The following is a 55855-nucleotide window of genomic DNA, read 5'->3' as shown; positions in this document are numbered from 1 at the left end:
CCGACATGCTGCAGAACCCGGTCACCCAGTGGGTGGCCGTATTGGTCGTTGAACTGCTTGAAGTGGTCGATATCCAGCATCACCAGGGCTACGCCCTTGTGCTCGCCGGCGAGCGCCTGTTCCAGTAGGCGGGTAAAGGCGTGCCGGTTGAAGACCTGGGTCAGGCTGTCGAGGGTTGCCGCGACGTGGGCGCGTTCCAGTTGGCCGCGCAGGTGCTGGATCTCGTTCTGCGCTGCACGTATGCGGTAGAGAAATTTCTCTTGCTGATCCTGCATCAGTTGGGTGCTTTGTTGCAGGTCGTTCAATACGTTGGGCAGATCGTCGATGATCGGCTCTTGCAGGGCGGCGAGGCCCTGTTGCAGGCTGACTTGGTAGTTGTGGCTGCCGGCCACGCTGAGCGAAACATCGTCTTCGATGCCGTCAACCAGTTCGATGACTTGTTGCTGGCCAGCGCGGGCTTCTTCGAGTTCGTGGCGAATGATGTAGTCGCGGAACAGTTTGGTGGCTGCTTCCGCTGGAAAGCTGTCGAAGTCTGTGACGATCTTGTCCAGGCGGCGATTGAGGTCCGGCTCCTGGCCTTTGCTGTAGGTGTACCAAAGAGCGTAGTGCAGCGGGTTGGGGGGGATGCCGTGACGCATCATCAAGGGCACGGCCTGCTTCAGCAGGGCGGCTGCCTCGCGCGTGTCTTCCGGGTAGCGCTCAACAATGCTGGGGGTTTTGTTTGGCTTGCTCATGCGCGTCACTGTGGCAAGTTGCGAATGGCTGAAGCATAGAGCAGGGAGTGGTCCTGCGCCTAGGCGCATTTCTCAGAGTTGCCAGTTTCAGGTAAAGGCCAGGGTGATTGGGGGCTTTGCCTGCTGCTGGTTTCAATCGGTTGTCAGACCGTCGAAGCGCTGTCGCATTTTTCAACGGCCTGTTGGCGCTTTGCGCTCGCTGATCTGTCAGGCGTCGAGCAGGCTGCGCAGCATCCAGGCGGTTTTTTCATGCACTTGCATGCGCTGGGTCAGGACGTCTGCGGTGGGTTCGTCGCTGACCTTGTCGAGCAAGGGGAAGATCCCGCGCGCCGTGCGGATCACCGCCTCCTGACCCTGAACCAGTTGTTTGATCATGTCGGCAGCGCTGGGTACGCCTTCTTCTTCCTTGATCGAGGACAGGCGCGCGTAGGCCGCGTAGCTGCCGGGGGCCGGGAAGCCGAGGGCGCGGATGCGTTCGGCGATCTGGTCGACCGCCAATGCCAGTTCGGTGTATTGCCCTTCGAACATCAGGTGCAGGGTGTTGAACATCGGGCCGGTGACGTTCCAATGGAAGTTGTGGGTTTTCAGGTACAGGGTGTAAGTGTCGGCGAGCAGGCGGGATAGGCCTTCGGCGATGGCGGCGCGATCCTGTTCAGCGATTCCGATATTGATTTCCATACCATTTCTCCTTTCAAGTGGGCCGGAGCTTGTCTGGCTCCGCAGTGGGCAGAGCCTAGCATAGGGGCTGCATGCTTGATCTCGGCTTATGTCAATAAGCGTCATTGTTTGATGCTATGGGATTCTTGGTCGGCATGGTTGTCTGCTGCGGGTGACTTGGTGGGGCTGATGGGGGGCGTTTGCTCCGCGACCCTCTGGAGGCGGCCTCGTGATGGCTCCCGATATTTCCACGGCCTCTGAGCCTGTGTGGCTGGACAAAAGCGCGTGGGCTGGCGGCTGCAAGTGACGGCTTAACCATATATAATCCCGCGCTTTGCCGCGAAGCGCGGGTTGAGGGCGGTCTGGCGCAAGTGCGCCGTTGGTCGATTGCTGGCCCCGCCGAATGCTGCAATTGCAGAAAATGCCGCGTGAACCTGCCGACAGGCATGGGCCCGGACAAGCGCGCCGCACTCCACGCGGTCCAACGAATTCAAGACTCAAGAGAAGCGACTACCACCATGATGCGCAGCCATTATTGCGGCCAACTGAACGAGAGCCTGGACGGCCAGGAAGTCACCCTTTGCGGTTGGGTCCATCGCCGCCGTGACCATGGCGGGGTGATCTTCCTCGACATCCGTGACCGCGAAGGTCTGGCCCAGGTGGTGTTCGATCCCGATCGCGCCGAGACCTTTGCCGTCGCCGACAAGGTGCGCAGCGAATATGTGGTGAAGATCACCGGCAAGGTGCGCCTGCGTCCGGACGGTGCGCGCAATGCCAACATGGCCAGCGGCGCCATCGAGGTGCTGGGTTATGAGTTGGAAGTGCTCAACGAGGCGGAGACCCCGCCGTTCCCGCTCAACGAATACTCCGATGTCGGCGAGGAAACCCGCCTGCGTTACCGCTTCATCGACCTGCGTCGCCCGGAAATGGCGGCCAAGTTGAAGCTGCGCTCGAGCATCACCACCAGCATCCGTCGCTACCTGGACGACAACGGCTTCCTCGACGTGGAAACGCCGATCCTCACCCGCGCCACCCCGGAAGGCGCGCGCGACTACCTGGTGCCGAGCCGCACCCATGCCGGCAGCTTCTTCGCCCTGCCGCAGTCGCCGCAGCTGTTCAAACAACTGCTGATGGTGGCCGGCTTCGACCGTTACTACCAGATCGCCAAGTGCTTCCGCGACGAGGACCTGCGCGCAGACCGTCAGCCGGAGTTCACCCAGATCGACATCGAGACCAGCTTCCTCGATGAAAACGACATCATGGGCATCACCGAGAAGATGATCCGCCAGCTGTTTCGCGAAGTGCTGGACGTGGAGTTCGCCGACTTCCCGCACATGACCTTCGCCGAGGCCATGCGCCGCTATGGTTCGGACAAGCCGGACCTGCGCATCCCGCTGGAACTGGTGGATGTGGCCGATCAGCTCAAGGATGTCGACTTCAAGGTGTTCAGCGGTCCGGCCAACGATCCGAACTGCCGCGTCGCCGCGCTGCGCGTGCCGGGCGGGGCGAGCATGCCGCGCAAGCAGATCGACGATTACACCAAGTTCGTCGGCATCTACGGTGCTCGCGGCCTGGCCTATATCAAGGTCAACCAGCGGGCCAATGGCGTCGAAGGCCTGCAGTCGCCGATCGTCAAGAACATCCCGCTGGACAACCTCAACGTGATCCTCGATCGGGTCGGTGCGGTCGACGGCGATATCGTGTTCTTCGGCGCCGACAAGGCCAAGATCGTCAGCGAGGCCCTGGGCGCGCTGCGCATCAAGCTGGGTCACGACCTCGAGCTGCTGACCTGCGCATGGGCGCCGCTGTGGGTAGTCGACTTCCCGATGTTCGAGGAAAGCGACGACGGCAGCCTGACCTCGCTGCACCATCCGTTCACTTCGCCGAGCTGCAGTGCCGCCGAGCTGGAGGCCAATCCAGCCGCCGCGCTGTCGCGTGCCTATGACATGGTGCTCAACGGCACCGAGCTGGGCGGTGGTTCTATCCGTATCCACGACCGGGGCATGCAGCAGGCGGTGTTCCGCGTGCTCGGCATCGGCGAGGAGGAGCAGCAGGAGAAGTTCGGCTTCCTCCTCGACGCGCTGAAATACGGTGCGCCGCCGCACGGTGGCCTGGCCTTCGGTCTGGATCGTCTGGTGATGCTGATGACCGGCGCGCAGTCGATCCGCGAAGTGATCGCCTTCCCGAAAACCCAGAGCGCGGCCTGCGTCATGACCCAGGCTCCGGGCGTGGTGGACAACAAGGCGTTGCGCGAATTGCACATCCGCCTGCGCGAGCAGCCCAAGGCCGAATAAGCCTTGCCGACGACAAGGAGCCTGGGTTTGCCAGGCTTCTTCGTTATGGGTGTTACGAAACCTGATCGAAGTGATAACGGAGTGAGTTATGGCTGGTCATTCCAAGTGGGCCAACATCAAGCACCGCAAAGGGCGCCAAGACGCCAAGCGCGGCAAGATCTTCACCAAGCTCATTCGTGAGCTGACCGTCGCCGCCAAGGGCGGTGGTCTGCCGGCGGACAATCCGCGTCTGCGCCTGGCCGTGGACAAGGCGCTGACCGCCAACATGACCCGCGACACCATCGATCGGGCGATCGCTCGTGGCGTCGGTTCGGACGAAGCCGACAACATGGTCGAGCTGAGCTACGAAGGCTATGCGCCCAGTGGCGTGGCGATCTTCGTCGAGGCCATGACCGATAACCGCAATCGCACCGCCGCCGAAGTACGCCACGCCTTTACCAAGTGCGGCGGCAATCTGGGCACCGATGGCTCGGTGGCCTACATGTTCGAGCGCAAGGGGCAGATCAGCTATGCCCCGGGGGTCGATGAAGACGCCCTGATGGAGGCTGCGCTGGAAGCCGGTGCCGACGATGTGGTCGGCGGCGAGGACGGCTCGGTCGAGGTCTATACCGCCTTTGCCGACTTTCACGCGGTAAACGAGGCGCTGAACAATGCCGGGTTCAGGGGCGACGAGGCCGAGGTGGCGATGATTCCGTCGATCAGTGCGCCCGTCAGCGACCTGGAAACCGCGCAGAAGGTGATCAGGCTGATCGACATGCTGGAAGACCTCGACGACGTGCAGAACGTCTACCACAACGCCGAGATCCCCGACGAGATCATGGAACAGCTTGGTTGATTGCTTGTTGGGTGCCAAGGACCGGAAGTTGCTGGGGAGCTGTTGCCCGCATGCCTCCGGTTTTTGTATGGCGATGCCCCCCGTTATCTGTTGAGCCAGATCGCAACCTCGTGGGAGGGACTTTGGCCGCGAAACATTGTCAGTGTTTCGAAGATTTTCGCGGATGAAGCGCAACGCCGCCCGGCCGCCCTACAAAAACGTTATCTCTGATGCAGCAGTTAACGGGTGCATAGCCTTTTTATGGCTGCCAGGTGGGTGACGGCACCGAAGGCCGGCCCTATACTCGCCAGCTGGATAGATAAACAGTATGGTTGCCGGCTTTGCTCGGCAGCTCGGGCGGATGGTAGGGCATGACGTTGATCCTCGGTATCGACCCCGGTTCGCGTATCACCGGTTATGGTGTGGTGCGTGATAGCGGGCGCAGTTGCGAATATGTCGCCTCGGGCTGTATTCGTACCGGCACTGGCTCGATGCCGGAGCGTTTGCAGATGGTTTTTCGTGGCGTGCGCGAGGTGATCGAGACCTATGGGCCGGTGACCATGGGCATCGAGCAGGTATTCATGGCGCGTAACCCGGACTCGGCACTCAAGCTCGGCCAGGCCCGTGGCGTGGCCATAGTGGCGGGGATCGAGGCGGGGCTGGATATCGCCGAGTACACCGCGACCCAGGTCAAACAGGCGATTGCTGGCAGCGGGGGGGCCGATAAAGAGCAGGTGCAGATGATGGTCATGCATTTGCTCAAACTGGTGCAGAAACCGCAGATCGATGCCTCGGATGCCCTGGCGATTGCGCTGTGCCATGCCCATCACCGGCAAAGCCTGATTCCACACGGTCTGGTCGCTGCCAAGCGGCGCGGCGGCCGCCTTCGGTTATAGCCTTATTCAAGGAAAGCAGCGGTGATTGGACGTTTATGCGGCACCCTGGCGGAGAAGCAGCCGCCGCATTTGATTCTGGATGTGAATGGCCTGGGCTACGAGCTGGAAGTGCCCATGACGACCTTGTACCGTTTGCCGGCGGTCGGCGAGCCGCTGACCCTGCACACTCACCTGGTGGTGCGCGAAGATGCGCACCTGCTCTACGGCTTTTTCGAGAAGCGCGAGCGCCAGCTGTTTCGCGAACTGATCCGGCTCAATGGCGTCGGTCCGAAACTGGCGCTGGCCCTGATGTCCGGGTTGGAGGTCGATGAGTTGGTGCGTTGCGTGCAGGCGCAAGACACCTCGGTACTGGTGAAAATCCCCGGGGTCGGCAAGAAAACCGCCGAACGCCTGCTGGTTGAATTGAAAGACCGCTTCAAGGCCTGGGAGGGCGTGCCGGGCATGGCGAGCCTGGTGGTTGAACCTCGCGGCGCTGGCGCAGTCCCACATGCGGAGAATGATGCAGTCAGTGCGCTTATTTCCCTCGGTTACAAGCCGCAAGAAGCCAGTCGTGCCGTCTCGGCCATCAAGCAGGATGGGTTGAGCAGTGAAGACATGATCCGTCGTGCCCTGAAGGGAATGGTGTAACTCCAGATGCTCGAAGCAGACCGCCTGATTACCGCCACCAGCCGCGACCGCGACGAGCAGGTGGATCGTGCCATTCGGCCGTTGAAGCTGGCCGAGTACATCGGCCAGCCGAACGTGCGCGAGCAGATGGAGCTGTTTATCCAGGCCGCCAGGGGGCGCAGTGAAGCCCTCGATCACACCCTGATCTTCGGTCCGCCGGGGCTGGGCAAGACCACCCTGGCCAATATCATCGCCCAGGAAATGGGCGTGTCGATCAAGAGCACCTCCGGCCCGGTGCTGGAGCGGCCGGGCGATCTGGCCGCGCTGCTGACCAATCTCGAGCCGGGCGATGTGCTGTTCATCGATGAAATCCATCGCCTGTCGCCGATCGTCGAGGAAGTGCTGTACCCGGCGATGGAAGACTTCCAGCTGGATATCATGATCGGCGAAGGCCCGGCCGCGCGTTCGATCAAGCTCGACTTGCCGGCCTTCACCCTGGTAGGCGCCACCACCCGCGCCGGCATGCTGACCAACCCGTTGCGCGATCGTTTCGGTATCGTCCAGCGTCTGGAGTTCTACAGCACCGAGGACCTGACCACCATCGTCACCCGTTCGGCAGGCATTCTCGGCTTGCCGATCGAGGCCCAGGGCGCCTTCGAGATCGCCCGGCGCGCCCGCGGTACGCCGCGCATTGCCAACCGCCTGCTGCGCCGGGTGCGGGATTTCGCCCAGGTGCGCGGCCAGGGCGACATCACCCGGCAGATTGCCGACTCGGCGCTGAACCTGCTGGATGTCGACGAGCGCGGCTTCGATCACCAGGATCGCCGGCTGTTGTTGACCATGATCGAGAAGTTCGATGGCGGCCCCGTGGGGGTCGACAGCCTGGCTGCGGCGATCAGCGAGGAGCGCCACACCATCGAAGATGTCCTGGAGCCCTACCTGATTCAGCAGGGCTACATCATGCGTACCCCGCGTGGGCGCGTGGTAACCCGGCATGCCTATCTGCATTTCGGCCTGAACATGCCGAATCGCATGGGGGATATGCCGTCCGTCGACTTGTTTGCTGCCGATGGCGAGTAAGCAAAAATACTTGCTGCCAGTGATTGGCAAGTTCAGGAGCTAGCACTAGAGTATGCACGCGCAAAACGGAGTTAAACCGTTCACCCATCGCTGTCGGGTTTATTTCGAAGACACCGACGCGGGCGGCATCGTCTACTACGTCAATTACCTCAAATTTATGGAACGGGCTCGCACCGAGTGTCTGCGTGATCTGGGTTTTCTCCAGTCGACGCTGGCCGAGGAGGGCCTGTTGTTCGTTGTGCATTCGGCTGAAGCGCGCTATCACGCGCCAGCCAGGCTCGACGACGAGTTACTGGTAAGCGCCGAAGTGATCGAATTAAACCGTGCCAGCCTGCGTTTTCGTCAACAGGTCAGGCGGGCAACGGATGATGCGCTGCTTTGTGAAGGGCAGTTTATGGTGGCCTGTGTGCGCGCCGACAATTTGAAACCCCGGGTCATTCCCCAAACTCTGCACACGGCCTTTGCCGGGCAGGGCGGCGCGGGCACATCTAGAGCAGGAGAGTAAGCGTGGAAGCCAACGCCGTTGACCATATGTCGATGTGGAGTCTGATCAGCAATGCCAGTCTGGTGGTCCAGTTGGTGATGTTGACGCTGGTGGCCGCCTCGGTCACCTCGTGGGTCATGATTTTCCAGCGCAGCACCCTGCTGCGCGCCGCCAAACGCGCCCTGGACAACTTCGAGGAGCGTTTCTGGTCGGGTATCGACCTGTCCAAGCTGTATCGTCAGGCGGGCAGCAACCCGGACCCGGACTCGGGCCTGGAACAGATCTTTCGTGCCGGTTTCAAGGAGTTCTCCCGTCTGCGTCAGCAGCAGGGGGTCGATCCCGATGCGGTGATGGACGGTGTGGCGCGCGGCATGCGCGTGGCCATTTCGCGCGAGGAAGAGAAGCTCGAACAGAGTCTGCCGTTCCTCGCCACCGTCGGTTCCACCAGCCCCTATATCGGTCTGTTCGGTACCGTGTGGGGGATCATGAACTCCTTCCGCGGTTTGGCTCAGGTGCAGCAAGCGACCCTGGCCACCGTCGCCCCGGGTATCGCCGAGGCGCTGATCGCCACCGCCATCGGTCTGTTCGCGGCGATTCCTGCGGTAATCGCCTACAACCGCTTCTCCGCGCGCGGGGAAATGCTGATCGGTCGTTATTACACCTTCGCCGACGAGTTCCAGGCGATCCTGCACCGTAAAGTCCATACCAGCGACGACTAAGCCTTAGGCACTCTCAAGATAGGTTTCAAGCCATGGCCAGAATTCGCAACAGACGCAAGCCGGTTTCCGAGATGAACGTGGTGCCTTACATCGACGTGATGCTGGTACTGCTGGTGATCTTCATGGTGACCGCACCGATGCTCAACCAGGGAGTCAAGGTCGATCTGCCGCAGGTCAGCAGTGAGGTCTTGCCGCAGGATAATAATGCTCAGGTGCTGACCATTTCGATCAAGGCCGACAAGTCCTATTACTGGAATATGGGTACGGAAGTCGATGTCGATACCGTGCAGGATCAAGCCATGACCCTGGAGGAAATGACCCGTGCGGTGACTGCGATCCTCAACCAGAGCCGCAGCCAGGGCAAGCAGGTGCAGGTGTTCGTGCGTGGTGACAAAGCGGTCGATTACGGCACGGTGATGCTGGCCATGGGTGGCCTGCAGCAGGCCGACGTGGGTAACGTCGGGCTGATTACCGAGGCCCCCTGATGCGCCAGGAACGCGAACCTTCACCTTCGGAAAGCCTGTTTTGGCCTGTGCTCTGGGCTGTGGCGCTGCATGCCCTGATGTTCGCCATGCTGTTCGTCAGTTTTGCCTTCGCTCCGGATTTGCCGCCGGCCAGGCCAATCGTGCAGGCGACCCTGTATCAACTGAAATCACAGAGTCAGGCGACCACTCAGACCAACCAGAAGATCGCCGGTGAGACCAAGAAAACCACCGCGCCGATCTATGAGACCGAACAACTCGAGCAGAAAAAGGCCGATCAGGAAAAACGGGCCGTTGCGGCAAAGGCTGCGGAACAAAAGAAGGCCGAGGAGGCTCGAAAGGCCGATGCGGCGAAGAAGGCCGATGCAGAAAAGAAGGCCGCCGAGCAGAAGAAGCTAGCCGCTATCGCCAAGAAGAAGGCGGCGGATGAAGCGGCGAAGAAGAAAGCGGCCGAAGACGCCAAGAAGAAAGCCGCCGAGGAGGCGAAGAAAAAAGCCGTAGCCGAGGCCGCCAGGAAAAAGGCCGCGGATGATGCGAAGAAAAAGGCCGCCGAGGCGGCTCAGCGCAAGGCCACTGAAGACAAGAAGGCCGCCGCATTGGCCGAGTTGTTGTCCGAGGATGTCGGTCGCCAGCAGGCGCTGGCCGATGAAGTGGGCGACCAGGTTGCCGGCAGTCTCGACGATCTGATCGTCAAGTTGGTCAGCGAGCAGTGGCGCAGGCCGCCATCGGCGCGTAACGGTATGAGTGTAGAAGTGCTGATCGAGATGTTGCCCGATGGCACCATCATCAACGCCAGTGTCACCCGCTCCAGCGGCGATTCGCCTTTCGACAGCTCCGCCATCCAAGCGGTGCGCAACGTTGGCCGTATCGCTGAAATGCAACAATTGGATCGCGCTACTTTCGATCGACTTTACCGGCAGCGACGTGCCGTCTTCAAACCGGAGGATTTAGGTCTGTGAATACCCTGATGCGTATCGTCCTGCTCGGTCTGGCCATGTTGGTCGGTTCCGTGCAGGCGGCTGATCCTTTGGTGATCAGCACTGGTACCGACCGTGCGACACCTATTGCCGTCGTGCCATTCGGCTGGCAAAGCGGAACAGTGCTGCCGGAGGACATGGCCGAGATCATCGGCAATGACCTGCGCAATTCGGGGGTGTTCGAGCCGATCCCGCGGCAGAACATGATCAGTCTGCCGACCCAGGCCAGCGAGATCATCTACCGCGACTGGCAAGCCCTGGGCGCGCAATATGTATTGGTTGGCAACATGCTGCCCAGCGGCGGTCGTTTGCAGGTGCAGTTCGCCCTGTTCAACGTGGCGACCCAGCAGCAGGTGCTGACCGGCAGCGTGGGCGGCGCAACCGACCAGTTGCGCGACATGGCGCACCATATCGCCGATCTGTCGTTCGAGAAGCTGACCGGGGTCAAGGGGGCGTTTTCCACGCGCATGCTGTATGTCACGGCCGAGCGCTTCTCGGTCAACAACACCCGCTATACCCTGCAGCGTTCCGACTACGACGGTGCTCGCGCGGTGACCTTGCTGCAATCGCGCGAGCCGATCCTGTCGCCGTCCTTTGCCCCGGATGGTCGGCGCATTGCCTACGTGTCGTTCGAGCAGAAGCGTCCGCGTATCTTCGTTCAGCACATCGACACCGGTCGGCGAGAGCAGATCACCAATTTCGACGGCCTCAACGGCGCGCCGTCCTGGTCGCCGGACGGCAGCCGGCTGGCATTCGTGCTGTCGAAGGATGGCAATCCGGAAATCTATGTGATGGACATGGGCTCGCGGCAGTTGCGGCGGGTGACCAATCAGGGCTCGATCGATACCGAACCGTTCTGGGGCAAGGATGGCAATACCATCTACTTCACCTCGGATCGATCCGGCAAGCCGCAGATCTACAAGACCAGCATCAACAGTGGCGCGGTGGAGCGGGTGACCTTCGTCGGCAACTACAACGCCAACCCGAAACTCTCCGCGGATGAGAAGACCCTGGTGATGATCCATCGCCAGGATGGTTACACCGTGTTCAAGGTAGCGGCGCAGGACCTGCAGCGGGGTAATTTGCGCATCCTTTCAGATACAAGTTTGGATGAGTCGCCCACTGTTGCGCCCAACGGCACCATGCTAATCTACGCGACCCGCCAGCAGGGTCGGGGAGTCTTGATGTTGGCGTCCATTAATGGACGCGTGAGGCTCCCTCTTCCTACCGCTCAAGGCGAAGTTCGAGAGCCTTCCTGGTCCCCCTACCTGAACTGATGCGGCGCTACACCGTTGGACTGTTTTTGAAATACTGCTTAACACACTGGGGTTCATTAGGAGTTACATGATGGAAATGCTGAAGTTTGGCAAATTTGCTGCACTGGGTCTGGCTCTGGCCGTTGCTGTTGGTTGTTCCTCCAAAGGCGGCGATGCTGCCGGTGAAGGCGCTGTAGATCCAAACGCTGGTTACGGTGCCGACACTGGCGCCGTAGATGGCAGCCTGAGCGAAGAAGCTGCTCTGCGCGCTATCACCACTTTCTACTTCGAATACGACAGCTCCGACCTGAAAGCCGAAGCTATGCGCGCACTCGACGTTCACGCTAAAGACCTGAAGGGTAATGGCGCTCGCGTCGTTCTGGAAGGCCACGCTGACGAGCGCGGCACCCGTGAATACAACATGGCTCTGGGCGAGCGTCGTTCGAAAGCCGTTCAGCGCTACCTGGTGCTGCAGGGTGTTTCCCCGGCGCAACTGGAACTGGTTTCCTACGGTGAAGAGCGTGCGATTGCCACTGGCAACGACGAGCAATCCTGGGCTCAGAACCGTCGCGTAGAACTGCGTAAGTAATAGCCATGCATACCTGCCGTCGTGCCTTGACTGTTTTGGCCCTCTGCCTGCCGTTCGCGGCTTGGGCCGAGGTTCCTGTGGTGGATAACAATGCCGATTATGGCAGCAGCAGTTACCCGCCATCTGGTTATGGCACGTCCGGCGCCTACGTCGGGGGAGGGGCTGAGGCCCCGACCTCGGCGCAAGGCATGGTGTTTACCCAGTTGCAGCAGATGCAGCAGGAAATCGCGCAACTGCGCGGCATGCTCGAAGAGCAACAGAATGAAATTCAACGTTTGAAGCAAGAAGGCCTGGAGCGTTACCAGGATCTTGATCGACGTTTGAGCAGTGGAGCAGCAGGCGCTGCGGCCACCCAGAATTCCCCAGCCGGTGGCGCTACTGGCGCCAGCGGTACTCCGGCATCGACTGCTGGCCAGGCGCAAGCGCCCGCCAACAATGGTCCGGCTGACCCTGAAAAGGAAAAGCTGTTTTACGACGCCGCCTTCGATCTGATCAAAGCCAAGGATTTCGCCAAGGCCAGCCAGGCGTTCAGCGCCTTTGTGCGTAAGTACCCGAACAGCCAATATGCCGGCAATGCCCAGTATTGGCTGGGTGAGGTAAACCTGGCTCAGGGCGATCTGCAGGCTGCCGGCCAGGCCTTTGCCCAGGTCAGTCAGTCCTATCCGCAGCATGCGAAGGTGCCGGACTCGTTGTTCAAGCTTGCCGACGTCGAAATGCGTCTGGGCAACGCAGACAAGGCCAAAGGCATTCTGCAGCAGGTGATTGCGAAGTATCCGGGTAGTTCTGCGGCGCAGCTGGCGCAGCGGGATTTGCAGCGGATACCGTAAAGCGGTATTGCCGAGCAAGAAGCCCGCGCCTGTCGCGGGTTTTTTATGCCCCGCCATCCCTGGCGGCCACCCTTCGGGCCGTTGCTACGCAACGTTAAAAATTTCTCCCGGAAATTTTTTCGTATACAATTCGCGCCCCTTTTCCCGCAACGGAGGCGGATGGCCTGTTTAGCCGTCACGCCCGTGGCTGATATGCAAGATACCCTGCGAATTACCGAGATTTTCTACTCGCTGCAGGGCGAGACGCGCACCGCCGGCTTGCCGACCGTGTTCGTTCGCCTGACCGGCTGCCCCCTGCGCTGCCAGTACTGCGACACCGCTTACGCCTTCAGCGGCGGCGAAGTCATGTCCCTGGACGCCATCGTCGAACAGATTGCCGGCTACCAGCCGCGCTACATCTGTGTGACCGGTGGCGAGCCGCTGGCGCAACCCAACTGCATCCCTTTGCTCAAGCGCTTGTGTGATGCCGGCTACCAGGTGTCGCTGGAAACCAGTGGCGCGCTGGATGTATCGGCGGTCGATCCGCGGGTGAGCAAGGTGCTCGACCTGAAGACACCGGGCTCGGCAGAAGTGGCGCGCAATCGCTACGAGAATATCGAGCTGTTGACGGTGAACGATCAGGTCAAGTTCGTGATTTGCTCGCGCGAAGACTATGACTGGGCGGTGACCAAGCTGATCCAGTATCGTCTGCACCAGCGCGCCGGCGAGGTACTGTTCTCGCCGAGCCACCATGAGTTGAGCGCGCGGTTGCTGGCCGACTGGATAGTCGCCGATAACCTGCCCGTGCGCCTGCAAATGCAGCTGCACAAGATTCTCTGGAACGACGAGCCGGGACACTGACATGAGCGACAAGAAAGCGGTCATTCTTCTCTCCGGCGGCCTGGATTCGGCCACCGTGGTAGCCCTGGCCAAGGCCGAGGGCTACAGCTGCTACAGCATGAGCTTCGATTATGGTCAGCGCCATCGCGCCGAATTGCAGGCGGCCGAGCGGGTGGCCAGGCAATTGGGGGTGGTCGAGCACAAGGTGGTCGGCCTGAGCCTCGATGGCATCGGCGGTTCGGCGCTGACCGACAGCAGCATCGCGGTGCCGGAAAGCCCCACCGAAGGCATTCCGGTCACCTACGTGCCGGCGCGCAATACCGTGTTCCTCGCCCTGGCCCTGGGCTGGGCCGAGGTGCTGGGCGCGCGCGATATCTTCATCGGGGTCAATGCGGTGGACTATTCCGGCTACCCGGATTGCCGGCCCGAGTTCATTGCGGCCTTCGAGCGCATGGCCAACCTGGCGACCAAGGCCGGGGTCGAAGGCCAGGGTTTCCGTATCCAGGCACCGCTGCAGAACATGAGCAAGGCCGAGATCGTCCAGGCGGGTCTGCGTCATGGCGTGGATTACGCCCTGACGGTGTCCTGCTACCAGGCCGACGAGGAGGGGCGTGCCTGCGGCAAATGCGACAGCTGTCGCCTGCGAGCGGCCGGTTTTGCCGCGGCGGGCGTAGCCGATCCGACCCGGTATCGCTAAAAGTTTTCTCCAGGTGTTGATTTCCTGAATTAAATCAGTATCATGCGCCCTGCATCGGGTCGTTAGCTCAGTTGGTAGAGCAGTTGGCTTTTAACCAATTGGTCGTAGGTTCGAATCCCACACGACCCACCAAACACCCTTCCACGGAAGGTTATAGAAAGCCCGGATGTCCTTATCGCAAAGGCATCCGGGCTTTTTTGTGTCCGCTGCTTTTACCCGCAGCCGCGGCTAGCCGGGGAATCAAGGCTTGTGAAACGCTTTCGCGACGGCGTTTTCAGCCTGAATAAGCAGTAGCGATCCTCATCCCTTATCGCGGTCATTGGCGTGACGGGCGGGGGAGGGGCGCGCCACAACAGCCGGTGCGGCAATCTCGCTTGCTGGGTTGGATCGTCTCCGGCCTGCAGCAGCCAGCTGGACGCAACGGGTGCTGGCTGAGTGGCGGCAAGGTTACCGGTCGGTCGGAGCGATTGCGATTATCGGCCTAGCGTTCGATAATCGCATCGTTGTCGCTCCCACCTGCTTTGGAGGTCGTATGACCGATGCGCGTCCGTCGCTGTCCGGCCTGGTGCCGCCGGTGTATGTTTCACCGGCCAAACGCATCGCCGAGCTGAGCGGCGATCCGAACTTCATGACCTCGCTGGCCCGAGGCCTGGCGGTGATCAATGCCTTCCAGGAGCGCAAGCGCCACCTGACCATCGCGCAGATCAGCCACCGCACCGAGATTCCCCGCGCGGCCGTGCGCCGCTGCCTGTATACCCTGATGAAACTGGGCTATGCGACCAGCGACGGACGTACCTATTCGCTGCTGCCCAAGGTGCTGACCCTCGGCCATGCCTACCTGTCGTCCACGCCCTTGGCGGTCTCGGCGCAGCCCTACCTGGACCGCATCAGCGAGCAGCTGCACGAGGCCTGCAACCTGGCCACCCTGGAAGGCGAGCAGGTGCTCTACATCGCCCGCTCGGCGATTCCACAGCGGCTGATCTCGGTGGACTTGAGCGTCGGCAGCCGCCTGCCGGCCTACTGCACGTCGATGGGCCGCATCCTCCTCGCCGCGCTGGACGACGACAGCCTGCACGATTACCTCAATCACGCCGATCTGCAGGCCAAGACCAGCCGCACCCTGCATACCCCGCAGGCGCTCTGGGAGTGCCTGCAGCAGGTGCGTCAGCAGGGCTGGTGCCTGGTCGATCAGGAGCTGGAGCAAGGGCTGCGTTCGTTGGCGGTGCCGGTGTACGACTCGTCCGGCCATGTACTGGCCGCGATGAACGTCAGCACCCATGCCGGGCGGGTGCCGGCCAGCGAACTGGAGCAGCGCTTCCTGCCGATCATGCTCAGCGCCAGCCGCGAGCTGAGCAGTCAGCTGTTCAAGCCAATGTAAACCGGGCGTGGTGGCGTTTCCTTGAGCGAATGTGTGCGGTTATCGCGCACTGACTATCTTGCTTCTGTTCAAATTCACTAAGCTGTCATAGCCGATGGGATGGCTGCCAACGAGTCGAGCGATAGGCTTGGCGGGTAGCTGTTGCCGACCGTTGATCGGTGCAGGCCACCCTATGGCTGTTTTGCCTGTATCAATAAAAGACTGTGGGCGGATGCCTTGCTTGTGCCGACCCTCAGCGTCAGAAAAACTATAAGAGCACCGTGAGCCATGGACTGTCGTCTGCTTAACGAGAAGAGTCGGGTATTTCACAATGCCGACCCCTACGCCGTCTCCGATTATGTCAATCAGCATGTCGGTTCGCATTGCATTCGTTTGCCGCAAAGTGGCCGGCCCGAGGCCAGTCTGAGCCACCGCACCTTCGGCAGCCTGGATCTGTGCCGGATCAGTTACGGCGGCAGTGTGCGGGTCACCTCGCCGGCTCTGGAAACCATCTACCACCTGCAGATCCTGTTGCAGGGGCATTGCCTGTGGCGTGGGCGGGGCGAGGAGCACTATTTCACCCCTGGCGAGCTGTTGCTGATCAACCCGGACGATCCGGTCGACCTGACCTATTCCGGCGACTGCGAGAAGTTCATCGTCAAGCTGCCAGCGACCTTTCTCGACCGGGCCTGCAGCGAAAATCACTGGCGCCGTCCGGTCGACGGCATCCGCTTCGGCGCACGGCATGACCTGCGCCAGCTGGACGGTTTCGTCAATCTGCTCGGTCTGGTCTGTGAAGAGGCGGAAAGCGCGCAACCGCTGGCCCAGGTGCAGGAGCAATACGCGCGGATCATTGCCACCAAGCTGCTCGGCCTGCTGGCCAACAACGTCGGGCGCGAGGAGCTGGGCGAAAGTTGCCGGTCGTTCGAGCGGATCGCCCAGTACATCGAAGACAATCTCAAGCAGGACATCGGCCTGCAGCAGCTGGCCGAGGTGGTACGCATGAGTCCGCGTTCGCTCTACGCGTTGTTCGAGCGCAACGCCGGCACCACGCCGAAGCACTACATCCGCAGCAAGAAACTGGAGAAGGTGCATGCCTGCCTGATCGATCCGACCGCCAAGGTGCGCAACGTCACCGAGGTGGCGCTGGATTACGGCTTCCTGCACCTGGGGCGTTTCTCGGAGAGCTACAAGAGCACCTTCGGCGAATTGCCCTCGGACACCCTGCGCCGGCGCGAGTCCTGATCCCTACGTTTTCGTATGGCCTGTAGGGTGTCGCGGGGCCGCCTAGGCCGTGCGCACCAGAGGCATATGTCGTAGCGAGTTGGTGCGAAGCTTGTTCACCAACCGACGCCGCAAATCCTGATCTTTCTCCGCGTTTTTGGTGCGCACGGCGCACCCTACGTGTGGGTTGGCGCGCCATCGTTCGCGCCCTGCAGAAAACGGATAAAGGTCGTGTACAAACTGGATATTGTCCGGCGTCCCCGAGTCGTAGCCTTGATTCCGTTGAAACAATAATAACGGAGCCACGGCGATGACCCTGCGACTCGATTACCTGAACGGCCTGCTGCAAGAAGACCAAGACAAGGGCATTTTCCGCTGCAAGCGCGAGATGTTCACCGACCCCCGCCTGTTCGACCTGGAGATGCAGCACATCTTCGAGGGCAACTGGCTGTACCTGGCCCATGAAAGCCAGATCCCCGAGAACAACGACTACTACACCACCCACATGGGGCGCCAGCCGATCTTCATCGCGCGCAACAAGGAGGGGGTGCTCAATGCCTTCATCAACGCCTGCAGTCACCGTGGCGCCATGCTCTGCCGCTTCAAGAGCGGCAACAAGGCTACCTACACCTGCCCGTTCCATGGCTGGACCTTCAACAACTCGGGCAAGCTGCTCAAGGTCAAGGACCCCAAGGAAGCCGGTTATCCGCAGAGTTTCGACTGCGACGGCTCCCACGACCTGAAGAAGGTCGCCCGTTTCGAGTCCTACCGCGGCTTCCTGTTCGGCAGCCTGCGCGAGGACGTGGCGCCGCTGGAGGACTTCCTCGGCGAGTCGAAGAAGATCATCGACATGATCGTCGACCAGTCCGCCGACGGCCTGGAAGTGCTACGCGGCTCCAGCACCTATGTCTACGAGGGCAACTGGAAGCTGCAGGCGGAGAACGGCGCCGACGGCTACCACGTCACCGCGGTGCACTGGAACTACGCCGCGACCCAGCAGCAGCGCAAGCAGAAGGAAGCCGGCGACGATATCCGCGCCATGAGCGCCGGCGGCTGGGGCAAGAAGGGCGGTGGTTTCTACTCCTTCGACAACGGCCACCTGCTGCTCTGGACTCGCTGGGACAACCCCGAGGACCGGCCGCTGTTCGCCGAGCGCGATCGTCTCGCCGCCGAGTTTGGAGAAGCTCGCGCCGACTGGATGATCGGCAACTCGCGCAACCTCTGCCTGTACCCGAACCTGTACCTGATGGACCAGTTCGGCTCGCAGCTGCGCATTGCCCGGCCGCTGTCGGTGGACAAGACCGAAGTGACCATCTACTGCATCGCGCCGAAAGGCGAGTGCGCCGAGGCCCGCGCCCGGCGCATCCGTCAGTACGAAGACTTCTTCAACGTCAGCGGCATGGCCACCCCGGACGACCTGGAAGAGTTCCGCGCCTGCCAGCAGGGCTTCGCCGGTCGGGCCATGGAGTGGAACGACATGTCCCGCGGCTGCGAACACTGGGTCGAGGGCGCCGATGACGCGGCCAGGGAAATCGACCTGCATCCGCTGATGAGCGGCGTGCGTACCGAAGACGAAGGCCTGTTCGTGCTGCAGCACCACTACTGGCAGCAGCAGATGATCGAGGCGCTGAAGGAACAGCAGGATCAACTGATTCATGTGGAGGGCGCGTAAATGAGCCTGACTTACGAAGCCGCGCGTGACTTCCTCTACCGCGAAGCGCGCTACCTGGACGACAAGCAGTGGGACCAGTGGCTGGAGCTGTATGCCAGCGACGCCACCTTCTGGATGCCGGCCTGGGACGACCGCGACCAGCTGGTGGAAAATCCCCAGACCGAGATCTCGCTGATCTGGTACGGCAACCGCAGCGGCCTGGAAGACCGGGTGTTCCGCATCCGCACCGAGCGCTCCAGTGCCACCATCCCGGACACGCGCACCTCGCACAACATCAGCAACATCGAGCTGCTCGAGCCGGCCGATGGCCTGTGCCAGCTGCGCTTCAACTGGCACACCATGAGCTTTCGCTACAAGGTCGTCGACCACTTCTACGGCACCAGCTTCTACAGCCTCGACACCAGCGGGCCGAACCCGCTGATCAAGGCCAAGAAGGTGGTGCTGAAGAACGACTACGTGCGCCAGGTCATCGACGTTTATCACATCTGAATCCGCTGCAGGGCTGCCGACGGGGGCGTTGCCTCCCGTCTCGGGCCTCTGCACGCCGAAAACCGTATAGCGAGGTGTGCCATGAGCCACAAGATCGCACTGAATTTCGAAGACGGGGTCACCCGTTTCATCGACGCCAACCTCGGCGAGACCGTCGCCGATGCCGCCTACCGCCAGGGCATCAACATTCCGCTGGATTGCCGTGACGGCGCCTGCGGCGCCTGCAAGTGTTTCGCCGAAGCCGGTCAGTACGACCTGGGCGAGGAATACGTCGAGGATGCCCTGAGCGCGGAAGAAGCCGAGCAGGGCTATGTACTGACCTGCCAGATGCGCGCCGAAAGCGATTGCGTGGTGCGCGTGCCGGCCTCAAGCGACGTCTGCAAGACCCAGCAGGCCAGCTTCGAGGCGGCGATCAGCGCGGTGCGTCAGCTGTCCGACAGCACCATCGCCTTGTCGATCAAGGGCGAATCCCTGAGCAAGCTGGCGTTCCTGCCGGGCCAGTACGTCAACCTCAAGGTGCCGGGCAGCGAGCAGAGCCGCGCCTATTCCTTCAGCACCTTGCAGAAGGACGGCGAAGTCAGCTTTCTGATCCGCAACGTGCCGGGCGGCCTGATGAGCAGCTTCCTCACCGGGCTGGCCAAGGCCGGCGACAGCATGACCCTGGCCGGCCCGCTGGGCAGTTTCTACCTGCGCGAAATCAAACGGCCGCTGTTGCTGCTGGCCGGCGGCACCGGCCTGGCGCCCTTCACCGCGATGCTCGAGAAGATTGCCGAGCAGGGCAGCGAACACCCGCTGCACCTGATCTACGGGGTGACCAACGATTTCGACCTGGTCGAGATGGACAAGCTCGAGGCCCTGGCCGCGCGCATCCCCAACTTCACCTACAGCGCCTGCGTGGCCAGCCCGGACAGCAGCTACCCGCACAAGGGCTACGTCACCCAGCACATCGCGCCCAGGCACCTCAACGACGGCGACGTGGATGTCTACCTGTGCGGCCCGCCGCCGATGGTCGAGGCGGTCAGCCAGTACATCCGCGAACAGGGCATCGCGCCGGCGAATTTCTACTACGAGAAGTTCGCCGCCAGCGCCTGACAGGCTCCTTTGGTCCGCTTACTGGGTGAGCGGGCCTGTTTTATTCGTGCAGTAGCCCGGGGTTCTCTGGCGGATTTCCCGGATTGCATCCGGGCTGCGCAAGCGAGGTGGTTCATGAACAAACGTTTCCAGGACAAGGTCGCCGTGGTCACCGGCGCCGCTCAGGGCATCGGCCGGCGCGTCGCCGAGCGGATGTTGGAGGAGGGCGCGCAGCTGGTGGCGGTGGACCGCTCCGAGCTGGTGTTCGAGCTGGCCGAGCATGAGGCGGTGCTGTGCCTGACCGCCGACCTCGAGCAGTTTGCCGACTGCCAGCGGGTGATGACCGCGGCGGTCGAGCGCTTCGGCCGCCTGGACATCCTGATCAACAACGTCGGCGGCACCATCTGGGCCAAGCCGTTCGAGCACTACCAGGCGCACGAAATCGAGGCCGAAGTGCGTCGTTCGCTGTTCCCGACTTTGTGGTGCTGCCACGCCGCACTGCCGCAGATGCTCGAGCAGGGCAGCGGCGCCATCGTCAACGTCTCCTCGATCGCCACCCGCGGGGTCAATCGCGTGCCCTACGGCGCGGCCAAGGGCGGGGTCAACGCCCTGACCGCCTGCCTGGCCTTCGAGACCGCCGAGCGCGGCATCCGGGTCAACGCCACCGCACCCGGCGGCACCGAGGCGCCGCCACGGCGCATCCCGCGCAACAGCGCCGCGCAGAGCGAGCAGGAGCAGGCCTGGTACCAGCAGATCGTCGACCAGACCCTCAGCAGCAGCCTGATGAAACGCTACGGCAGCATCGACGAGCAGGCCGGGGCGATCCTGTTCCTCGCCTCCGACGACGCCGCTTATATCACCGGCGTGACCCTGCCGGTGGGCGGTGGCGACCTGGGTTAAGCAGCCCGGCTCCTACAAAAGCACCACACGAGCTTTTCACAACAAAAACAAAAGAGAGAACCGATGCCATGCGAAATATCGATGTCCACGAGGTTATAGATAACGCGCGCTTCGCGCGCTTTCACTGGATGGTCATGGCGCTCTGTGCGCTGCTGCTGATCTTCGACGGCTATGACCTGTTCATCTACGGCGTGGTGTTGCCGGCGATCATGCAGGAGTGGGGCCTGACCCCGCTGCAGGCCGGCGCCCTGGGCAGCTACGCGCTGTTCGGCATGATGTTCGGCGCCCTGACCTTCGGCACCCTGGCCGACAGGATCGGACGCAAGAAGGGCATCGCCATCTGCTTCGCCCTGTTCTCCAGCGCCACCATCGTCAACGGTTTCGCCAGCAACCCCACCGAGTTCGGCATCTGCCGCTTCATTGCCGGGCTCGGCTGCGGCGGGCTGATGCCCAATGCCGTGGCGCTGATGAACGAATACGCGCCCAAGCGCCTGCGCAGCACCCTGGTGGCGGTGATGTTCAGCGGCTACTCGGTGGGCGGCATGCTCGCCGCCGGCGTCGGCATCTATATGCTGCCGCGCTTCGGCTGGGAGTCGATGTTCTTCGCCGCCGCCGTGCCGCTGCTGCTGTTGCCGCTGATCTTCTGGCTGCTGCCCGAGTCGGTCGGTTTCCTGGTGCGCCAGGGGCGTACTGCCCAGGCCCGCGCCATTCTCGCCAAGATCGAGCCGGGCCAGCAGATCAGCGCCACGGATCAGCTGCTGCTGACCGATACCAAGGGCAAGGGCGGCGCCGTGCTCGAACTGTTCCGCGAAGGCCGCGCCGTGCGCACCCTGTGCCTGTGGCTGGCGTTCTTCTGCTGCCTGCTGATGGTCTACGCCTTGAGCTCCTGGCTGCCGAAGCTGATGGCCAACGCCGGCTACAGTCTGGGCTCGAGCCTGTCGTTTCTCCTGGCGCTGAATTTCGGCGGCATGGCCGGCGCCATCCTCGGTGGCTGGCTGGGCGACCGCTTCAACCTGGTCAAGGTGATGGTGGCGTTCTTCGTCGCCGCCGCGCTATCGATCAGTCTGCTCGGCTTCAACAGCCCGACGCCGCTGCTGTACCTGCTGATCTTTGTCGCCGGCGCCACCACCATCGGCACGCAGATCCTGCTGTACGCCTGCGCCGCGCAGTTCTATGGCCTGTCGATCCGCTCCACCGGCCTCGGCTGGGCCTCGGGTATCGGCCGCAACGGCGCCATCGTCGGCCCGCTGCTGGGTGGTGCGCTGCTGGGCATCAACCTGCCGCTGCAACTCAACTTCCTGGCCTTCGCCATTCCCGGCGCCATCGCCGCCATCGCCATGAGCGTGTTCGCCATCAGCAGCCAGCGCAGCCGCAGTGCCGCGCCGCTGCCGGCGGTCACGGCTTCCTGACCCCAACCTGCGGAACCTACCTGAAATGAGCCAAGTCCTGATCGAAAGCATCGAGGCGATCATCGTCGATCTGCCGACCATCCGCCCGCACAAGCTGGCGATGCACACCATGCAGCGCCAGACCCTGGTGGTGATTCGCCTGCGCTGTGCCGACGGTATCGAAGGCCTCGGCGAGTCCACCACCATCGGTGGCCTGGCCTACGGCAACGAGAGCCCGGAAAGCATCAAGCAGAACATCGACAGCCACCTGGCGCCGCTGCTGATCGGTCAGGACGCCGCCAATATCAACGCCTGCATGCTGCGTCTGGACAAGGCCGCCAAGGGCAATACCTTCGCCAAGTCCGGCCTGGAAAGCGCGCTACTCGATGCCCAGGGCAAGCGCCTCGGTCTGCCGGTCAGCGAGCTGCTCGGCGGTCGGGTGCGCGACAGCCTGGAAGTGGCCTGGACCCTGGCCAGTGGCGACACCGCCAAGGACATCGCCGAAGCCCAGCACATGCTGGAAATCCGTCGCCACCGCATCTTCAAGCTGAAGATCGGCGCGGGCGAGGTCAACCGGGATCTCCAGCACGTCATCGCGATCAAGCGCGCCCTGGGCGACAGCGCCAGCGTGCGGGTCGACGTCAACCAGGCCTGGGACGAGTCGGTGGCCCTGCGCGCCTGCCAGGTGCTCGGCGACAACGCTATCGACCTGATCGAACAGCCGATTGCGCGGATCAACCGCAGCGGCCAGGTGCGCCTCAATCAGCGCAGCCCGGCACCGATCATGGCCGACGAATCGATCGAAAGCGTCGAGGACGCCTTCAGCCTGGCCGCCGACGGTGCCGCCAGCGTGTTCGCCCTGAAGATCGCCAAGAACGGTGGCCCGCGTGCCGTGTTGCGCACTGCGGCGATCGCCGAGGCGGCCGGCATTGCCCTGTACGGCGGGACCATGCTCGAAGGTTCGATCGGCACCCTGGCCTCGGCCCATGCCTTTCTCACCCTGAACCAGCTGACCTGGCACACCGAGCTGTTCGGCCCGCTGCTGCTGACCGAAGAAATCGTTAACGAAGCGCCGCAGTACCGCGACTTTGCCCTGCACGTGCCGCGTACCCCGGGCCTCGGCCTGAGCCTCGACGAAGAGCGCCTGGCGTTCTTCCGTCGCCCCTGAGCCGGCCGCCCCTAACTCGAGAGGAGAGCCCCATGCTGTTCCACGTAAAGATGACCGTAAAACTGCCGCTGGACATGGACCCGGCCAAGGCCGCCCAGCTCAAGGCGGACGAGAAGGAACTGGCCCAGCGTCTGATGCGCGAGGGCAAGTGGCGCCACCTGTGGCGCATCGCCGGGCAGTACGCCAACTACAGCGTATTCGACCTGGACAGCGTGCAGGAGCTGCACGACACCCTGCTGCAGCTGCCGCTGTTTCCCTACATGGAGATCGAGATCGACGCCCTGTGCCGGCATCCCTCGTCGATCCGTGACGACGACCGTTGATTGCTCCTACAACAAAAACCGAGGTAACCACCATGACCGTTAAAGTCAGCCACACTGCCGAAATCCAGGACCTGTTCAAAGAAGCCAGCGGCCTCAACAACGACCAGGGCAGCCCGCGTATCAAGCAGATCATGCTGCGCATCGTCAGCGATGCGGCGAAGATCATCGAAGACCTGGAAATCACCGACGACGAGTTCTGGAAAAGCGTCGATTATCTCAATCGCCTGGGCGGGCGCAATGAAGCCGGTCTGCTGGTCGCAGGCCTGGGCCTGGAGCACTTCCTCGATGTGCTGCAGGACGCCAAGGACGTTCAAGCCGGCCTGACCGGCGGCACCCCGCGCACCATCGAAGGCCCGCTGTATGTCGCCGGCGCGCCGCTGGCCGAAGGCGAAGTACGGATGGACGACGGCAGCGAGCTGGACTCCGCCACCGTGATGTTCCTCGAAGGCGTGGTGCGCGACACCCAGGGCGCGCCTGTGGCCGGTGCGGTGGTCGACCTGTGGCATGCCAACACCCAGGGCAACTACTCCTACTTCGACAAGAGCCAGTCGGACTACAACCTGCGTCGGCGAATCGTCACCGATGCCGACGGCCGCTACCGCGCTCGCAGCATCGTGCCCTGCGGCTACGGCTGCTCCCCGGACGGTCCGACCCAGGAGTGCCTGGACTTGCTCGGCCGTCACGGCCAGCGTCCGGCGCACATCCACTTCTTCATCTCCGCACCGGGCCACCGCCACCTGACCACCCAGATCAACCTGGCCGGCGAGCAGTACCTGTGGGACGACTTCGCCTACGCCACCCGCGACGGCCTGGTCGGCGACATCAAGTTCGTCGAGGACGCCGCTGCCGCCAATGACCGTGGCGTGCAAGGCAGCCGCTTTGCCGAACTGCAGTTCGACTTCCAGCTGCAGATGGCCCCGGCAGCCGAAGCCGAGCAGCGCAGCAAGCGCCCGCGGGCCCTGCAACAGGCCTGAAGTCCGTAGGGTGCGCGGGGCCGCCCAGGCCGTGCGCACCAATGATGTCGCGTGTCGTTTGCATGGTGCGCGCGGCGCACTCTACGGCGCGGGCCCCGTGTGAGCGGTTCAATCCGTGACCACGGGGCCCACAAACAACGAGAGCGCTCCCCGAGGAGCGCCATGACTACCTTGCGAGGCCCCATGAAAGCCTTGATCAATGATTTCTCCCTGTCCGCCGTGGTGGCCGGTTTCATCGCTACCGTGATTTCCTACGCCGGGCCCCTGGTGATCATCTTCCAGGCGGCCGAGAGCGCGGGGCTGTCACATGCCGTGCTGTCGTCCTGGGTCTGGGCGATTTCCATCGGCAGCGCGGTGCTGGGCATCGGCCTCAGCCTGCGTTACCGCGTGCCCATCATCATCGCCTGGTCGGCGCCGGGTTCGGCGTTGCTGGTCTCGCTGCTGCCGCAGATCAGTCTGAACGAGGCGGTCGGTGCCTATATGGTCGCCAGCCTGATCATCTTTCTGGTCGGCATCAGCGGTACCTTCGACCGCCTTATCGGCAAGCTGCCCGCGGCGATTGCCGCCGGCATGCTGGCCGGTATCCTGTTCAGCTTCGGCACCGGGCTGTTCGTCTCGTTGCAGGCCAAACCCTTTCTGGTGCTGGCGATGTTCGCCAGCTACCTGCTGGTCAAGCGCTTGTCGCCACGCTATGCGGTGCTGGCGGTGCTGCTGGTCGGTTGCAGCATTGCCTTCGCCACCGGCGACCTGCGCCAGGAGGCACTGGTCATCGGCCTGGCCACGCCGGTGTGGATCAGTCCCGAATTCAGCCTGGCTGCCAGCCTGAATATCGCCTTGCCGCTGGTGATGCTGGCCCTGACCGGGCAGTTCGTCCCGGGTATGGCGGTGTTGCGCGGCGCCGGTTACCAGACCCCGGCCAGCCCGATCATCACCAGCAGCGCCCTGGGTTCGCTGCTGCTGGCCCCCTTCGCCTGCCATGGCCTCAACCTGGCCGCGATCACCGCGGCCATCTGCACCGGCCGCGAAGCCCACGAAGACCCGGCCCGGCGTTACGTCGCCGGGGTGGTCGGCGGTCTGGCCTACCTGCTGCTGGGGCTGTTCGGCGCCACCCTGGTGTCGCTGTTCACCGCCTTCCCCAAGGAACTGATCGCAGCCCTGGCCGGGCTGGCGCTGTTTGGCGCGATTGCCGCGGCCATGACCAGCGCCATGGCCCAGCCGGATGACCGCGAAGCGGCGCTGATCACCTTTCTGGTGACGGCTTCGGGCATGTCCTTCATGGGGCTGTCGGCGGCCTTCTGGGGATTGATGTTCGGCATCGCCGCTCATCTGCTGCTGAGTGTTCGGCGCGCCTCGCTACCAGCCGCAGCGCCGCTGCATACCACGAATCTGGCCAAGGAGGAGGCGACCGGTTAGCCACCTCTGGCCCATGAGCATTGCCGCCGCACCTGACCCGAAGGCGGCGCGGCGACGGTCACACCACCCACTTGCGTTGCCGGGTTCGTCCCCGGCAAGGGTGGCGCAACAGCCCACTATCAATAACAACAAAGAGCTAAACCATGACTCAGTATCCGAATGTGAAGCCTGTCCTGCTGTCCGTAGCAGTAGCCCTCAGCCTGCCAGCCCTGGTGCAGGCGGGCGGTTTTATCGAAGACAGCACCGCGACTTTGCAGGCGCGTAACTACTACTTCAGTCGCGACTACTCCGACATCGTCGGGCCCAACCAGCAGTCCAAGGCCGAGGAGTGGGCCCAGGGCTTCATCCTCAACGTCAAATCCGGCTACACCTCAGGTCCGGTCGGTTTCGGTGTGGATGCCATCGGCCTGCTGGGGCTCAAGCTCGACAGCAGCCCGGATCGGGTCAATACCGGCCTGTTGCCGGTAACCGACGAGGGCCGGGCGGCCGATGATTACAGCCGCCTGGGCGCGGCCCTCAAGGTCAGGCTGTCGAAGACCGAGCTGAAAATCGGCGAACAGCAGCTGATGCTGCCGGTGTTGTACTTCGGCGATATCCGCCTGTTGCCGCCGACCTACCAGGGCGCCAGCATCGTCTCCAACGAGATCGCCGGTCTGACTCTGCAGGGCGGTCAGCTGCGTTCCACCAGCCTGCGCAACGAGGCCGGTGATGAGGAACTGGGCGCCATGCTCGGTTTCGTCCCGCTGCGCAATGGTGGCGGGCTGATCACCACCGACCGCTTCAACTATTCCGGTGCCGACTACGCCTTCAACGCCAACCGCACCTCGGTCGGCGCCTGGTATGCCCAGCTGGAGGATATCTACAACCAGCGCCACTTCAGCCTCAAGCACAGCGAGCCGCTCGGCGACTGGGTGCTCGGCGCCAACCTGGGCTATTTCGATTCGGCCGAGGACGGCGAGCAACTGGCGGGCGAGATCGACAACCAGGCCTTTTACTCCCTGCTGTCGGCCAAGCTTGGCGGCCATACCCTCTATCTCGGCTACCAGGCGATGTTCGGCGACCACGGCCTGCCGCGGGTGTTCGCCAACGTCAGCCCGCTGGGCAACGAGGTGCCGACCTTTACCTTCGACTCGGCCGACGAGCGCTCCTGGCAGCTGCGATACGACTACGACTTCGCCGCCATGGGCGTGCCAGGCCTGGTCGCCGGGGTGCGCTACATCAAGGGCGACAACGTCGATACCGGCCGCGGCTTCGAGGGGGAGGAGTGGGAGCGCGACCTGGACATCGGCTACGTGGTGCAGAGCGGTTCGCTCAAGGGCCTGGGCGTGAAGGTGCGCAACGTCACCGCGCGTTCCAACTACCGCACCGATGTCGACGAGAACCGCCTGATCTTCAACTACAGCTGGAACCTGCTCTGACGGTGAGTGCGCCACGAGCGCTCGGCCCTGGTGCCGGCGGCTCGACAGAAAATGCCAATCGAACGACCTTTGCCTTGCATGCTGCGCCGCAGAGCGCAGCCGGAGATAACCATGCACAACAATAACAAGATGCCTTGCTCGTTCCGTTCCACCTTCACCACTAGTGTCCTGGCACTGGCCCTCGCGGCGAGCGCCGCGCAGGCAGCAGAGCCCGTGAAAATCGGCCTGCTGTTGCCCTATACCGGCACCTTCGCCGCCTTGGGCGAGGCCACCACCAACGGCCTCAAACTGGCCATCGAACAACAGGGCAACAACCTCGGCGGCCGCCCGGTGGAATACGTGGTGGTCGACAGCGAAGCCAATCCCGGCAAGGCCGTGCCGAACATGCAGAAGCTGATCGCCGGCTCCCAGGTCGACGTGGTGGTCGGCCCGGTGCACTCCGGGGTCGGCATGGGCGCGGTCAAGGTCGCCCGCGAGACCGGCGTGCCGCTGATCATCCCCAACGCCGGCTTCAACGCGGCGACCGGGCCGCTGTGCGCAGAGAACATCTTCCGCACCTCCTTCACCTCCTGGCAGACCGCCTACCCGATGGGCCAGGTGGCGGCGGACAAGGGCTACAAGAACATCGTCACCGTGGCCTGGCGTTACGGCTTCGGCACCGAATCGGTGGAGGGCTTCAAGGAAGGTTTCGAGAAGGCCGGCGGCACCGTCAGCAAGGAAATCTACGTGCCCTTCCCCGATGTGGAATTCCAGGCGCAACTGACCGAAATCGCCGCACTCAAGCCCGATGCGGTGTTCGTGTTTTTCGCCGGCGGCGGCGCGGCCAAGTTCGTCCAGGATTACGCCGCGGCCGGCCTGCAAGGCAAGATCCCGCTGCTCGGCTCGGGCTTTCTCAGCGAAGGCACCCTGGCCGCGCAAGGCTCGGCCGCGACCGGCCTGCTGACCACGCTGCACTATGCCGACAGCCTGGATACCCCGCAGAACAACACGTTCCGCGCGGACTACCGGCAGAAGTTCGGCAAGGAGGCCGACATCTACGCGGTGCAGGGCTACGACAGCGGCCTGCTGCTGGCCCAGTCGCTGGCCAAGGTGAACGGCAATACCCAGGACCGCGCCGCCTGGAATGCGGCCATGGCCGATACCCGGATCGACAGCCCGCGCGGCGCCTGGAGTTTCTCCAAGGCGCATAACCCGGTGCAGAACATCTACCTGCGCGAGGTGCGTGACGGCGCCAATGTGGTGGTCAGCACGGCTGCCGCCGCCCTGGCCGACCCTGCGCCGGGCTGCAAGCTGCAGTAGCTAGCGTCGTCCCCGCACCCTGGCCGCCAGCGGCTGACCGGTGGGGCGGGTTGGCTGCATCGAGTTCGCCTGCCGAGGCCTGGATCCCGCGTTGTTGCACCTGGTCATAGCCGGCTATGACCCGTCGCAACGCCTTGTCCGGAACCTCGCTCGCGTCGCTCGAGGCCGTTGACCCGCCCGACCGTCCGGCCGTGGCCAGGGGGCGGGCCTGCCTGATTTCTGACCTTGGTATGCCCGATGGAACTTTCCACCATTCTTATCCAGACCCTCAACGGTCTGCAGTACGGCTTGCTGCTGTTTCTGATCGCCAGCGGCCTGACCCTGATCTTTGGCATCATGCACATCATCAACCTGGCCCACGGCGCGCTCTATATGGTCGGCGCCTACCTGATGTACTGGTTGAGCGGGCTGGTCGACAACTTCTTCCTCGCCATCCTGCTGGCGGTGCCGCTGGCGGCGCTGTTGGGGGTGCTGATCGAGCGCTTCCTGATTCAGGCGCTGTACCGGCGCGAGCACCTCGACCAGGTGCTGATGACCTTCGGCCTGATCATGGTCATCGACTCGCTGCGCAGCATCGTCTGGGGCAACGACGTGCACAGCGTGGCCATCCCGGCAGTGCTCAGCGGTTCGATCCAGCTCACCGAAACCCTCGACTACCCGCTGTACCGCCTGTTCATCTCCGCGGTGTGCGCGGCGATCGCCCTGGCCATGTACCTGGTCCTGCAACGCAGCCGCCTGGGCATGATCATCCGCGGCGGCTCGAGCAACCGCGAGATGGTCCAGTGCCTGGGCATCGATATCCGCCTGATCTACACCCTGGTGTTCGCCGCCGGTGCGGCGCTGACCGCCTTCGCCGGGATGATCGCCGCGCCGGTGTCGTCGGTGTATCCGGGCATGGGCAACCAGATCCTGATCATCGCCTTCGTGGTGGTGGTCATCGGCGGCCTGGGCTCGATTCGCGGGGCCTTTCTCGGCGCCTTGCTGGTCGGGCTGACCGCCACCTGGGGCGCGGTGCTGGTGCCGCAATACGCCGGCATGGCCGTGTACGTGCTGATGGCCGTGGTGCTGTTGTTCAAGCCGCGCGGGCTGTTCGCCTAATAACCATTTCGGGAACTTTCTTATGCATGCATTACCTCGCCCGATCCAGCTGCTGCTCGCGCTGCTGTTGCTGCTGATGGCCGCTTACCCCTTGTTCGGCGCAATGCTCGCCGGTGAACAGCACGACTTCTTTCTCCAGCAGCTGACCAGCATCATGATCCTGGCCATTGTCGCCCTCGGCCTCGACCTGCTGGTCGGGGTCAGCGGCATGGTCAGCCTGGCCTCGGCGGCCTTCTTCGGCATGGCCGGTTATGCCCTGGTGCTGTTCGCCCCCGAATACGCGGCGCTGAGCATCTGGATCGCCTTGCCGCTGTGCCTGGGCGTCAGCGCCCTGGCCGCGCTGTTGATGGGGGTACTGATCATCCGCACCTCGGGGATCTTCTTCATCATGGTGACCATCGCCTTCTCGCAGATGCTCTATTACCTGTTCCACGATGCGTCCTTCGCCGGCGGTTCGGACGGTGCCTACCTGTTCATGAAGCCCGAGGTGGCCATCGCCGGGGTGCAGCTGCTCGACCTGGAGAACCGCACCACCCTGTTCTATGTGGTGCTGGCCTCCCTGGGGCTGTTGTTCGTCCTGCTGCGCACCTTCCTCCGTGCACCCTTCGGCCGGGTGCTGCTGGGCATCAAGGAGAACGAACAGCGGGTCCGCGCCATGGGCTTCAACCCTTTGTTCTACAAGCTGGCGGCCTTCGTCATCGCCGGCACTATCGCCGGTTACGCCGGCATGCTCTCGGCCACCCAGTACGGCTTCGTCAGCCCCGGCCAACTGAGCTGGCAGATGTCGGCGCATATCCTGGTGATGGTGATTCTCGGCGGCATGGGCAGCCTGTTCGGGCCGATTCTCGGCGCCTTCGCCTTCGAGGGCCTGCATCACTGGTTCGCCAGCCTGACCCCGCACTGGGAGCTGCCGATGGGCGTGGTGGTGATCGCCATGGTGCTGTTGCTGCCGCGCGGGATCGCCGGCCTGTTGCTGCAACTGGCGCAACGTGAATCGAGCAAGACCACGCAAGCGCCGCTGGCCGGCACGATCAAACAGGAGGCCGAACAATGAGCGCCTTGATTCTGGAAACCCGCGGCCTGAGCAAGCACTTCGGCGGGCTGCGCGCCGTCAGCGACATCAGCCTGCAGGTCGCACCGCGCGAGATCCACGCCATCATCGGCCCCAACGGCGCGGGCAAGAGCACCATGGTCAATCTGCTCTCCGGCCATCTGCGCCCCAGCAGCGGCCAGGTGATCTTCAACGGCCGGGACATCACCGGCCTGGCACCGAACCAGGTCTCGCACCTGGGGGTGGGGCGCAGCTTTCAGCGCACCAATATCTTCCCCAGCTTCAGTTGTCTGGAAAACTGCCTGCTCGCCGCGCAGTCGCGGATGAAGAACTCCTTCCGCTTCTTCCGCCGCAGCGACAGCTACCCGCTGGTGCGTGAGCGCGCCGAGCAAGCCCTGCAGGCCTGCGGCCTGAGCAGCAAGGGCCACAGCACCGCCAGTTCCATGAGCTATGGCGAGCAGCGCCAGCTGGAGATCGGTATGGTGCTGGCCACTGAGCCGAGCTTCCTGTTGCTGGATGAACCCATGGCCGGCATGGGCAAGGAAGAATCGAGCCGGGTGGTCGAGTTGCTCGCCGAGTTGTCGCGCGACTACTCGCTGGTGCTGGTCGAGCACGACATGGACGCGGTGTTCAGCATCGCCAAGACCCTGACCGTGATGGTCAACGGGCAGATGCTGGCCAGCGGTCCGCTGGAGCGGGTGCGCAACGACCCTGCGGTGCAGGAAGCCTATCTGGGCGACGGCGAGGAGCAATTCTGATGAGCACGACAACGACGGCAACCCCGCTGGTCGAGGTGCGCGGCCTGCACACCTTCTACGGCAACAGCCATGTGCTGCATGGCGTCGACCTGCAGATCGCGCCGGGGGAAACCCTGGCCCTGCTCGGGCGCAACGGCGTGGGCAAGAGCACCACCATCCGCTCGCTGCTCGGCCTGACCCCGCCGCGCAGTGGCGAGGTGCGGATCAGGGGCGAAAACCTCACCGGCAGCGCTGCGCACCAGGTGATCCGCCGCGGCATCGGCTATGTGCCGGAAGGCCGCGGCATGTTCCCCAACCTGACGGTGCGCGAAAGCCTGGTGATGGCCGCGCGCCCGGGCGTGGACGGTCGCCGCGACTGGGATCTTGAGCGGGTGCTGGCGACCTTTCCGCGCCTGGCCGAGCGTTTCGGCCACCTCACCGGCAACCTCTCCGGCGGCGAGCAGCAGATGGTCGCCATCGGCCGCGCGCTGCTGACCAACCCCGAGCTGATGATTCTCGACGAGGCCACCGAAGGCCTGGCGCCGCTGATCCGCAAGGAAATCTGGGACGTGATCCGCCTGATCAAGGCCAGCGGCATCGCCACCCTGGTGGTCGACAAGAACGTCAAGGTGCTGCTCGACCTCACCGACCGCAGCATGATCATGGTCAAGGGCCGGGTGGTCTATGACGGTCCCAGCCAGGCGCTGAAGGGCCAGCCGCAGATCCTGCAGAGCCATATCGGCTTGTAGTTTCGGGGCAGGGTGCCCAGGCGCCCGGCTCTGGCTACGGCGGATATCACAAGTAGGAGCGGCCCATGGCCGCGAAATTGCCAGCCCCGCCACCGTTCGCGGGCAGGGAGCTGGGCGTCCCCCCGCTCCTGCAGCGCGGCGGCGTGGACGCGGCGAAGCACCTTCCCTCATGCAACGCATAGCGGGGGATGGCCTTATTTTGGTTTGACGAGAGAAGAGAGCATCCATGAAGCGCGATCAAGCAATGGGCCGCAGCAGCTGGCGCAAGCATCTGGCCAGCGCGCTGCTGACCGGCAACCTGCTGGGGGCTGTGGCCCTGGTCTTTTTGACCAGTGGCAGCTGGGAATCCGGCGTGGCAGCTGGCGTGGTCATCACCGGGTTGCTGGCCGCCTTCTTCTACCTGACCCAGCCGCCGCAAATCATCGAGCGGGTGCTGCAGAACTGCGACTGGTCGCAGCCGCCGGCACGCCTGCAGGCGCCGGTACAAGTGCCGCTCGCCAGCCCGCCGCCCGAGCCTGTTTTCGATCCCGCATTGCGCCAGCATCAGGGCGAGCTGCTGCGCGCCATCGAGCAGAGCCAGGCCGACATGCACGTCGCCACCCAGCTGGCCCAGCAGTCCGGCGCGAAGGTCAGCAGCAGTGCCGAGAGCATCCAGGCCACCCGCCAGTCGATCGGCGAGCTGGCCGATTACCTGCGGCGTACCGGCGAGGTGTTCAACACCCTGGGCGAGCAGTCGCGGCGTATCGGCGCGATTGTCGGCAGCATCCAGGACATCGCCCGGCAGACCAATCTGCTGGCGCTCAACGCGGCCATCGAGGCGGCGCGCGCTGGCGAGCACGGTCGCGGCTTCGCCGTGGTGGCCGACGAGGTGCGCAGCCTGGCGGTGCGCGCCAACGACTCCAGCGAGCAGATCATGCAGATCGCCAAGGGCCTGAAAAGCGCCGCCGACGAAGCCAGCGATGGTCTGGGCCAGGTCGACCAGTCGGCCCTCAGCGGTCTGAACACCACGGCCGCCGCCCACGAGGCCATGGATGCGCTGCGCGTCGGGGCGCGCGAACGCATGGAAATCGTCGGCCGGGTCATGCAGGGCCTGCAGCGCCAGCGCGAACTGGCCGAAGGGCTGGGGTGTCTGCTCGATCGGCATGAGTAAAGCTATGTTCGATTATCGAACAGTAAGTCGATTATCGGATTGTTTGGCCGCGCCACCGGGCTTACTGTTGACTCACCCGCCACCCTGACCCGGTGGCACTGTCCAACCAGTGAGAGCAGCACCGATGGCCGAACTCATTTCCCTTGCCGAAGCCGTACAGCGCTTCGTCAACGACGGCGACAGCATCGCCCTCGAAGGCTTCACCCACCTGATCCCGACCGCGGCGTCCCACGAGATCATCCGCCAGAACAAGCGCGAGCTGACCCTGATCCGCATGACCCCCGACCTGGTCTATGACCTGCTGATCGGCGCCGGTTGCGCGAAGAAGCTGGTGTTCTCCTGGGGCGGCAACCCTGGCGTCGGCTCCCTGCATCGCCTGCGCGACGCGGTGGAGAAGGGCTGGCCGCAGCCGCTGGAAATCGAGGAGCACAGCCACGCCGCCATGGCCAACGCCTACGTCGCCGGGGCGTCGAATCTGCCGTTCGCCGTGCTGCGCGGTTATCAGGGTTCGGACCTGGTCAAGGTCAACCCGCGAATCAAGTTCATCGACTGTCCGTTCACCGGCGAGAAGCTGGCCGCCGTGCCGAGCGTGCGCCCGGACGTCACCGTGATCCATGCGCAGAAGGCCGACCGCAAGGGCAACGTGCTGCTCTGGGGCATCCTCGGCGTGCAGAAGGAGGCGGCCCTGGCGGCCAAGCGCTGCATCGTCACCGTGGAAGAAATCGTCGACGATCTGGATGCGCCGATGAACGCCTGCGTGCTGCCGAGCTGGGCGCTGACCGCGGTCTGCCACGTGCCCGGCGGCGCCCATCCGTCCTACGCCCTCGGCTACTCCGAGCGCGACAACCGCTTCTACCAGGCCTGGGACCCGATCGCCCGCGACCGCGAGACCTTCAGCGCCTGGATCGACGAATACATCCGCGGCACCGCCGACTTTACCGAGTTCCAGGCCAAACTGGCCGCCCAGCAGGAGGCCAAATAATGAGCGCCTACAGCACCAATGAAATGATGACCGTGGCCGCCGCCCGCCGCCTGCGCAATGGCGCGGTGTGCTTCGTCGGTATCGGCCTGCCGTCCAAGGCCGCCAACCTGGCGCGCCTGACCTCCTCGCCGGACGTGGTGCTGATCTACGAATCCGGCCCGATCGGCGCCAAGCCGAGTGTGCTGCCGCTGTCGATCGGTGACGGCGAACTGGCCGAGACCGCCGACACAGTGGTGCCGACCGGCGAGATCTTCCGCTACTGGCTGCAGGGCGGGCGCATCGACGTCGGCTTCCTCGGCGCGGCCCAGGTCGACAAGTACGGCAACATCAACACCACGGTGATCGGCGATTATCATGCGCCCAAGGTGCGCCTGCCCGGCGCCGGTGGCGCCCCGGAGATCGCCGGCAGCGCCAAGCAGGTGCTGATCATCCTCAAGCAGAGCCACCGCACCTTCGTCGACAAGCTGGCCTTCATCACCTCGGTCGGCCACGGCGAGGGCGGCGACCACCGTAAGCAGCTCGGCCTGCCCGGCGCCGGTCCGGTCGGCATCATCACCGACCTGTGCATCATGGAGCCGGAAGCCGGCAGCAACGAATTCATCGTCACCGCACTACATCCGGGGGTAAGCCGCGAGCAGGTGATCGAAGCCACCGGCTGGCAGATCCGCTTCGCCGACGACCTGGGCGAAACCGCCGCGCCGACCGAGCTGGAACTGACCGCCCTGCGCGAACTGGAAGCGCGCACCGCCGCGGCCCATGGCCAGACCGGGGGTGAAGAATGAGCCGTGACGTCTATATCTGCGATGCCGTGCGCACGCCTATCGGCCGCTTCGGCGGCGGTTTGGCCCCGGTGCGCGCCGACGACCTGGCGGCGGTGCCGCTCAAGGCGCTGATCGCGCGCAACCCGCAACTCGACCTGAGCCAGGTCGATGAAGTGTTCATGGGCTGCGCCAACCAGGCCGGCGAAGACAACCGCAATGTGGCGCGTATGGCCCTGCTGCTGGCCGGCCTGCCGGATTCGGTGCCGGGGGTGACCCTCAACCGCCTCTGCGCTTCGGGTATGGACGCGGTCGGCACGGCCTTTCGCGCCATCGCCAGCGGCGAGATGGAGCTGGCGATCGCCGGCGGCGTCGAGTCGATGTCGCGTGCGCCCTATGTGATGGGCAAGGCCGACACGGCTTACGGGCGCACCCAGAAGATCGAGGACACCACCATCGGCTGGCGTTTCGTCAACCCGCTGATGAAGGCTGAGTACGGCGTCGACGCCATGCCGCAGACCGCCGACAACGTCGCCGATGAGTTCAAGATCAGCCGCGCCGATCAGGACGCCTTCGCCCTGCGCAGCCAGCAGCGCGCCGCTGCCGCCCAGGCCGCGGGTTTCTTCGCCGAGGAAATCGTTCCGGTAGTGATCAAGGGCAGGAAGGGCGACAGCGTGATCGATCAGGACGAGCACCTGCGTCCGGATACCACTCTGGAAGCCCTGAGCAAATTGAAGCCGGTCAACGGCGCGGACAAGACCGTCACCGCTGGCAACGCCTCGGGGGTCAACGACGGCGCCGCGGCGCTGATTCTGGCCTCTGCCGAGGCGGTGCGCAAACACGGCCTGACCCCGCGCGCGCGGGTGCTGGGCATGGCCAGCGCCGGGGTGGCGCCGCGGATCATGGGCTACGGCCCGGTGCCGGCGGTGCGCAAGCTGTGCGAGCGCCTGGATCTGCAGGTCGGCGATTTCGACGTGATCGAACTCAACGAAGCCTTCGCCGCCCAGGGCCTGGCGGTGACCCGCGACCTCGGCCTGGCCGACGACGCGCCCCAGGTCAACCCCAACGGCGGCGCCATCGCCCTCGGCCACCCGCTGGGCATGAGCGGCGCGCGCCTGGTCCTGACCGCCCTGCACCAACTGGAGAAGAGCGGCGGCAAGCGCGGCCTGGCGACCATGTGCGTCGGCGTCGGCCAGGGCCTGGCGCTGGCGATCGAGCGGGTCTGAGTCCTGATTCGTAGGGTGCGCCGTGCGCACCAAGACTGACCTCGTTGTCTGGACCCGAACCGACCTGCACTATTGCACTCGTGGCAGCGGTCTTGATCGCCAACGCTATGCCCCCTCGGGCGCACATTGAGTTCCATTCATTTGAAGGAGTTTTTCCGTGCCTGTTGTCCACCTCGCCGCTGGCGACCTGAATTACCAACTCGAAGGCCCGGCCGATGCGCCGGTGCTGCTGCTGAGCAATTCCCTGGGCACCGACCTGGGCATGTGGGACACCCAGATGCCGGCTTTTACCGAGCATTTCCGGGTGCTGCGCTACGACACCCGCGGCCACGGCCAGTCGCAGGTCAGTGCGGGTTTCTACAGCATCGAGCAACTGGGCCGCGATGTACTGGCCCTGCTCGATCACCTGGATATCCGCCAGGCATCGTTCTGTGGTCTGTCCATGGGCGGCCTGATCGGCCAGTGGCTGGGCATCAATGCCGGCGCGCGCCTGGACAAGCTGGTGCTGTGCAACACCGCAGCCAAGATTGCCAACGACGAGGTGTGGAACAGCCGCATCGACAGCGTGTTGCGAGGTGGCCAGCAGGCGATGCGCGACTTGCGCGATGCGTCCATTGCCCGCTGGTTCACCCCCGCGTTCGCCGCGGCCGAGGCCGAACAGGCCAACCGCATCACCGCGATGCTGGCGGCCACCTCGGCCCAGGGCTATGCCGGCAACTGCGCGGCGGTACGCGATGCCGATTTTCGCCAGCAACTGGCTGCCATCGAGCTGCCGACGCTGATCGTTTGCGGCGCTGCCGACCCGGTCACCACCCCGGCCGATGGCCGCTTCCTGCAGCAGCACATCGCCGGCGCGCAGCTGCTCGAACTGCATGCCGCGCACCTGTCCAATGTCGAGGCCGGCGCGGTATTCACCCGGGCGGTAGTGGATTTTCTTCGGCAGTGACTGCCTGGACGCATCCTGCGATTCGCCCGCGGTCTGTGCTGGGTGTTCGCTGCGCATACCCGGGCAACGCCTGTGGGCGTATTTGCAAAGTCTTTTAAGATCAAACTATTATGAAAATCCTGCGGCTCTAGGGGCGCAGGATTTTCTTTGTTGCAGCGCGCTTTCCTCCCCGTATGCCTGTCCAATCTGCTCTCCTGTAGTCAATCTGACGGGTATACTCGAATCCCCCGCTGATAGACCTGTACAGAGCCTGATGACATGACGCAGATTTCCGAACGCCTGTTGGTCCAGGCCCATCTGGACGCCAAGCAGCCCAAGCCGCTGACACCCGAGCAGGAAGCCTTCTACCGCGCCGAGATTGCCGCCGAGCTGAAAAAGCAGAATGCGGTGTTGGTTGCCCATTATTACTGCGACCCGGTGCTGCAGGCTCTGGCCGAAGAAACCGGCGGTTGCGTGTCCGATTCCCTGGAAATGGCCCGCTTCGGCAATCAGCACCCGGCGCAGACCGTGCTGGTGGCCGGGGTCAGGTTCATGGGCGAGACGGCGAAGATCCTCAACCCGGAAAAACGCGTGCTGATGCCGACCCTGGAAGCGACCTGCTCGCTGGATCTGGGCTGTCCGGTGGAGGAGTTCGCCGCGTTCTGCGACCAGCACCCGCAGCGCACCGTGGTGGTCTACGCCAATACCTCGGCGGCGGTGAAGGCGCGGGCCGACTGGGTGGTGACCTCCAGTTGCGCGGTGGAGATCGTCGAGCACCTGATGGACAACGGCGAAAGCATCATCTGGGCGCCGGACCAGCACCTGGGGCGTTACATCCAGAACAAGACCGGTGCCGACATGCTGCTGTGGGACGGCGCCTGCATCGTCCACGAGGAGTTCAAGGCCAAGCAACTCGAGGACATGAAGGCCCTGTACCCGGACGCCGCGGTGCTGGTGCACCCGGAGTCGCCGACGGCGGTGATCGACCTGGCCGATGCGGTCGGCTCGACCAGCCAGCTGATCGCGGCGGCCCAGCGCCTGCCGAACAAGACCTTTATCGTTGCCACCGACCGCGGCATCTTCTACAAGATGCAGCAGCTGTGCCCGGACAAGGAATTCATCGAGGCGCCGACCGCCGGTAACGGCGCCGCGTGCCGCAGCTGCGCGCACTGCCCGTGGATGGCGATGAACACCCTGCAACGCACCCTGCAGAGCCTGCGCGAAGGCAGCAACGAGATCTTCGTCGACCCCGCGCTGATCCCCAAGGCGATCAAGCCGCTCAAGCGCATGCTGGATTTCACCCAGGCGGCGCGGCTCAAGCTGTCGGGCAACGCCTGAGCCGGCCCCGGCCATTCGCCGAACCCCGCGCAGCCTGGTTGGGCTACGGCAATCGAACCATTCTGCGGACTTAGCGCAACATCTGCTCGATGATGCGCTGGTCCTCCAGCAGCTCGCGTTGCCGCGCGTCGATGCGTGAGGCCAACTGGAAGTTGTTGGTGGCGCGGCGTTTGGCGAAGTCGAGTTGTTCGATGGCCTGATCGTAGTCGCCGACCAGGGCGAAGAACTCCGCACGGGCCTGGTGCAGGCCGATGGTGTTGCCGCTGAGGCCGCGCACCTCGGCGACCTGATACCAGATGTCCGGGTCTTTGCTGCGCTTCTTCAGCAACTCGTCGAGGGCGCGCTCGGCATCCCAGGTAAGCCCCTGCTTCATCAGCAGGTCGATGCGGACCTGGTTCAGTGGGTAGTTGTTCGGGTAGTCGCGCATGAGCCGTTCGATGCGGCTCTGTGCTTGCGGCAGGCGACTGGCGGCGATGTCCAGTTCGATCTGGGCCAGGTTGTAGGCGATATCCTCGGGTGCCGACTGCAGCAAGGATTGCAGGTTCTCGCCGGCCTGCGGGTATTGGCCACTCTTGATCTGCGCCAGGGCCAGGCCGTAGCGGGCTGCTTGCAGCTTGGGGTTCTCGTCGAGCATGGCGCGAAAACGCTTGGCCGCCAGGCCCGGGGTGTCTTCGTAGATCAGCTGCACGCGGGCGCGCATCAGCTGATAGCGCACGCTGTCGATTGCGCCGCCGGCCTTGGCTTGTTCGGCGCGGTTGCGCGTGTCGGCGATGCGCGATTCGGAGACCGGGTGAGTCAGGAGGAATTCCGGCGGCTTGCGGTCGTAGCGGTATTGGCGCATCAGGCGCTCGAACATGCTCGGCATGGCGCGGGGGTCGTAGCCGGCCTTCTCCAGATTGACCAGGCCGATGCGATCGGCCTCCTGCTCGTTCTGCCGGGAGAAGCGCCGTTGCTTCTGGATGGCCGCTGCCTGGGTCGAGGCGATGGCGGCCATGCCGACGTCGCCGGCACCCGCCGCCGCGGCCACGATCCCGGCGAGCATGGCGGCCATCATCGGCAGTTGCATGCGCTGTTGGGCTTCCAAGCCGCGGGCGAAGTGGCGTTGCGACAGGTGGGCGAGTTCGTGGGCCATTACCGAGGCGTATTCGGCTTCGGTCTGGGCGTAGAGAAACAGGCCGCCGTTGACCCCGATGATCCCGCCGGGCGCGGCGAAGGCGTTGATTTGCGGGCTGTCGAGCAGGACGAACTCCAGGCGTCGATCCTGCAACTCGCTGGTTTCGCCCAGGCGATAGACGCTGCTCTCGACGAAATCCTTGAGCTGAGGGTCCGACAGCTGGCTGATCTGGCCACGCAGCAGGCTCAGCCAGGCGCGGCCCAGTTGATGTTCCTGCTGCGGCGAGACGATCGAGGAGCTGGCATCGCCGAGTGACGGTAGATCGCTGGCCAGGCCAGGTTGGGCGGCCAGGCAGGCGAGCGTCAACAGAATAGGGCGCAGAACATTCATGCACAGAACTCTTGGCGAACAAAGGCGTTACTGTAGCCGGGCAAGCGTTCACCTGGCCAGGGTTGTACGGTCTTGGGTATCCTTGGCGCTGTTTTAGGAGGGCTCGAATGAACGATGTACGGGAGTGGAATGGTGCCTGCGACGCCGAGCTGGATGCCAGTGGTCTGAATTGTCCGCTGCCGTTGCTCAAGGCCAAGCTGGAGTTGAATCGCCTGGCAAGCGGGGCGGTGCTCAAGGTGATTGCCACTGATGCCGGCTCGCAACGGGATTTTCGGGCCTTCGCCACTCTTGCCGGGCATGGCTTGTTGCGTGAAGAGGAAGAGGCGGGTGTGTACCGCTATTGGTTGCGTAAAGCCTGATACGCGTCCTGCGTGGGCTGTTTCGATCTAGGGAATGTTGATGATTAAGGTGTTGCGCGACTGGATGCACCGCTACTTCTCCGATGAGCAGGCGGTGGTCCTGGCGGTGCTGTTGGTGCTCGGTTTTGCCGCCGTTCTGACCCTAGGCGGCATGCTGGCGCCGGTGCTGGCCGGATTGGTGCTGGCGTTTCTCATGCAGGGGCTGGTCAATGCCCTGGAGCGTTTGCACCTGCCGCAGATAGTGGCGGTGTCGCTGGTGTTCCTGCTGTTCATGAGTGCGCTCGGCTTGTTCCTGCTGGTGCTGATGCCGCTGCTGTGGCGCCAGCTGAGCACCCTGTTCAACGAGCTGCCGCGCATGCTCGGGGAATGGCAGGCGCTGTTCCTGCTGTTGCCGGAGCGTTACCCGAACCTGATCAGCGATGCCCAGGTGTTGCAGTTGACCGAGGCGATCAGCGGCGAGGCCGGCAAGTTCGGCCAGTGGGCGCTGTCGTTCTCCCTGTCCAGCCTGCCGCTGCTGGTCAGTATCATGATCTACCTGGTGCTGGTGCCGATCCTGGTGTTTTTCTTTCTCAAGGATCGAGAGGTGATCGGCGCCTGGTTTCGCGGCTACCTGCCGCGCGAGCGCGCCCTGATCACCCAGGTGGCCCAGGAAATGAACCAGCAGATCGCCAACTACATTCGCGGCAAGTTCATCGAGATCATCATCTGCGGCGTGGTCACCTACATCGCCTTCGCCGCGCTGGGGCTCAACTATGCGGCGCTGCTGGCGTTGCTGGTGGGGCTGTCGGTGGTGGTGCCCTACATCGGCGCGGTGGTGGTGACGGTGCCGGTGGCGCTGATCGGCCTGTTCCAGTGGGGCTTTGGCGATCAGTTTCTCTATTTGATGGTGGTCTATGGGGTGATCCAGGCGCTGGATGGCAACGTGCTGGTGCCGCTGCTGTTCTCCGAGGCAGTCAACCTGCACCCGGTGGCGATCATCTGCGCGGTCTTGCTGTTCGGTGGTCTGTGGGGCTTCTGGGGGGTGTTCTTCGCCATTCCCCTGGCCACCTTGTTCAAGGCCGTGCTCAACGCCTGGCCGCGCCGGGAGTTGGCGTTGCAGGGCGAGTAAGGACAAGCTGCCTGGTTGATGGTCGCAGTCGGGCGATAACGGGGTCAGGCCCAGACAAAAAAGGCCGCTTGCGGGAAGTCCCGGCAAGCGGCCTTTTCGTCGGTACAGCTTCAGGCGTTGTGCAGATCCTGCGCCGCGGCCAACACGGCCTCGACATGGCCCGGCACTTTCACCCCGCGCCATTCCTTGCGTAGCACGCCGTGTTTGTCGAGCAGGAAGGTGCTGCGGTCGACGCCCAGGTATTCCTTGCCGTAGAGCTTCTTCAGCTTGATCACGTCGAACAGCTGGCAGAGCGCTTCATCCTTGTCCGAGATCAGCTCGAAGGGGAACTCCTGCTTGCACTTGAAGTTCTCGTGGGACTTGAGGCTGTCCCGCGATACGCCGAAGACCAGGGTGTTGGCGGCCTGGAAGGCCGGGTAGTGATCGCGAAAGCCCTGGCCTTCGGTGGTGCAGCCCGGGGTGCTGTCTTTCGGATAGAAGTAGATCACCAACTGCTGGCCTTGCAGGGCCGACAGCTGAACCTGCTGACCACTGGTGGCCTGGGCCTGGAAATCGGCGACCGGGGAGTCGAGTGCTACGGCCATGGGGTTTCCTTACGGGTTCTGTGGGCGCCAGGGCTCGATCAGGGCATCGAGGTTCAGGGCATCGGAGAAGTCGAGGAACTGATCACGCAGCCAGCTGATCTGGGTGCCCGCCGGCAGCGTTACGGTCAGGGTCGCATTGAGCATGGTGCCGCCGGTCTGCGGAGCCAGGTAGGTATCGCAGGTCAGGCTTTCCAGTTCGACGTTGTGATCGATGAAAAACTGACACAGCTCATTGAGGATGTCCGGACGGTACGCCGAACTGACGTATGCCACGTACGGCAGGGCCTGGGGGCGATTTTCCGCCGCCGCACTGCGCGTCACGTTGACCGTAAAACCGTGCTTCTTGGCCAGGGCCGGCAGGCTCGACTCCAGGCGCGCCAGGGCGTCCCAACTGCCGGAGACCTGCAGCACCAGGGCGCTGAACTCGCCATGGCGGCTCAGGCGGGTGCTGATCACGGCGCAGCGATTTTCATTGCTGGTGCGGCACAGCACATTGGTCAGCTCCATGGCATTGGGGCCGAGTGCACTGATGACGAGGAATTGTTCGCGAACTGGGGGGGTGGACATGCAGCATTCCTAGAGCGATGAACGCCCGGCCCACAACGGGTACCGAGCAAAGCCGGAAGGGTAGCGAAAAGCGCCGCTCAGGGGAATGCTCGATGAAAGGAATAGCGGGTCGCTTATACAGTTACTGCGCTTGCCAATCGGCCTTTTCCTTCGCTTGTACAAGGTGGGTGGCGCCAGTACCATTACCGCTCTCTTTTTCCGGCAGGAGCGGTTGCATGATTGCGGGCAGTATGGTGGCACTGGTCACGCCCATGGATGCTCAAGGTGGTCTCGATTGGGACAGCCTGAGCAAACTGGTGGATTTCCACCTGCAAGAGGGCACCAACGCCATCGTCGCGGTCGGGACCACCGGCGAGTCGGCCACGTTGGAAGTGTCCGAACATATCGAAGTGATCCGACGGGTGGTCGATCAGGTCGCCGGACGCATCCCGGTGATCGCCGGTACGGGCGGCAACTCCACGCGCGAGTCGGTCGAACTGACGCGCGCGGCCAAGGATGTGGGCGCCGATGCCTGTCTGCTGGTCACGCCCTATTACAACAAGCCGACCCAGGAAGGTCTGTACCTGCACTTCCGGCACATCGCCGAGTCGGTGGCCATTCCGCAGATTCTCTACAACGTGCCGGGTCGCACCGTGTGCGACATGCTGCCGGAAACGGTCGAACGCCTGTCGAAGATCGCCAACATTATCGGCATCAAGGAAGCCACCGGCGACCTGCAGCGCGGTCAGGAAGTCCTGGATCGGGTGAGCAAGGATTTCCTGGTGTATTCCGGCGATGACGCTACCGCCGTCGAACTCATGCTGATTGGCGGCAAGGGCAATATCTCGGTGACCGCCAACGTCGCGCCGCGCGCCATGGCCGAAATGTGCGCCGCCGCCATGGCTGGCGACGCCGTTACCGCGCGGGCCATCAACGATCGTCTGATGCCGCTGCACCAGGCGCTGTTTATCGAGTCCAACCCGATTCCGGTGAAGTTCGCCCTGCATGAAATGGGCATGATGCCGGATGGTATCCGCCTGCCGCTGACCTGGCTCAGCCCGCGTTGTCATGAACCGCTGCGTCAGGCCCTGCGCCAGACCGGTGTATTGGTTTAATCGAGGAAATACTACGCATGAAGCGACTGGGCGGACTCTCCGCACTTGCTCTGATCATCTCCAGCGCCAGCGGTTGTGGCTGGATCTATGGTGAAGACGGCTATTTCCGCGATCGCGGCAGCGATTACCTCGACGCTCGGCAAACCGCGCCCATGCAGCTGCCGGCGAACGTCGAGGCCAAACGCCTCGACCCCTTGTTGCCGGTGCCGCAGCAGGTTGCCAGCAGCACGGTCGAGGGTGAATACGAAGTTCCGCGTCCGCAGGCGCTGGCCGTGCGTGCCGATGCCAGCGAGTTCAGCCTGCAGAAAAGCGGCGAATCGCGTTGGCTGGTCGCCCAGCGCGTGCCCGCCGAAGTCTGGCCGATTGCCCGTCAATTCTTCGATGACAACGGTTTTCGCGTTGTCGACGAGCGTCCGCAAACGGGTGAGTTCAGCACCGATTGGCAGCGTTTCGACGCGTTGCCCGCGTCCGTGGCGCGTAGCCTGTCGGGCGTGACGGCGGATAGCGAAACCCGCGTGCGCGTGCGTATCGAGCCGGGCGTGCAGCGCAATACCAGCGAGATCTTCGTGGTCAGCGCCGAGCGTGCTGCGGGCAGCACGGCCGAGGTCGCTTTCACTACGCGCAGCGCCAACTCCAGCCTGGATGCCGCGCTGCTCGACGCCATGCTCGTGAGCCTGGCGCGCAGTGCCGAGCAGGGCGGTTCCGTATCGCTGCTGGCCGCCCGCGACTTCGATGCGCCGAGCCGCGTCAGCCTGTCGGAAGACGGCAACGGCAACCCGGTATTGAATCTCGGTGCCGATTTCGATCGTGCCTGGTCTGGTGTCGGTCGCTCCCTGGAAATGGCCGATGTGCGCATCGACGACCTCAACCGCAGCCTAGGTGTGTACTACATCAACCTGGCCGAAGGCGCGCAGAACAAGGACGAAGAGCCGGGCTTCTTCGCCGGCCTGTTCGGTGGCAAGCCGGACAAGGAAGAAATCGAGGCGCGCGCCGAGCGTTACCAGGTGCGCCTGACACCGGTGGGCGACAGCGTCCAGGTCACCGTGGAAAAAGACCTGAATACCATTGCCCCGGCCGATGTGGCACGGCGCATCCTCGGCCTGATCCAGGAAAATCTCGGCTAATCGGCTGTATGCACAGCCGTGATACCAATAGGCGAAACCCGGCGGGTTTCGCCTGTTTCGTTTGCTAAAGGCGGAAATCCCGATATGACCACTCCTGCGACCCTGAGCCTGAAGAAAATCTACTCGGGCAAAGTCCGCGACCTCTACGAAATCGACGACAAGCGCATGCTGATGGTCGCCACCGACCGTCTCTCGGCCTTCGACGTGATCCTCGCCGAGCCGATCCCGGACAAGGGCAAGATCCTCACCGCGATTTCCAACTTCTGGTTCGCCAAACTGGCGCACCTGGTGCCCAACCACTTCACCGGCGACCAGGTCGAGGATGTGGTGCCGGCCGCCGAACTGCCGCTGGTGGAAGGCCGCGCCGTGGTCGCCAAACGCCTCAAGCCGGTTGCCGTGGAAGCCATAGTGCGCGGCTACATCGTCGGCTCCGGCTGGAAGGAATACCAGAACAGCGGCAGCGTCTGTGGCATCCAGCTGCCCGCCGGGTTGCAGGAAGCCTCCAAGCTGCCACAGCCGATCTTCACCCCCTCGACCAAGGCCGCCGTCGGCGACCACGACGAGAACATCTCCTTCGAGCAGTGCGAAGCCATCATCGGTGCCGAACTGGCCGCCCAGGTGCGTGACACCGCCATCGCCCTGTACAGCGCCGCCGTCGAATACGCCGCCACCCGCGGCATCATCATCGCCGACACCAAGTTCGAATTCGGCCTGGACGAAAACGGCACCCTGACCCTGATGGACGAAGTGCTGACCCCCGATTCCAGCCGCTTCTGGCCAGCCGACAGCTACGTCGAGGGCAAGAACCCGCCGAGCTTCGACAAGCAGTTCGTACGCGACTGGCTGGAATCCACCGGCTGGAACAAGGAGCCGCCAGCCCCGGCCGTACCGGCCGAGGTCGCGCAGAAAACCGCTGACAAATATCGCGAAGCCCTGATCAAGCTGACCGCCTGATCGACCGCTGAGCGGCACAGTAGAGGCGCTCAGGCGCCTCTTTTGCTTGAGGGGCGCAGCAAACGGCTGGGGGTAGGAGCGGGGGCGACGCCCAGTCCCATGCCCGCGAAGCCTTTGCTCCTCGATAGCGAACGCCGCCGATGCGGCGTCTTGCCCACGCCTCGGTGCTTTATCCAAACATCCGCCTCAGTCGAAGCGAGCGGGGCGCTTGCAGTGCATGCGCACCCAAGCCGCCCGCGCAAGCATCTGAAAGCATGCGAAAAAATCTACCGATTGGGCTTCGCCAAACGCGTTTGTACTGCTATCATGCGCGCCGCCACGGGAAGATGCCGGAGTGGCCGAACGGGACGGATTCGAAATCCGTTGTATCAGCGATGGTACCTAGGGTTCAAATCCCTATCTTCCCGCCATACTAAAAAGCCCCGTAATTCAATGAGTTACGGGGCTTTTTCTTGTCTTTGAGAAAGTGAAAAAACGCTTGGGGGCAAAATTGGGGGCAAATGGGGGCAAAATCCAGTCCTTCCAGACCGCTATACCCCGCCCCAATCCTCCCCAAATCCCATCAGCTCAGACACATGGTGACCCATCCGTTTGGTGTCAGCCGGGATCAGCTTTGCATAGTGTTTCTTAATCATAGTCGTGTCGGCGTGACCCAGTTGCTTAGCCAACCACTCCAGCGTGACGTGGCTTGATAGGGCCTGGCTCGCATAAGTATGGCGGCATTGGTTGATGCCCCGATGGCTCACCTTAGACTTGACCAAGTGCTCCTTGAACCATTCATCCAGGTGGTCAGGGTGCCAGGCATTTTCCGTCGCCCAGTCCCTGAACAGAAAGGTGACATGCTCCGGCTCGCTGGTAAGGTTGTCGCGCTGGGTGACATCAATGTGCTGTGGCTTACAGGCGGCTGTGTCTTCTAGGACGAGTTTCATCAGCGCAGCCGCTGGTTTGATCAACTCAACAAAGCGCTCACGTTTTTCCTCCTTGGGGATACGGTAGATGCCATCCACGTAGGCGCGGCGTACATGGATTAGCTTGTTATCGAGATCCACGTCCTCTCGGGCCAGTGCCATCAATTCTGAGCGTGAGAGGCCCATCCAGCAGTTCATGACCACCACACGGGCTTCACGAAGCCGCCGAGGGTCTGCCTGCTCAATCCGTTTGATCTCTTCACGGGTGAAAGGATCTGCCAGGCTTTTGTATTTCACTTTGTGGTTGTGGATGCTCTTCATGTGATCGCTCGAAATTAGTTCGTTTGCTTTTGCGTCAGCCCAGACCCCGCGAGCAATGGTTAGCACGTCGTTGACCGTCTTCGGCGAAAGCCCTTTCTTACCGTTCTCAGGCTTCACTAGATGATTGCGAAACAACCTGAGATCTTGAATCGTCACCTTGTCGATGGGCCTATCGCCAAGGTGACGAATTACATGGCCTGCTTTGCATTTGTAGTTGAGGTAAGTCGTCGAGGCCGTTCCGCTCTTTGCCACGCGTAGCCAGAGCATCACGCCCTCTTTGACTGTCATGGTGGGGGAGGCGGGCTCTAACGATTTAACGGCTGCTATAGCCACCTTAGGTTGTGCAGGAAGAGGACTTTTCGCCTGATCAGTCTCGCCAGCCTGAGTCACCTTTGCGGAGTCAGGGAATCGGCGCTGGTAGTCAAAGACGCCACGCTTAATCTCGTCGACCACCAGCTCGCGAACGCTCTTGGCATAGGCGATAGTTTTCTCATTGACCGGCATGTCACGCATCACTTCACGACAGCGTTCGCCGTTGAGCGTGAAGCCGATGCGGACTCTGCCGTTGTGGATCTCAACACCTTTGGGCATTTTCATGGTTACAGTGCTCCTGACATCCATTTCTCGATGGCTTCGCGGTTGTAGATGACGCGATTTGCCGGGTCTCGATCCCAATGCTTGCCCTCATGCCATTGGCCGCTTCCCCGGTACTTGCGAGCAGCCTCCGTGCTGATGCCAAAGACAGGGAAGAGCAGCTCTTGCCTGACCCATTTAGCGGGGACAATGGCGAACTGCTGCTTAATGCTTGGTGGTGGAATGGTGTCGTTGTCGGTGAATTGTTTCGCTGCTGCTGTCATTGCTCTTCCTCTGGTTTTACCAATAATAATTGCAATTGCTGTTGTGGTGGGCAAAAAAAGGGTGCCACGGCTAAGCCATGGCACGACGCTGTCTGATTAGGCCGGTGACGGTACCGACGATCAGCACGCTCTCATCTAGACGGTGCATCCTGTCGGGGTACTTCGGGTTTAATGTCTCAAGGTAGAGTTCACTCAGCGTCTGGCGCAGACGGCCAAAACCAGCGATGCCTCTGGCGTCCCGAATCACCACATCGTCATTGTTTTGGGGGGAGACTGTTGGATCAACCAGGATCAGGTCGTTATGAAGGTAAGCAGGCTCCATTACATCGAAACTGATCTTCATCCAAAAGGCCTCAGGGCTGTGGTCAAAGGGACTCAAGAACCAGCCTTCGGTTTCATGGCTTCGGTGGGCTTCGTTCGGAGTGCTCAGTGCTTCATTAACCCAAGTGATGATGGGCAGTATTCGTGATGGGGTGGGAGAGGGCGTATGCGTATGGGGAGCAGGCTCATCTTTCACTTCAGGCATGATTATGGCGCGGCTGGCAAAGTCTCTCATTACCTGGGAGTTATGTTCTTCACGGGACAAGACCCCCATGTCTTTTCGAAGAAAAGCCCCTTTCGCCTCATAGAGGTTGCCACCCTGGATCAGCCACTCAGGGGTGATATGTAGCGCCTTCGCCAGTTCAAGGATCTTCTTGGTGCCCTTGTTGCGTCCCGTCTCAAGGTTACCAATAGTGGCTTGAGAAAGGCCTGATTTGGCAGCCAGTTGAGCCTGCGTGAGCTGGTTCTGTTCGCGCAGAAATGTGAGTCGTTCAGCAAAGCTGTCCAGCGATTTTTGCGTGGTCAGTGCGATGCCTTCATCCCTTTCGTCATGGGCTTTTGAGTCGCTTTCATCGGAAGAGAGTGTTGAGGCTTCTCCATTGAGAAGCCACTCGACAGATACCTGAAGTGCTTGTGCGAGCTCTACGGCGTTGTGGGAGGTCTTGGACGACCCGCTCTCCAGAAGTGCAACGCTCGATTGGTTAATCCCTGCCAGCTTCGCGAGGTCGGCTTGGGTCAGCTTGCGAGCCCTGCGCGCTGCGGCAATTCGTCCGCCAAGGGTGTTTGTGTCGAAAGCCTTCATCAGCGTCGTTCCTCATTCAGTTAGCTCGATCCTACTCATCAATAATAGCCTTGTCAATAAATGCTGTTGACAATTGCAAAAAGGTTAGTGATATTGGCGTGTAACAGCAGTTGCTGTTTTTTAATGGCTGATAAGGAGTAGAAGGCGATGAGAAGATTGAGTGCTGAACACTGGCGTGTGCGGGGGAGTGGCAAGGAAGCGGCGCAATCTTGGTTGGCGTTCGCGCTGGGTTCGGAGGTGAGCCATGGGTAATGTGAGCCCGATGCGGCACCTTAAAGATGTCATGAATACCTATCCTACAATGTCTTCATGGGCAAGGTTTTGTATTGAGAATAAAGGCCTTAAAGATATGCCCGATTGGCCTAGTTGGTGTTTTCTACCTTCATCATTATGGGCAGCCTTAGTTTGGAGACAAAATTCAAGTCCGGAGTCTAGCGACTTTGACTTTTTCGAGGAGGGCGGGTTTTTATCGGTGATTAGCGCCTGGAGATATTCAAAAGGCATCTACAGGTTGGATGCTAGTTTGCTCTCTGCTCTAACAGAAACCGATATTGCTGAAGAGTTACCTTCAGAGCTTTTTCAACGGATGCCCGAGTGGAGTATCTATGTTGAATCACCGGGGTTGCCATGGGCGGGAACGCCTATTAATGGGTTTTGGGCAAGTCTTGATTGGGACTATACAAGTAATAACCAATATCTATGGTTCGTTCTCAATAGCGACAGAGGATTGTTACCGTTCTGTATTGAGGTTGGCGTCAAATCAATTGAAGAACTGATGCGTAAGGCAATGGCTCTTATGTATGAAAAAATTAAATCATCTAATTATAACGTCACAGAGGAATCAGTGCGGCAGAATTTTCAAGAGTTGAGGTCATTGATCTCAATTGTATTGTATTTATGCTCTTCGGAGCCTGACGTTGACCCAATGCTAATGCCAAAAATAGCATACAGAGAGTCACTTTTTCGCGAAGGTAAGAAGGGTAGCTATCTGTTCACGCCAGAAAAACCAAGAGTTTTCCATGTCGGAAATACGTTAGGGGCTAAGTTGAGAAGTACAGAGTCTCTGGCGAGTGGCAGAACAGTCAAAACTCACTTAAGACGGGCGCACTGGCATGGTTTCTGGAAAGGGCCTCGCTCAGGTGAGCGGAAGTTCATTTATCGCTGGATCCCTCCTCTTGTTGTCGAAGGTAGACCGGTATCTGAGGTGCTTGAGGTCTAGTCAGTGGAGTTCTTCGCCCCTGATTTCAACGTTCTGACTCTAGTGTGGCAAGACTTGACTGTGCGACGCTGGCTTTTTCCGCCAGCTCGTATTGTGTCAGGTTGCTGTATTTTCTGGCATACGCCACGCGCTTCCTGTGCTATCGATATTAATATTCATTAGTTTCTGTCGTCAGCTTGTGTCTATCGTCTGGCAATCATATCCACCTCTCACATAAGTGATATGTATCGAATACTCGATGACTTCTTATGACACCTGAAAACAGTTGTGGGAGTGTGATTCGCATATCAGGGATTATCACGTGATAACGGGGTTGTTGCGTGGCTATGCTCGGGGCAAGGGTTATCAAGTGATAAGGGGTAGGAGGGTGATGCACGTAGCAGGAGTTATCTCGTGATGACGGGGGGTGTGCGTGTTGCCGCCCAGGCCAAGTTTTATCATGGGAACGCACCTTCAGCGAATTTGAGTGATCAGCCATGGTGACCATGGAGTGCCACTCAGCATTTTGGCCCAAGCATCGTTATCACGTGATAGAGGGGCTGTGCATTGTGCTATTCGGGCCAGGGGTTATGCCCGAAAGCTGGGTTGGTTTCGCCCAAAGCAATGTATCGCAGTTATCCGTATATCTGACCCAATCACATGCTTTTAGGTCAGTGATTGTGCTTGAAATATACTTTTATTGGTAAGCGCTCTCATACATGTAAATCATCATGAAGAAAAGTGCTTTTGTTGAGGTTGTTTCGGCTGAAAGTGTGCGTAGAGGCAGCCGCGATATATTAATACATATATATTGACAGCATAAAATAAAGTTATGTAAGGGCTTGACGCGAGTGCCTGTTTGGCTGCTATTCTCACTGCAACTTAATTGTTGAGTGGTTGCTTGCATGAGTGTTATCTCGTCTAACCTTGCTGTTACGATTGGCCCCCTTGAGCCTATGGATGAACTCTATGACTCTGAGATCCTTTATGCCGCAAGTGTGCACATCACTCATGAAGGCTTACCGCTAATTTCATGTGCGCGCGTTTTCTTTTGTGTGTCGCGTCTCATGGGATTCTCTATTCTTGGGGTCACAGAAGATGATGGCCTTCCACGCGCATTCTGGGTCTCACCAGACAAAGAGCATGAGTTTCCTGGGCTTGTAGCATGCGGTGTCATGCAGCAGCAGTTTATTCAACGCCTACGCGATCTTTCACGTTCCTTCCGCGCTGACGTGCCGTTAAGCATTGAGCCATTCGGCGGTGACTATCCATTCGAGCTTCTGGTTTCCACCGCCTTTATTGGCCAGCATGGCACGGATTTGCTGGCTGAGATACCTGTGCAGTTTAAGAATAAGGTGTGGGTCGGGCCTGGCAAGCTGATGGCGATGTATAACTAATATTATCGCTGCACGGCGAGCCTGGCTCTCTTCCTATTGAACCTGGCGCTGTCACTGGGTCAGTGGTGTAGGGTTATTAACTATACACCGCACATTCAATAGTTTAGCTATTACTGGCGAATCGTCAGTGCGTATTTTCGTTGGGACAGTCATTAAACAGTCTTGGGACAGGTTATCCAGGACAGGAAATTTGCACCTTAAATTCAAGGCCAAGTCGATATACATAAGTTGTTGGGGGGAGTGATGAGCGAGTTGGAGAACATCCACAGCCTGTTACAAGGGCCAGGAGAAGTCATACCAGGCATTGAAATGTCGTGGGAGCAGGCACGTGACCGGGTGTTGTTGAGTGACCACAGTTGCTGGGTGCCATATTGCATTGTTCGTGATTGGATTTGGATCGATTTGATCCTTACCGATCAGGAGCGTGAGCAACTCCAAGCGGCAGGTCAACAGCCCGTGGTGATGTATTCGCACAGCGTGTTGTTCGACAGCAACCGGCGGTTTGATGTGGGCGACTGGGTGCGTACGAGCCCGCTCGTGACCTTCACCGAGGGCTGCTTTTTCCGTACTCGCAACAGCCTTTATGTCCTGGTTGGCGATGGTGTTCGCAAGCGTGCTGATCTTTCAACCGTAATGGGGCTTCAGTGATGAGTGAAATTGAGTTGATCCGCGAACGACTGTACGAGACGGCTGTGCCAATGCCGGGCATTGCGTTGTCGTGGTCTAAAGCACATGCACATCTCGATACCAGTATTCAGTCTGGCATAGAGATGGGGTTCATCGTCGAAGACTGGCTCTGGGCTGATGTCACCGGCATACCTGACGTTGAACAAAAGCACTTGCAAGCTGAGGGCTTGCAACCGGCAGTCCTAATCACCCGCGACGTGTTGTATCGCACAAATAGGCTCTTGAATTTTGGCGAGTGGGTGCGATCAGGCCTGCTGCTGGATTTCACAGAGGGGTGTTTATTTCATGCAGTAGACAGCTGTTATGTGCTGCTGGGAGATGGATTGCGCACGAATATTGATTTTCAAACGCTGCTGAAGCTTGTGCACTCCGAGGACTTCAATGACTGAACCTGATCCACGCCAGGCGGATGTGCGTTGCGATGTTTGCGATTGCAGTACACGAGTACCTGGCTTTGGCGAGCAGTTCGGCATGCTGCATGCCCACTGGGGGTATGGCTCTCAGCATGACGGTGAGCGCTATCGAGTGAGGGTGTGTGAGTCCTGCTTTTTCAAGGCGCTGGCCTTTCTGCGCCAGGAGCGCCGGATCAGTCGGTTATTTGGTGACGCCCAATCAGGCGATCTACATTTCGGCCTGGTCGCCCGTGACGAGTATTGGGACGAGTCCTAGCGGTTGGGCCTCGCTGATCCGGCGCCGATGCTCAATGTTCATTTTGCAATGCAGCCCATATCCCTGACTGGAAGGTTTTCATGTTTAAGACGCACCGAGGCATGCTTCTCAGCGATGAAGAGGTCATTGATTCTGCATCGAATTATGTCTACAGCAAGATGGTCGAAATGGATCTGTCATTACCCTGGTTTCATGTGGTGATCACCACGATTTCTGGCGGGGAGGAGTCCAAACAGCAGGTCATGCCAGGTGATGTCGAGATGTTCGAGTACCTGATTGAACTGGCGAAAGGACAAGCTGTTTCCCTGGATGTGCAGGTCATGCTGCCGCCCCAGATGACGGGGCGCGATGGTTGGTCAATGGAGCGCCTGGCGTCGCTGCATAGTGCGCGAGCGAAGGACAACCATCACCACTGGATCTACACCACCGTAAGCGGCGAGGTTTTCAGCTGTGGCGATGAGGGTGCGCTCAGTTTGGATAGCACTTCGGTCGTTCGCCTGATTTACCCGCGGCCCTGACCGGGTTTGATGAATCTGTAGTCCCTTGTCACGTCTTTTCGAGTCTATTTATGCGTATTCATTTGCTGTCGGATCTGCATCTTGAATTCAGTGTTTATGCGCCGCAGGTCGAGGACGCCGATGTCGTCATCCTGGCCGGCGACATCGATGTCAAAGCCCGTGGCGTTGATTGGGCCCGTCAGGCTTTCCGAGGGCATGTGCTCTATGTGCCCGGCAACCATGAGTTCTATGGGGGCCACTTGATCCGAACGCTGCTGAAGATGCGCTCGATGGCGGACGAGCGCGTGCGCGTGCTGGATCGAGATGAGGTGCTAGTCGGCGATGTGCGATTCCTCGGGTGCACGATGTGGACTGACTATGCCTGCACCGGCAATGCCCATCTTGCGGCATGGCATGCGCGCACGACCATGAATGACTTTCGCAAAATCCGTACCGAGCCGTTCGAGAACCTTGCTGAGTGCATGCAGGTTGCTTTCGATGCCGGTGCGAAACGCATCCTCCTGCCCATGGCCAGTGTGACGGACATCCCCACTGTGCCCGGTGAGCCGTTTGCCAAGTTTCAGACTGGCTTCTACAGCGATCCGGTGGATGCGGCGTTTAAGGCGCTTGGTGTAAGTTGAGCGACTACGGCTAATCAGGGCGCAGATGGCCGCGAAGGCCTGTAATGACAACACAGTCAAAGCGCTCGCCGCCGCTCCTCCGCGCCATGGCCCGTAACCCTGTTAGGTTCTTGCCTGGCGTATGCAACTCAAGGTTGTCCGGGGTATCGAAGAGCCCGTCATACTCTTCGGCATTTTGAACCCCGGCCAGTTTTTTGATGGATAGCGAGTGAATCGGGTCGTATCCATTTTCGTAGCCTTCGACGAGGACATCCATGTCATCTGGGTATTGCCCCAGCAGCTCAATTAGCTGGCCTATCTTCATTTTGATCACTCCTGTCTCAAGGCTTTGGTACCGAGGAAATAATGCTCTAGGATTTTTGCGAGCTTCATAGCATCCACACCGAAAATTTTCCAACCAGGTAATCACCTGCTTTTGTTTGTTCTCAAATATAGAGATCCGTCGAATTATTTTTTCAACTAAATAAAATTTAAAATACGACGAGCAGTCAACTTTGGCAGGTTGTCAATCTGGAAGAAATAGCCTGTAGGCTAAGTACTGCGTGGGTTTCGTTGATTTTTAGTCCTGCTGGCAATATTTCAGTTCTGGGGGGCGAGCGGTAGCGCTTTAGTAACTCTTGGTTAGCTCAATCCTGGTCGGTTTCATCCAAATTGGCTTGGGTTGTTTGCGGCTTCTGGGCCATCTATGTAGCAGCTACACGGCTAGATGCGGTCTATTTTTGAGCAGTTGAGAGGCGGCTCGACGAGTTTACAGAGGGCTAATTCACGTGATTTGAGGTACGGCTAATGTCAGTCATGTGCTTCTTGCAAACTGCCTTGAATAGAAAGGTCGGCCTTCACTCTGAGGAGCGCCGGTCGTCCATGACTAAACCCGGACATGCAGATGAGTACCTTTCGGATCGCTCTGCGTCACATGCTCGTATGTGGTAGTTATGCATTTTGGGATCTGTCATGCGCGAGCGTTGGCATTGGCTTGTAATGGTCGCGACAGCCGACAATAACTGCCACGGGGGCGGCGCAACCCCCGTCGAATCAATCCTCGTAGGCAATTTATTGATGAAAATTCAATTATCCGAAGTAATTATCACGTGATAATTGTTGCCCGAAGCGTCCCCCTGACGCGCAACATGGATGGGGGCGACTGCGCGGCTGAGTTGGATTGGTTAGCACCGTGCGCATTCCACGCCACCCGGCCACCCAGTCAACGCTTATCCGGCCGGCACAACACTCGGCATGTACCCGAGTCCAGTCGGGAGTGGGTCGTTGCGCGGAGGGAGCGGCAGGCACTGGCGGAAACAACCGGCGTTTTTCAAGGTAGTTGTCGCGTCGACCGTGTTTTTTATGCCGCCTCTTCCAGCGCGGATTGCTCCCGTTCCGGGTTGAGCATGACGGCCCCGATGGGCTCCCAGTTGCGCGTGTTACCTGACCAGCGCCTCGGGTGACGGGCACGGGCTTGCTGATACAGCGCATGCCGGCGCGCCAACACCTGATGATCCTCGCCGCGATGGCGCTCGGCCGGTGAGACGAAGCGGATACGGCTATGGCGGTGCTCATGGTTGTACCAGCGCATGAAGTCCCTGACCCAGCCCCTGGCTTCATTCAGGTCGGCAAAGCCGTCCTGC

55 protein-coding genes, 2 tRNA genes and 3 pseudogenes (1 of these 60 cut by a window edge) are annotated in these 55855 nt (G+C 61.7%); 50 read left to right on the top strand and 10 right to left on the bottom strand.

From position 1 onward, the window contains the following. Positions 1–734: the 5' portion of a GGDEF domain-containing protein gene (locus BM315_RS02860; protein WP_090497628.1), read on the bottom strand. The gene continues 334 nt to the left of window position 1, outside the view; 734 of the gene's 1068 nt are visible here — the first part of the coding sequence; it begins with the start codon at positions 732–734; its stop codon lies off the left edge, out of view. 207 nt (positions 735–941) lie between these two features. Next, positions 942–1412 carry a Dps family protein gene (locus BM315_RS02855; RefSeq protein ID WP_090497626.1) on the bottom strand — a complete coding sequence of 157 codons (471 nt, stop codon included), beginning with the start codon at positions 1410–1412 and terminating at the stop codon, positions 942–944. A 497-nt stretch (positions 1413–1909) separates the two neighbouring features. Between BM315_RS02855 and aspS the strand changes: the two genes are divergently transcribed. From aspS to nadA, 38 genes and pseudogenes are all read left to right on the top strand, one after another. Next, a complete protein-coding gene (aspS, locus tag BM315_RS02850; protein ID WP_090497624.1) occupies positions 1910–3685 on the top strand; it encodes an aspartate--tRNA ligase in 1776 nt (591 codons plus the stop codon). An 88-nt stretch (positions 3686–3773) separates the two neighbouring features. After that, on the top strand, positions 3774–4520 hold the full coding sequence (locus BM315_RS02845) for a YebC/PmpR family DNA-binding transcriptional regulator (protein WP_090497622.1): 747 nt from the start codon (positions 3774–3776) through the stop codon (positions 4518–4520). A gap of 350 nt (positions 4521–4870) precedes the next feature. Continuing rightward, entirely contained in the window at positions 4871–5395 is a 525-nt protein-coding gene (gene ruvC / locus BM315_RS02840; protein ID WP_090497620.1) for a crossover junction endodeoxyribonuclease RuvC, read from the top strand. 21 nt (positions 5396–5416) lie between these two features. Further along, a complete protein-coding gene (gene ruvA / locus BM315_RS02835) occupies positions 5417–6022 on the top strand; it encodes a Holliday junction branch migration protein RuvA (RefSeq protein WP_090497618.1) in 606 nt (201 codons plus the stop codon). A 6-nt stretch (positions 6023–6028) separates the two neighbouring features. Further along, positions 6029–7081: a Holliday junction branch migration DNA helicase RuvB gene (gene ruvB, locus BM315_RS02830; protein ID WP_090497616.1), complete on the top strand. Its 1053-nt coding sequence runs from the start codon at positions 6029–6031 to the stop codon at positions 7079–7081. A 52-nt stretch (positions 7082–7133) separates the two neighbouring features. Further along, positions 7134–7608 (top strand): annotated as a pseudogene (gene ybgC / locus BM315_RS02825) (tol-pal system-associated acyl-CoA thioesterase). After that, positions 7589–8284: a protein TolQ gene (gene tolQ, locus BM315_RS02820; RefSeq protein WP_090497612.1), complete on the top strand. Its 696-nt coding sequence runs from the start codon at positions 7589–7591 to the stop codon at positions 8282–8284. Before ybgC ends, tolQ begins: the two are co-directional and overlap by 20 nt. Before the next feature lie 32 nt (positions 8285–8316). Then, positions 8317–8769, top strand: coding sequence for a protein TolR (gene tolR / locus BM315_RS02815; protein WP_090497610.1), 453 nt, complete (start codon positions 8317–8319; stop codon positions 8767–8769). Further along, positions 8769–9725, top strand: a complete 957-nt coding sequence (gene tolA, locus BM315_RS02810) for a cell envelope integrity protein TolA (protein ID WP_090497608.1) — start codon at positions 8769–8771, stop codon at positions 9723–9725. The genes tolR and tolA overlap by 1 nt, the downstream gene beginning before the upstream one ends. Beyond that, complete coding sequence (tolB, locus tag BM315_RS02805; protein ID WP_090497606.1) at positions 9722–11020, top strand: Tol-Pal system beta propeller repeat protein TolB; 1299 nt, start codon at positions 9722–9724, stop codon at positions 11018–11020. The genes tolA and tolB overlap by 4 nt, the downstream gene beginning before the upstream one ends. 70 nt (positions 11021–11090) lie before the next feature. Continuing rightward, complete coding sequence (gene pal, locus BM315_RS02800) at positions 11091–11588, top strand: peptidoglycan-associated lipoprotein Pal (protein ID WP_090497604.1); 498 nt, start codon at positions 11091–11093, stop codon at positions 11586–11588. A gap of 5 nt (positions 11589–11593) precedes the next feature. Next, positions 11594–12415, top strand: coding sequence for a tol-pal system protein YbgF (gene ybgF, locus BM315_RS02795; protein ID WP_090497602.1), 822 nt, complete (start codon positions 11594–11596; stop codon positions 12413–12415). Between the two features lie 192 nt (positions 12416–12607). Beyond that, the gene (gene queE / locus BM315_RS02790) at positions 12608–13255 is read left to right on the top strand and encodes a 7-carboxy-7-deazaguanine synthase QueE (RefSeq protein WP_090497600.1); all 648 of its coding nucleotides are present in this window, start codon (positions 12608–12610) and stop codon (positions 13253–13255) included. A 1-nt stretch (position 13256) separates the two neighbouring features. After that, complete coding sequence (gene queC, locus BM315_RS02785; protein ID WP_090497598.1) at positions 13257–13931, top strand: 7-cyano-7-deazaguanine synthase QueC; 675 nt, start codon at positions 13257–13259, stop codon at positions 13929–13931. Between the two features lie 56 nt (positions 13932–13987). Then, positions 13988–14063: transfer RNA gene (locus BM315_RS02780), tRNA-Lys, on the top strand. Between the two features lie 400 nt (positions 14064–14463). Beyond that, complete coding sequence (locus tag BM315_RS02775; RefSeq protein ID WP_090497597.1) at positions 14464–15309, top strand: IclR family transcriptional regulator; 846 nt, start codon at positions 14464–14466, stop codon at positions 15307–15309. A 267-nt stretch (positions 15310–15576) separates the two neighbouring features. Next, positions 15577–16533 (top strand): AraC family transcriptional regulator, encoded by a 957-nt coding sequence (locus BM315_RS02770; protein WP_090497595.1) that lies wholly within the window; start codon positions 15577–15579, stop codon positions 16531–16533. 289 nt (positions 16534–16822) lie between these two features. Beyond that, positions 16823–18184 carry a benzoate 1,2-dioxygenase large subunit gene (benA, locus tag BM315_RS02765; RefSeq protein ID WP_090497593.1) on the top strand — a complete coding sequence of 454 codons (1362 nt, stop codon included), beginning with the start codon at positions 16823–16825 and terminating at the stop codon, positions 18182–18184. Then, a complete protein-coding gene (benB, locus tag BM315_RS02760) occupies positions 18185–18673 on the top strand; it encodes a benzoate 1,2-dioxygenase small subunit (protein ID WP_090497592.1) in 489 nt (162 codons plus the stop codon). A gap of 81 nt (positions 18674–18754) precedes the next feature. Beyond that, positions 18755–19765 (top strand): benzoate 1,2-dioxygenase electron transfer component BenC, encoded by a 1011-nt coding sequence (gene benC / locus BM315_RS02755; RefSeq protein ID WP_090497590.1) that lies wholly within the window; start codon positions 18755–18757, stop codon positions 19763–19765. Between the two features lie 114 nt (positions 19766–19879). Continuing rightward, positions 19880–20644: a 1,6-dihydroxycyclohexa-2,4-diene-1-carboxylate dehydrogenase gene (locus tag BM315_RS02750; RefSeq protein ID WP_090497588.1), complete on the top strand. Its 765-nt coding sequence runs from the start codon at positions 19880–19882 to the stop codon at positions 20642–20644. 68 nt (positions 20645–20712) lie between these two features. After that, positions 20713–22053 (top strand): MFS transporter, encoded by a 1341-nt coding sequence (locus BM315_RS02745; RefSeq protein ID WP_090497586.1) that lies wholly within the window; start codon positions 20713–20715, stop codon positions 22051–22053. 25 nt (positions 22054–22078) lie between these two features. Further along, complete coding sequence (locus BM315_RS02740) at positions 22079–23200, top strand: muconate cycloisomerase family protein (protein ID WP_090497584.1); 1122 nt, start codon at positions 22079–22081, stop codon at positions 23198–23200. 32 nt (positions 23201–23232) lie between these two features. Next, a complete protein-coding gene (gene catC, locus BM315_RS02735) occupies positions 23233–23523 on the top strand; it encodes a muconolactone Delta-isomerase (RefSeq protein ID WP_090497582.1) in 291 nt (96 codons plus the stop codon). 32 nt (positions 23524–23555) lie between these two features. Further along, the gene (catA, locus tag BM315_RS02730) at positions 23556–24497 is read left to right on the top strand and encodes a catechol 1,2-dioxygenase (protein WP_090497580.1); all 942 of its coding nucleotides are present in this window, start codon (positions 23556–23558) and stop codon (positions 24495–24497) included. Positions 24498–24680: 183 nt separating this feature from the next. Further along, positions 24681–25910 carry a benzoate/H(+) symporter BenE family transporter gene (locus BM315_RS02725; protein ID WP_090497578.1) on the top strand — a complete coding sequence of 410 codons (1230 nt, stop codon included), beginning with the start codon at positions 24681–24683 and terminating at the stop codon, positions 25908–25910. 143 nt (positions 25911–26053) lie between these two features. Continuing rightward, positions 26054–27328 carry an OprD family porin gene (locus BM315_RS02720; RefSeq protein WP_090497576.1) on the top strand — a complete coding sequence of 425 codons (1275 nt, stop codon included), beginning with the start codon at positions 26054–26056 and terminating at the stop codon, positions 27326–27328. 111 nt (positions 27329–27439) lie between these two features. After that, the gene (locus BM315_RS02715; protein WP_090497574.1) at positions 27440–28627 is read left to right on the top strand and encodes an ABC transporter substrate-binding protein; all 1188 of its coding nucleotides are present in this window, start codon (positions 27440–27442) and stop codon (positions 28625–28627) included. Positions 28628–28864: 237 nt separating this feature from the next. Continuing rightward, on the top strand, positions 28865–29725 hold the full coding sequence (locus BM315_RS02710) for a branched-chain amino acid ABC transporter permease (protein ID WP_090497572.1): 861 nt from the start codon (positions 28865–28867) through the stop codon (positions 29723–29725). 22 nt (positions 29726–29747) lie between these two features. Continuing rightward, positions 29748–30779, top strand: coding sequence for a branched-chain amino acid ABC transporter permease (locus tag BM315_RS02705; protein WP_090497570.1), 1032 nt, complete (start codon positions 29748–29750; stop codon positions 30777–30779). Continuing rightward, positions 30776–31534 carry an ABC transporter ATP-binding protein gene (locus BM315_RS02700; RefSeq protein ID WP_090497568.1) on the top strand — a complete coding sequence of 253 codons (759 nt, stop codon included), beginning with the start codon at positions 30776–30778 and terminating at the stop codon, positions 31532–31534. The genes BM315_RS02705 and BM315_RS02700 overlap by 4 nt, the downstream gene beginning before the upstream one ends. Next, a complete protein-coding gene (locus BM315_RS02695; RefSeq protein WP_090497566.1) occupies positions 31534–32262 on the top strand; it encodes an ABC transporter ATP-binding protein in 729 nt (242 codons plus the stop codon). The genes BM315_RS02700 and BM315_RS02695 overlap by 1 nt, the downstream gene beginning before the upstream one ends. A gap of 763 nt (positions 32263–33025) precedes the next feature. Continuing rightward, positions 33026–33412: pseudogene (locus BM315_RS25360) on the top strand (methyl-accepting chemotaxis protein); the annotation flags it as partial. Positions 33413–33536: 124 nt separating this feature from the next. Further along, positions 33537–34394: a CoA transferase subunit A gene (locus BM315_RS02685; RefSeq protein WP_090497562.1), complete on the top strand. Its 858-nt coding sequence runs from the start codon at positions 33537–33539 to the stop codon at positions 34392–34394. Next, positions 34394–35176, top strand: coding sequence for a CoA-transferase subunit beta (locus tag BM315_RS02680; protein ID WP_090497560.1), 783 nt, complete (start codon positions 34394–34396; stop codon positions 35174–35176). The genes BM315_RS02685 and BM315_RS02680 overlap by 1 nt, the downstream gene beginning before the upstream one ends. Further along, on the top strand, positions 35173–36378 hold the full coding sequence (gene pcaF, locus BM315_RS02675; RefSeq protein ID WP_090497558.1) for a 3-oxoadipyl-CoA thiolase: 1206 nt from the start codon (positions 35173–35175) through the stop codon (positions 36376–36378). Before BM315_RS02680 ends, pcaF begins: the two co-directional genes overlap by 4 nt. A gap of 157 nt (positions 36379–36535) precedes the next feature. Next, positions 36536–37324 (top strand): 3-oxoadipate enol-lactonase, encoded by a 789-nt coding sequence (gene pcaD / locus BM315_RS02670; RefSeq protein ID WP_090497556.1) that lies wholly within the window; start codon positions 36536–36538, stop codon positions 37322–37324. Between the two features lie 258 nt (positions 37325–37582). Next, positions 37583–38641, top strand: a complete 1059-nt coding sequence (gene nadA, locus BM315_RS02665) for a quinolinate synthase NadA (protein ID WP_090497554.1) — start codon at positions 37583–37585, stop codon at positions 38639–38641. A gap of 70 nt (positions 38642–38711) precedes the next feature. Here the strand turns inward: nadA and BM315_RS02660 are convergent, their stop codons facing one another. Beyond that, the gene (locus tag BM315_RS02660; RefSeq protein ID WP_090497552.1) at positions 38712–40145 is read right to left on the bottom strand and encodes a M48 family metalloprotease; all 1434 of its coding nucleotides are present in this window, start codon (positions 40143–40145) and stop codon (positions 38712–38714) included. A 107-nt stretch (positions 40146–40252) separates the two neighbouring features. On the opposite strand from BM315_RS02660, the gene BM315_RS02655 reads away from it, so the two are divergent. Together BM315_RS02655 and BM315_RS02650 are read left to right on the top strand one after the other, a co-directional pair. Further along, on the top strand, positions 40253–40504 hold the full coding sequence (locus BM315_RS02655; protein WP_090497550.1) for a sulfurtransferase TusA family protein: 252 nt from the start codon (positions 40253–40255) through the stop codon (positions 40502–40504). Positions 40505–40544: 40 nt separating this feature from the next. Beyond that, positions 40545–41612 (top strand): AI-2E family transporter, encoded by a 1068-nt coding sequence (locus BM315_RS02650; RefSeq protein WP_090497548.1) that lies wholly within the window; start codon positions 40545–40547, stop codon positions 41610–41612. Between the two features lie 110 nt (positions 41613–41722). Here the strand turns inward: BM315_RS02650 and BM315_RS02645 are convergent, their stop codons facing one another. Together BM315_RS02645 and BM315_RS02640 are read right to left on the bottom strand one after the other, a co-directional pair. Next, positions 41723–42196, bottom strand: a complete 474-nt coding sequence (locus BM315_RS02645; protein ID WP_090497547.1) for a peroxiredoxin — start codon at positions 42194–42196, stop codon at positions 41723–41725. A gap of 9 nt (positions 42197–42205) precedes the next feature. Further along, on the bottom strand, positions 42206–42763 hold the full coding sequence (locus BM315_RS02640) for a glycine cleavage system transcriptional repressor (RefSeq protein ID WP_090497545.1): 558 nt from the start codon (positions 42761–42763) through the stop codon (positions 42206–42208). Between the two features lie 215 nt (positions 42764–42978). Between BM315_RS02640 and dapA the strand changes: the two genes are divergently transcribed. The 4 genes from dapA to BM315_RS02620 all read left to right on the top strand — a co-directional run bounded on the left by dapA (position 42979) and on the right by BM315_RS02620 (position 46345). Then, positions 42979–43857 carry a 4-hydroxy-tetrahydrodipicolinate synthase gene (dapA, locus tag BM315_RS02635; RefSeq protein ID WP_090497543.1) on the top strand — a complete coding sequence of 293 codons (879 nt, stop codon included), beginning with the start codon at positions 42979–42981 and terminating at the stop codon, positions 43855–43857. A gap of 17 nt (positions 43858–43874) precedes the next feature. Then, positions 43875–44981 carry an outer membrane protein assembly factor BamC gene (bamC, locus tag BM315_RS02630; protein WP_090497541.1) on the top strand — a complete coding sequence of 369 codons (1107 nt, stop codon included), beginning with the start codon at positions 43875–43877 and terminating at the stop codon, positions 44979–44981. An 84-nt stretch (positions 44982–45065) separates the two neighbouring features. Continuing rightward, entirely contained in the window at positions 45066–45935 is an 870-nt protein-coding gene (locus BM315_RS02625; RefSeq protein ID WP_090497539.1) for a phosphoribosylaminoimidazolesuccinocarboxamide synthase, read from the top strand. Positions 45936–46255: 320 nt separating this feature from the next. Further along, a tRNA-Ser gene (locus BM315_RS02620) sits at positions 46256–46345 on the top strand. 120 nt (positions 46346–46465) lie between these two features. Here BM315_RS02620 and BM315_RS02615 read toward each other — a convergent pair. From BM315_RS02615 to BM315_RS02605, 3 genes are all read right to left on the bottom strand, one after another. After that, positions 46466–47761, bottom strand: a complete 1296-nt coding sequence (locus BM315_RS02615) for an Arm DNA-binding domain-containing protein (RefSeq protein ID WP_170862149.1) — start codon at positions 47759–47761, stop codon at positions 46466–46468. A 2-nt stretch (positions 47762–47763) separates the two neighbouring features. Beyond that, a complete protein-coding gene (gene xisR / locus BM315_RS02610; protein WP_090497535.1) occupies positions 47764–48021 on the bottom strand; it encodes an excisionase family protein in 258 nt (85 codons plus the stop codon). 70 nt (positions 48022–48091) lie between these two features. After that, the gene (locus BM315_RS02605; protein ID WP_141123918.1) at positions 48092–49144 is read right to left on the bottom strand and encodes a helix-turn-helix domain-containing protein; all 1053 of its coding nucleotides are present in this window, start codon (positions 49142–49144) and stop codon (positions 48092–48094) included. Positions 49145–49388: 244 nt separating this feature from the next. On the opposite strand from BM315_RS02605, the gene BM315_RS24205 reads away from it, so the two are divergent. The 6 genes from BM315_RS24205 to BM315_RS24905 all read left to right on the top strand — a co-directional run bounded on the left by BM315_RS24205 (position 49389) and on the right by BM315_RS24905 (position 54233). Next, positions 49389–50363 (top strand): AcrVA2 family anti-CRISPR protein, encoded by a 975-nt coding sequence (locus BM315_RS24205; protein ID WP_141123917.1) that lies wholly within the window; start codon positions 49389–49391, stop codon positions 50361–50363. An 884-nt stretch (positions 50364–51247) separates the two neighbouring features. Next, on the top strand, positions 51248–51739 hold the full coding sequence (locus BM315_RS24200) for a hypothetical protein (RefSeq protein WP_141123916.1): 492 nt from the start codon (positions 51248–51250) through the stop codon (positions 51737–51739). A gap of 243 nt (positions 51740–51982) precedes the next feature. After that, entirely contained in the window at positions 51983–52387 is a 405-nt protein-coding gene (locus BM315_RS02590; RefSeq protein WP_090497532.1) for a DUF6957 family protein, read from the top strand. Then, positions 52387–52815: a DUF6957 family protein gene (locus BM315_RS02585; RefSeq protein WP_090497529.1), complete on the top strand. Its 429-nt coding sequence runs from the start codon at positions 52387–52389 to the stop codon at positions 52813–52815. The genes BM315_RS02590 and BM315_RS02585 overlap by 1 nt, the downstream gene beginning before the upstream one ends. Before the next feature lie 360 nt (positions 52816–53175). Further along, entirely contained in the window at positions 53176–53613 is a 438-nt protein-coding gene (locus BM315_RS02575; protein WP_090497525.1) for a hypothetical protein, read from the top strand. A gap of 50 nt (positions 53614–53663) precedes the next feature. After that, positions 53664–54233 carry a metallophosphoesterase gene (locus BM315_RS24905; RefSeq protein WP_090497523.1) on the top strand — a complete coding sequence of 190 codons (570 nt, stop codon included), beginning with the start codon at positions 53664–53666 and terminating at the stop codon, positions 54231–54233. A 10-nt stretch (positions 54234–54243) separates the two neighbouring features. On the opposite strand, the gene BM315_RS02565 is transcribed toward BM315_RS24905, so the two are convergent. Next, complete coding sequence (locus BM315_RS02565) at positions 54244–54537, bottom strand: hypothetical protein (protein ID WP_090497521.1); 294 nt, start codon at positions 54535–54537, stop codon at positions 54244–54246. A 1035-nt stretch (positions 54538–55572) separates the two neighbouring features. Continuing rightward, positions 55573–55855, bottom strand: a pseudogene (locus BM315_RS02560) (IS3 family transposase); the annotation flags it as partial.

Source organism: Pseudomonas borbori, assembly GCF_900115555.1.
Lineage (GTDB): Bacteria > Pseudomonadota > Gammaproteobacteria > Pseudomonadales > Pseudomonadaceae > Aquipseudomonas > Aquipseudomonas borbori.
The sequence above is the reverse complement of the archived record's forward strand: the minus strand, read 5'-3'. Positions and strand labels throughout refer to the sequence as shown.

Excerpts from the sequence above, each read along its gene's own strand:
- queE (WP_090497600.1), top strand. The coding sequence starts at position 12,608 with ATGCAAGATACCCTGCGAATTACCGAGATTTTCTACTCGCTGCAGGGC.
- BM315_RS24905 (WP_090497523.1), top strand. The coding sequence starts at position 53,664 with ATGCGTATTCATTTGCTGTCGGATCTGCATCTTGAATTCAGTGTTTAT.
- BM315_RS02745 (WP_090497586.1), top strand. The coding sequence starts at position 20,713 with ATGCGAAATATCGATGTCCACGAGGTTATAGATAACGCGCGCTTCGCG.
- catA (WP_090497580.1), top strand. The coding sequence starts at position 23,556 with ATGACCGTTAAAGTCAGCCACACTGCCGAAATCCAGGACCTGTTCAAA.
- ruvB (WP_090497616.1), top strand. The coding sequence starts at position 6,029 with ATGCTCGAAGCAGACCGCCTGATTACCGCCACCAGCCGCGACCGCGAC.
- catC (WP_090497582.1), top strand. The coding sequence starts at position 23,233 with ATGCTGTTCCACGTAAAGATGACCGTAAAACTGCCGCTGGACATGGAC.
- BM315_RS02685 (WP_090497562.1), top strand. The coding sequence starts at position 33,537 with ATGGCCGAACTCATTTCCCTTGCCGAAGCCGTACAGCGCTTCGTCAAC.
- BM315_RS02680 (WP_090497560.1), top strand. The coding sequence starts at position 34,394 with ATGAGCGCCTACAGCACCAATGAAATGATGACCGTGGCCGCCGCCCGC.
- nadA (WP_090497554.1), top strand. The coding sequence starts at position 37,583 with ATGACGCAGATTTCCGAACGCCTGTTGGTCCAGGCCCATCTGGACGCC.
- BM315_RS02705 (WP_090497570.1), top strand. The coding sequence starts at position 29,748 with ATGCATGCATTACCTCGCCCGATCCAGCTGCTGCTCGCGCTGCTGTTG.
- ruvC (WP_090497620.1), top strand. The coding sequence starts at position 4,871 with ATGACGTTGATCCTCGGTATCGACCCCGGTTCGCGTATCACCGGTTAT.
- pcaF (WP_090497558.1), top strand. The coding sequence starts at position 35,173 with ATGAGCCGTGACGTCTATATCTGCGATGCCGTGCGCACGCCTATCGGC.
- BM315_RS24205 (WP_141123917.1), top strand. The coding sequence starts at position 49,389 with ATGGGTAATGTGAGCCCGATGCGGCACCTTAAAGATGTCATGAATACC.
- BM315_RS02770 (WP_090497595.1), top strand. The coding sequence starts at position 15,577 with ATGGACTGTCGTCTGCTTAACGAGAAGAGTCGGGTATTTCACAATGCC.
- queC (WP_090497598.1), top strand. The coding sequence starts at position 13,257 with ATGAGCGACAAGAAAGCGGTCATTCTTCTCTCCGGCGGCCTGGATTCG.
- BM315_RS02725 (WP_090497578.1), top strand. The coding sequence starts at position 24,681 with ATGAAAGCCTTGATCAATGATTTCTCCCTGTCCGCCGTGGTGGCCGGT.
- BM315_RS02645 (WP_090497547.1), bottom strand. The coding sequence starts at position 42,196 with ATGGCCGTAGCACTCGACTCCCCGGTCGCCGATTTCCAGGCCCAGGCC.
- tolR (WP_090497610.1), top strand. The coding sequence starts at position 8,317 with ATGGCCAGAATTCGCAACAGACGCAAGCCGGTTTCCGAGATGAACGTG.
- dapA (WP_090497543.1), top strand. The coding sequence starts at position 42,979 with ATGATTGCGGGCAGTATGGTGGCACTGGTCACGCCCATGGATGCTCAA.
- BM315_RS02605 (WP_141123918.1), bottom strand. The coding sequence starts at position 49,144 with ATGAAGGCTTTCGACACAAACACCCTTGGCGGACGAATTGCCGCAGCG.
- BM315_RS02750 (WP_090497588.1), top strand. The coding sequence starts at position 19,880 with ATGAACAAACGTTTCCAGGACAAGGTCGCCGTGGTCACCGGCGCCGCT.
- BM315_RS02775 (WP_090497597.1), top strand. The coding sequence starts at position 14,464 with ATGACCGATGCGCGTCCGTCGCTGTCCGGCCTGGTGCCGCCGGTGTAT.
- BM315_RS02590 (WP_090497532.1), top strand. The coding sequence starts at position 51,983 with ATGAGCGAGTTGGAGAACATCCACAGCCTGTTACAAGGGCCAGGAGAA.
- BM315_RS02615 (WP_170862149.1), bottom strand. The coding sequence starts at position 47,761 with ATGAAAATGCCCAAAGGTGTTGAGATCCACAACGGCAGAGTCCGCATC.
- BM315_RS02700 (WP_090497568.1), top strand. The coding sequence starts at position 30,776 with ATGAGCGCCTTGATTCTGGAAACCCGCGGCCTGAGCAAGCACTTCGGC.
- ybgF (WP_090497602.1), top strand. The coding sequence starts at position 11,594 with ATGCATACCTGCCGTCGTGCCTTGACTGTTTTGGCCCTCTGCCTGCCG.
- BM315_RS02695 (WP_090497566.1), top strand. The coding sequence starts at position 31,534 with ATGAGCACGACAACGACGGCAACCCCGCTGGTCGAGGTGCGCGGCCTG.
- BM315_RS02655 (WP_090497550.1), top strand. The coding sequence starts at position 40,253 with ATGAACGATGTACGGGAGTGGAATGGTGCCTGCGACGCCGAGCTGGAT.
- aspS (WP_090497624.1), top strand. The coding sequence starts at position 1,910 with ATGATGCGCAGCCATTATTGCGGCCAACTGAACGAGAGCCTGGACGGC.
- BM315_RS02565 (WP_090497521.1), bottom strand. The coding sequence starts at position 54,537 with ATGAAGATAGGCCAGCTAATTGAGCTGCTGGGGCAATACCCAGATGAC.
- benB (WP_090497592.1), top strand. The coding sequence starts at position 18,185 with ATGAGCCTGACTTACGAAGCCGCGCGTGACTTCCTCTACCGCGAAGCG.
- BM315_RS02660 (WP_090497552.1), bottom strand. The coding sequence starts at position 40,145 with ATGAATGTTCTGCGCCCTATTCTGTTGACGCTCGCCTGCCTGGCCGCC.
- bamC (WP_090497541.1), top strand. The coding sequence starts at position 43,875 with ATGAAGCGACTGGGCGGACTCTCCGCACTTGCTCTGATCATCTCCAGC.
- BM315_RS02740 (WP_090497584.1), top strand. The coding sequence starts at position 22,079 with ATGAGCCAAGTCCTGATCGAAAGCATCGAGGCGATCATCGTCGATCTG.
- BM315_RS02720 (WP_090497576.1), top strand. The coding sequence starts at position 26,054 with ATGACTCAGTATCCGAATGTGAAGCCTGTCCTGCTGTCCGTAGCAGTA.
- BM315_RS02845 (WP_090497622.1), top strand. The coding sequence starts at position 3,774 with ATGGCTGGTCATTCCAAGTGGGCCAACATCAAGCACCGCAAAGGGCGC.
- BM315_RS02575 (WP_090497525.1), top strand. The coding sequence starts at position 53,176 with ATGTTTAAGACGCACCGAGGCATGCTTCTCAGCGATGAAGAGGTCATT.
- BM315_RS02710 (WP_090497572.1), top strand. The coding sequence starts at position 28,865 with ATGGAACTTTCCACCATTCTTATCCAGACCCTCAACGGTCTGCAGTAC.
- tolA (WP_090497608.1), top strand. The coding sequence starts at position 8,769 with ATGCGCCAGGAACGCGAACCTTCACCTTCGGAAAGCCTGTTTTGGCCT.
- pal (WP_090497604.1), top strand. The coding sequence starts at position 11,091 with ATGGAAATGCTGAAGTTTGGCAAATTTGCTGCACTGGGTCTGGCTCTG.
- BM315_RS02585 (WP_090497529.1), top strand. The coding sequence starts at position 52,387 with ATGAGTGAAATTGAGTTGATCCGCGAACGACTGTACGAGACGGCTGTG.
- BM315_RS02715 (WP_090497574.1), top strand. The coding sequence starts at position 27,440 with ATGCACAACAATAACAAGATGCCTTGCTCGTTCCGTTCCACCTTCACC.
- BM315_RS02855 (WP_090497626.1), bottom strand. The coding sequence starts at position 1,412 with ATGGAAATCAATATCGGAATCGCTGAACAGGATCGCGCCGCCATCGCC.
- BM315_RS02640 (WP_090497545.1), bottom strand. The coding sequence starts at position 42,763 with ATGTCCACCCCCCCAGTTCGCGAACAATTCCTCGTCATCAGTGCACTC.
- benC (WP_090497590.1), top strand. The coding sequence starts at position 18,755 with ATGAGCCACAAGATCGCACTGAATTTCGAAGACGGGGTCACCCGTTTC.
- BM315_RS02650 (WP_090497548.1), top strand. The coding sequence starts at position 40,545 with ATGATTAAGGTGTTGCGCGACTGGATGCACCGCTACTTCTCCGATGAG.
- xisR (WP_090497535.1), bottom strand. The coding sequence starts at position 48,021 with ATGACAGCAGCAGCGAAACAATTCACCGACAACGACACCATTCCACCA.
- BM315_RS24200 (WP_141123916.1), top strand. The coding sequence starts at position 51,248 with ATGAGTGTTATCTCGTCTAACCTTGCTGTTACGATTGGCCCCCTTGAG.
- BM315_RS02625 (WP_090497539.1), top strand. The coding sequence starts at position 45,066 with ATGACCACTCCTGCGACCCTGAGCCTGAAGAAAATCTACTCGGGCAAA.
- benA (WP_090497593.1), top strand. The coding sequence starts at position 16,823 with ATGACCCTGCGACTCGATTACCTGAACGGCCTGCTGCAAGAAGACCAA.